The sequence below is a fragment of the Flavonifractor sp. An4 genome (assembly GCF_002161755.1).
GTDB classification, from domain to species: domain Bacteria; phylum Bacillota; class Clostridia; order Oscillospirales; family Oscillospiraceae; genus Flavonifractor; species Flavonifractor avicola.
Window position 1 is genome coordinate 1 of record NZ_NFIL01000013.1, and the last position, 57,220, is coordinate 57,220.

Genomic DNA, 57,220 nt, shown 5'->3' on the forward strand with positions numbered 1-57,220 from the left:
ACCTACGTCCCCTTCGCTGAGAAGAAGTACGACGTGATGGTGTTCGGTATGCCCCAGAACTTCCACTACGGCAACGGCATGGGCACCAACCCCATCCAGATGATGCAGGCTCTCTCCGCTCAGGTCATCCGCCACAAGCGTGTCATGAAGGACAACTGCGTCATCATCTGCTCCTCCATCTGCAACGGCTACTTCCACGACGAGCTGCGGCCACATCGCCGAGATGAACACCTCCGCCATCTACATCGTGGGCGCTCAGGAGCCCGGCATTGCCCGCGGCATGGGCCTCAAGACCCGGGCCACCTTTGAGGAGGCTCTGGAGGACGCCAAGAAGAAGTTCGTGGGCCCCACCCCCAACATCCTGGTTCTGCCCCAGACCTTCAAGCTGGGCGCCGTCCATCTGTGCATGAAGGACGACGATCTGAGCAACGTATAATTCTGTACTGTACAAACGGCCGTGCTGTGAAGGTTGATTCACAGCACGGCCGTTTTGGTGACAAGGCGCAGTCTTTGTGCTATAATACAGCCCGGATATGGCTTTGCCCCAGGAGGTCCCTGCGGCGAGAGTTTGAGATTTCAATGAAACAGGAGGTCCTGTATCCTATGAACATCACCATTTCCGATCTGCTCGATCTGTCCCACACCCTGGCGGGGGATTATCTCCGGCAGTTTCAGTACCCCTGGGAGGCCCTGGACGGCATCAAGGACCTGATCCTCTCCCTGGGCAGCCAGCTCCCCGCTGAGGAGTACAGCCAGCCTCAGGAGCACGTCTGGGTCCACAAAACCGCCGTGGTGGCCCCCACCGCCTACCTGGGCGCGCCCTGCATCATCGGCCCTGAGACCGAGGTGCGCCACTGCGCCTTTATCCGGGGCTCCGCTCTGGTGGGGGCCCACTGCGTAGTGGGCAACTCGGTGGAGCTGAAAAACGTCATTCTCTTCGACAACGTCCAGACCCCCCACTACAACTATGTGGGCGACTCCATCCTGGGCTATAAGAGCCACATGGGTGCCGGTTCCATCACCTCCAACGTCAAGTCCGACAAGACCCTGGTGGTGGTGAAGGGGGAGACCCCCATCCCCACCGGCCGCAAGAAGATGGGCGCCATCCTGGGCGACTTTGTGGAAGTGGGCTGCAACTCGGTCCTCAACCCCGGTACTATTCTGGGCCGCCACAGCAGCGTCTACCCCACCTCCTGCGTTCGGGGCGTCATTCCCGCCCACAGCATCTATAAGGATAAGGACCATATCGTCCTGCGGGAGGAGCAGTAACCCTTTTACCTGTAAACAGCGCCCCGTTGGAGAGAAACTCTCCAACGGGGCGCTGTTCTTTTGTGTCCTATTGGCCGTCCTGGGGCAGGCGGTCCAGCTGAGCCTGGGCGGCCTCCTGCACCGCCTGCCGGGCCTGCCGGAACCAGGCCAGCAGGGCCTTGGCCTGGGGCGTGATGGTGCTGCCGCCGCCCCCCAGGCCTCCCGCCTCAGCACTCACCAGAGGCATGGCCAGTCCCCGTTCCGCCGCATGGAGAATCTTCTGAGCCTTGGAGTAAGACAGCCCCATTTCCTGGGCAGCCGCCCGCAGGGAGCCGGTCCGCTCCACCTGCTCCAGCAGCTCCGCCGGTCCCGGTCCGAAGATCCGCCGCCCCGTCTCATCGGTCAGATAGAATTTTCCTTCCCCCCGCATGGCCCGCTCCCTTCTCTGCCGTCCGGCTGCTATGCCGGGCGGTTTTTGCTTCTATGGCCATTATATCGTTGTGTTTTCAAAAACACAACGTAAATTTTCTTTATCGATTTACCCCATTACCACCAGGTAATCCCGGAAAACTTAGTACTTTTTATATTCGTTTTGTTTGTTTCACTTTTCTCATCCTCCCTTTGTCGGCACTCTTTCGGATTTTTCCAATCTTTGTTCGCGTCCGAACCATCCATTTGACTTTTCTGTACCAAAAGGTTTAAATATAATTATAGTTTAGTTTTAATCCTCATAATTCTGTTTCAAAGGAGAGGAGTATACCATGGAATATGTGAACGCATCGTCCGTCCAGCAAGTGCTGGACACGCTGGCTCAGGCCGATGGCGGAGCCGCGGTCCTGGCCGGCGGCACCGACCTGATGGTGGATTTCAAGGCCGGGAAGGTACAGCCCCAGGTGTGGGTAGATGTGACCCGGGTGCCCGAGCTGTGCGGCATCACCGTGGAGAACGGCAAGCTGGTCATCGGCGCCGCCGTCACCCTGACCACCATCGCCCGCTCGCCTCTGGTCCGCCAATACTTCCCCTCCCTGGCCCAGGGCTGCGGCACGGTAGGGTCCCTCCAGATCCGCAACTCGGCCACCCTGGTGGGCAACGTGGTCAGCGCCCAGCCCGCCGGTGACGGCGCCATGTCCCTGGCCCCTCTGGACCCCACCTTCACCGTCCTGTCCGCCCAGGGGGAGCGGCAGCTGTCCATGGGTGAGATGTACGCCGGCTTTGCCCGCAGCACCATCGACCACAGCCGGGAGCTGGTGACCAAGATCTCCATTCCTCTGCCCCAGCCGGGGGAGGCCGCTTCCTTTGTGCGGCTGGAGCTGCGGAAATCCCTGTCCCTGCCCATGCTCAACTGCGCCGCCATGGTCCATGTGGAGGACGGCCTGGTCACCTGGGTCCGGATCACCATGGCCCCCGTGGGCGTGGGCCCCGTGCGGGCCCACGCCGCCGAGGCCTTCCTGGCGGGCAAGCCTCTCACCGACGAGAACATGGCCCAGGCCGGACAGCTGGCCCTGGAAAACGCCAACCCCAGAAGCAACCCCCTGCGGGGCAGCCGGGAGTACCGGCTGGACACCCTGCCGGTGATCATCCGCCGGGCCCTGGAGGCCTGCCGGGATCAGCTGGCACATTGAGAGAAAGGCGGAATTGACATGGCTGTTTTACATACCACCATCAACGGCGAGGCCATCACGGCGGAGGTGGACCCCTCCATCTCCCTGGCCCAGTTCCTGCGGGACAATCTCTACCTCACCGGCACCAAGATCGGCTGCGGCAAGGGGGAGTGCGGCGCCTGCACCATTATCATGGACGGCAAATCGGTGACCTCCTGCATCATCCCCGTGCTGCGGGCGGAGGGGGCCGTCATCCAGACCATCGAGGGTGTGGCCAAAAACGGCAAGCTCCACCCATTGCAGGAGGAGTTTATCAACCAGGGGGCCGTCCAGTGCGGCTTCTGCACCCCCGGCATGATCATGTCGGCCAAGGCCCTGCTGGATGAAAACCCGGAGCCTAAAAAGGAGGAGATCCGGGAGGCTCTGGGCGGCAACATCTGCCGCTGCACCGGATACGTCAACATCGAGCGGGCGGTGGAGGCCGCCGCCCAGCGCATCCAGAAGGGGGAGTGAGGAGCATGAAATATGTAGGACAGAGCATTCCCCGCAACGACGGCTTTGACAAGGTTACCGGCCGGGGCCTGTTCACCTTCGACGTGACCCTGCCCCGGATGGTATACGGCAAAGTGCTGCGCAGCCCCTACGCCCACGCCAAGGTGCTGAGCATCGACACCTCTGAGGCTGAGGCCCTGCCCGGCGTGCGGGCGGTGTGTACCTTTAAAAATACCACCAACAAGGTGTGGAACGGGGCGGCCCCCATGTTCATCACCCCCCTGCCCCACAAGCCGGTGCTGGATCAGACCATCTTCACCGACGAACCCAAGTACATCGGCGACGAGGTGGCCGCCGTGGCCGCCGACACCGAGGCCATTGCCGAGCAGGCGGTGAAGCTCATCAAGGTGGAGTGGCAGGAGCTGCCCGCCGTCTACGACCCCCTGGAGGCCGTCAAGCCCGAGTCCCCCGAGGTCCAGCCCAAGTTTGCCAACCCCGATTTTCATAACATCTGCGGCGGGCCCATCGTGCTGGAGTTCGGCGGCGATCCCACCTCCGCCTTTGACCAGTGCGACGCGGTGGTGGAGTACGACGTGACCCTGCCCCGGGTGAAGCAGGCCCAGATGGAGCCCCACGGCGCGGTGGCCACCTACAAACCCGACGGACGGCTGGAGGTCATCTGCACCACCCAGTCCCTCTACCCCACCAAGATGATTTTGGCCGAGGCCCTGGACATTCCGGTGAGTAAGGTCACCGTGAAGAACGCCCCCTATGTGGGCGGCGGCTTCGGCGTGCGCATAGGCCTGTCCGGCAAGGCGGAGATTCTGGCGGCTGCCCTGTCCATGCAGTGCTTCCGCCCCGTCAAGCTGATCTACACCCGTGAGGAGGACTTCACCTGCTCCGACTCCCGCCACGGCGGCTATCTGAAGTGCAAGCTGGGAGCCAAGGCCGACGGCACCTTTGCGGCCATCGACACCCAGGCCTGGCTGAACACCGGCGCCTACGCCACCTTCGGCACCGACCTGGTGGGTGTGTGCGGCGCCTGCGGCACCGCCGGGGCCTACGAGATCCCCAACTTCCGCTACACCGGCTGGACGGTGTACACCAACCAGATGACCGCCGGCGCCATGCGCGGCTTCGGCACCCCCCAGGGCAATGCCGTAGTGGAGCCCGCCATTGAGCTGATGGCGGAAAAGCTGGGTATGGACCCCATCGAGCTGCGGAAGAAGAACTCCACCCGGGAGGACACCAAGAACTGGTTCCCCTTCCCGCCGGGCTCCTGCGGCACCAACGAGTGCCTGGACAAGGCGGCCGCCGCCATCGGCTGGTACGACAAGCACGGCAAGGCCGGTGAGCAGACCGGCCGCATCCGCCGGGGCGTGGGCATCTCCGCCGGTACCCACGTCAGCAACGCCGCCCCCTTCTGCGTGGACTATAACACCGTCATTCTCCGCATCGAGCGGGACGGCACCCTCTTCGTCAACTCCTCCATCCCGGAGATCGGCCCCGGCTCCACCACCGCCTGCCTCCAGGTGGCCGCCGACCTCATCGGGGTACCCTACAAGGACGCCGTCATGAAGTTCGGCGACACCGACGCCGCCCCCTTCGACATCGGCTCCCACGCCACCCGCACTCTGTATACCGTCAGCTATGTCATGGCCGACGCCGGCAAAAAGCTGCGGAAGGACATTTTTGACTGGGTGGGGCCCAAGCTGGGCATCGCCCCGGAAAACCTGAGTATGGAGGACGGCATCATCACCTGCGACGGCAAGCAGGTGGCCACCCTGGCCGACATGGCCTCCCAGGCCCACCTGGAGGGCAAGCAGTTCCTGGCCTCCTCCTGCCAGGTGCCCCCCAACTGTCTCCCCTTCTACGCCCAGGCCGCCGAGGTGGAGGTGGACATGGAGACCGGCATGGTAAAGGTCATCAAGGTAGCCGCCGCCCACGACGTGGGCAAGGCGGTCAACCCGCCCCTGTGCCGGGGCCAGATCGAGGGCGGCGTGCTCCAGGGCGTGGGCTATGCCGTCCGGGAGGAGATGACCTATGTGGAGGGCAAGGGCTTCTACAACAAGGGCTTCCACTCCTATATGCTGCCCACCGCCGACGACCGGCCGGAGATCGAGTCCATCCTGGTGGAGAATCCGGACCCCTCCGGAGTGTTCGGCATCATCGGTATCGGTGAGTGCGGCGTCAACCCCACCCTGGCCGCCATCGGCAACGCGGTAGCCGACGCCACCGGTGTGCGCTTCCACGAGTTCCCCCTGACCCCCGGCCGTGTGCTGGCGGGCCTGAAGGCGGCGGGCAAGGCCTAAGTTTCTTGACATACCCCGTCCTCTCCGTGTATCATGGAAGAACAGAATGACACGGAAAGGGGCGCGGTCATGGAAGAGAACAAACCCTACTGGGAAGGCAAGCACTTCTCCTTCTACACCAACAAGGAGTGCGAGTACTACCCCTGCCACAAGGTCCCCGAGGGACAGGACTTCAACTGCCTGTTCTGCTACTGCCCGCTGTATATGCTGGGCCGGGACTGCGGCGGCAACTTCAAGTACCTGGACAGCGGGATCAAGGATTGCAGCAACTGTACCCTCCCCCACAAGCGGGAGAACTACGGCTACATCGCCGCCAAATTCCAGGAGATCGCCAAGGCCATGGCCGACCGGGAGCGGGAAGCCGAACATAAGTAACACGCGCAAAAGGGTCAGCTGTCAAACAGCTGGCCCTTTCTTTTTGGTAAGCGATAGGATTTTCCCCCCATCTGTGATATAATGTTTCCCAATTCCCCAAGCAAAGGAGCTGCTTCCATGAAGATTATTGACATTTTGAACCAGGACCGCCCCACGCTGTCCTTTGAGGTTTTCCCCCCCAAGACCAGCGACACCTATGACTCGGTAGCCAAGGCCACCCAGGACATCGCCGCCCTGCGCCCTGACTTTATGAGTGTCACCTACGGCGCCGGCGGCGGCACCAGCGACTACACCGTTGGCATTGCCGCCGGTATCCAGCAGCAGTACGGCGTGGACGTGCTGGCCCACCTGACCTGCGCCTCCTCCACCCGAGACCATGTGGCCCAGGTGCTGGAGCACCTGAAGGAGAAGGGCATCCAGAACGTGCTGGCCCTCCGGGGCGACATCCCCGAGGGAGGCGCTCCCGCCCACGACTACCAGTATGCCGCCCAGCTGGTGCGCGACATCAAGGCCCACGGCGACTTCTGCATCGGCGGGGCCTGCTACCCTGAGGGACACCCCGAGTCCCCCACCAAGAACGCCGACATCGACCACCTGAAAGCCAAGGTGGAGGCGGGCTGCCAGTTCCTCACCACCCAGATGTTCTTTGACAACAACATCCTCTACAACTTCCTCTACCGCATCCGGGAGAAGGGGATCACCGTGCCGGTGGTGGCAGGCATCATGCCGGTGACCAACGGCAAGCAGATCGCCCGCATCTGCAAGTTGTCCGGCACCTACCTGCCCGAGCGGTTCAAGGCCATTGTGGACCGGTTCGGGGACAACCCCGCCGCCATGCGCCAGGCCGGTGTGGCCTACGCCGCCGAGCAGATCATCGACCTCATCGCCAACGGCGTAGAGCACATCCACATCTACTCCATGAACAAGCCCGAGATCGCCGCCTCCATCCAGGCCAGCCTGTCGGAGGTACTGAAATGATCCATGTCCCCCGGGAAGAGGCCCTGCGCTATCTGGGCTACCGGGGCGCACAGCCCGACGAGGCCACCGCCGCCCTGCTGGAAGAGCGCATCCAGGCGGTGGAGGAGGCCGCCGACCCCCGGTGGACTTCTCTGGAGGTCCCCCTCACCCTCCGCCCCGGCGGAGTGGAGCTGGGGGACTGGTCCATTGACAGCGAAAAGCTACGCTCCCACCTGGACGGCTGCACCGCCGCCATCCTCTTCGGGGCCACCCTGGGGGTGGGTGTGGACCGGCTCATCGCCCGCTCGGCGGCGGGCCAGGTGACCCGGGCCGCCATGGACCAGGCGGTGGCCGCCGCCCTCATCGAGGCGGTATGCGACCACGCTTGCGATCAGCTGGCCCAGCGCTATCCCGGCAAATATCTGCGGCCCCGGTTCAGCCCCGGCTACGGGGACTTCCCCCTCACCGCCCAGCCCGAGCTGCTGCGGCGGCTGGACGGTCCCCGGAAGATCGGCCTCACCGCCACCGACACCTGCCTGCTGGCCCCCATCAAGTCGGTGACGGCGGTGATCGGTGTGGCAAATACCCCCGGCAAATGCCACGCCGGGGGCTGCGCCACCTGTTCCAAAACCAACTGCGCCTTTAGGAGATGATCCCATGACCTTTTTGGACGCGCTGCACAGCCAGCGCCTGTTTTTCGACGGCGGCACCGGCACCCTGCTCCAGGCCCAGGGCCTGAAGGGCGGCGAGCTGCCCGAGACCTGGAACCTGCTCCATCCGGACCGCATTTCCGCCCTCCACCGGGCCTACCTGGCGGCAGGGAGCAATATCCTGTGTACCAACACCTTCGGAGCCAACGCCCTGAAGTTCCCCGCCGGCGGGGAGTTTGATCTGGAGGAGCTGGTGACCGCCGGTGTACGTCTGGCCTGTGAGGCCAGGGACGCCGACCCCCGGCCCGATGTGTTCGTGGCCCTGGACATGGGCCCCACCGGCAAGCTCTTAAAGCCCATGGGCGACCTGGACTTTGAGGACGCGGTGGCCCTGTACGCCCAGGTGGTAAAAGCGGGGGCTGCCGCCGGAGCCGACCTGGTGCTCATCGAGACCATGAGCGACTCCTACGAGGCCAAGGCCGCCGTGCTGGCCGCCAAGGAGAACTGCGACCTGCCGGTGGTGGTGACCACCGTGTACGGGGAGAACGGCAAGCTGCTCACCGGCGGCACTCCCGCCTCCACCGTGGCCCTGCTGGAGGGCCTTGGCGTGGACGCCCTGGGCGTCAACTGCGGCCTGGGCCCCGCCCAGATGCTGCCCATCGTGAAGCAGCTGGTGGAATACGCCTCGGTGCCCCTGATCGTCAACCCCAACGCCGGTCTGCCCCACGCCTGCGACGGCTGTACCGTCTTTGATGTGGGCCCGGCGGAGTTTGCCGTCCACATGGGAGCCATCGCCGACCTGGGCATCCAGATCCTGGGCGGCTGCTGCGGCACCACCCCCGACCATATCAAGGCAGCCGTGGAGGTGTGCCGGGACAAGTCCTTCACCCCTGCCGTAGACCGCGGCCGCACTCTGGTGTCCTCTTACGCCCAGGCGGTGGAGATCGGCCCCGCCCCTGTGGTGATCGGCGAGCGCATCAACCCCACCGGCAAGAAGAAGTTCCAGCAGGCCCTGCGGGACCACAACATTGAGTACCTCCTCAACGAGGCCTTTGCTCAGGAGGAGGCGGGGACCCAGGTACTGGACGTGAACGTGGGCCTGCCCGAGATCGACGAGCCCGCCCTGCTGGTGGAGGTGATGGAGTCCCTCCAGGCTGTCCTCCCTCTCCCCCTCCAGTTGGATACCTCCGACCCGGAGGCCATGGAGCGGGCCATGCGCCGCTACAACGGCAAGCCCATGCTCAACTCGGTGTCCGGCAAGGCCGAAAGCATGGCCGCCCTCTTCCCTCTGGTGAAGAAGTACGGCGGCGTGGTGGTGGGCCTGGCCCTGGACGAGAACGGTATCCCTCCCACGGCGGAGGGCCGGCTGGCCATTGCCAAAAAGATCTGCGACACCGCCGCCCAGTACGGCATCCCTAAAAAGGAGATTGTCATCGATCCCCTGACCCTCACCATCTCCTCTGAGCCGGAGGCCGCCAAAGTCACCCTGGAGGCGGTGGGCCGCATTAAGCAGGAGCTGGGAGTATCCACCATCCTGGGCGTATCCAACGTGTCCTTTGGTCTCCCCAAGCGGGAGCTGGTGAACACCGCTTTCTTTACCATGGCCCTCCAGCAGGGGCTGGACTGCGCCATTCTCAACCCCAACAACGCCGCCATGATGGGGGCCTGGCGGGGCTATCAGGCCCTCATGGGGCTGGACCCCCAGTGCGGCCGCTACATCGCCGCCTACGGCGGGCAGGAAGCCCCCGCCGCCCCTGTTTCTTCTACCGACGGCCCCTCTCTCACCGACTGCGTCCTGCGGGGCAGCAAGGAGGGGGCGGCCCAGGCCGCCCAGACCGCTCTGGACAGTGGCAAGGCCCCCCTGGATATCGTGGACAGCGTGCTCATCCCCGCCCTGGATCAGGTGGGTCAGGGCTTTGAGAAGGGCACCCTCTTCCTGCCCCAGCTGCTCATGAGCGCCGAGGCCGCCAAGGCCGCCTTTGAGGTGGTGCAGAACGCCATGTCCGGCGAGGACCGGCCCAGCCAGGGGGCCGTGGTGCTGGCCACCGTCAAGGGGGACATCCACGACATCGGCAAGAACATCGTCAAGGTTCTGCTGGAAAACTACAGCTTCACCGTCATCGACCTGGGCCGGGACGTGGCCCCGGAGCGCATCGTGGAGGCCGCCGGACAGCCCGGCGTGAAACTGGTGGGCCTCAGCGCCCTGATGACCACCACCGTGGTGAGCATGGAGGAGACCATCCGCCAGCTGCGGGAGACCTGCCCCCAGGTGAAGATCGTGGTGGGCGGCGCGGTGCTGACCCCCGCCTACGCCGACCAGATCGGGGCGGACTGCTACGCCAAGGACGCCATGGCCACCGTCCGGTACGCCAAGGAGATCTATCAAAACTAATCCACAGAAAAAGGACCGCTGCGATGCAGCGGTCCTTTTTTCATGCTTGAAATTCCGGGAAGGGCTCCAGGGTGCGCTCCAAAATGCCGTTGAGGGAGGCAATGAGGATGCCGTAGTTGGTGATGGGAATGCCCTGATCGGCGGCGGTGCGCTGACGGTACTTCATCTCCCGCTCCCCCAGGGTGCAGCCCCCGCAGTGGATGACCAGCTTGTAGGGCGTCAAGTCCTCCGGGTACTCCCGACCGGAGCAGAAGGTGTAGTCCGGCTCCACGCCCGTAGCCTCATGGATCCAGCGGGGCAGCTTTACGGTGCCGATGTCCTCGCACTGGCGGTGGTGGGTGCAGCCCTCGGCGATAAGCACCTTGTCCCCGGCCTTCAATTCCTTCACTGCCCGGGCCCCCTCCACCGTGAGGGCCAGATCCCCCTTGTATCGGGCCATGAGGATGGAGAAGGAGGTAAGGGGCACGTCGCGGGGCACGATCTGGGCCACCTTGCCGAACACCTGGCTGTCGGTGACCACCAGCCGTGGGGGCTTGGGCAGCCCCTCCAGGGTGAGGGCCAGCTCGGTGTCCCGGCACACCAGGGCAGCCGCTCCCGCCTCCAGCACGTCCCGGATGGTCTGCTGCTGGGGCAGGATGAGCCGCCCCTTGGGGGCCGCCTTGTCGATGGGCACCACCAGCACCACCGTGTCCCCGGGCTGGAGGAGATCGGCAATCAGGGGCCGCTTGGGGCCCTCCTGCCCCGCCAGCCGGGCGGCTTTCTCCTTCAATTCGTGGATGTGCAGGCCGGTGAGGGCGCTCACCCACAGGGTATTTCCCCCCTCCTCCGGCACGCTGTCCAGCAGGTCGGCCTTGTTCCAGGCCAGCAGGTATGGGATGCCCTTGTCCTGGATGAGGGCGAGCAGCTCCTCCTCCGCCTTGCCCAGGGGGGCGGTGGAATCGGCCACCAGAATGGCAAGGTCGGTCTTGTTCAGCACCTGCCGGGTTTTTTTCACCCGCAGTTCACCCAGGGCGCCCTCGTCGTCGATGCCGGGGGTGTCGATGATCTGCACCGGGCCCAGCGGCAGCAGCTCCATGGCCTTGTACACCGGGTCGGTGGTGGTGCCCTTCACGTCGGACACGATGGCCAGGTCCTGGCCGGTGAAGGCATTGACCAGGCTGGACTTACCGGCGTTGCGCCGGCCGAAAAAGGCGATGTGGACCCGCTCGCCGGCGGGGGTGGCATTCAGGCTCATAGGTATCCCTCCTCAGAACCGGAAATCCCGCTCGCCCTGGGCAATCTTCACCAGCCGGCCGGCCACGATCTCCTTCACCTTGGGGTTGGTGATGTAGGCCTGCTGCTGGGCGATGACCTTTTCACCCACGGCGCGGGTCTCGGGAGCGGCATAGTCCATCAGGTACTCCTTCAAGGTCATGAGGGCGTTGGGCAGGCAGCAGTTCTGGATCTGGCCCGCCTTGCACAGAGACATGAACCGGTCTCCGGTGCGGCCCTCCCGGTAGCAGGCGGTACAGAAGGAGGGCACATAGCCCAGCTCCATCAGCCAGCGCACCACCTCGTCCAGGGTACGGGTGTCGGACACGTCGAACTGGGCGGAGGACTCCTCCTCCGGCTCCTTCTCCACATAGCCGCCCACGCTGGTACGGGAGCCGCCGGAGATCTGGGAGATTCCCAGCTCCAGCACCCGCTCCCGCACCTTCTGAGACTCACGGGTGGAGATAATCATGCCGGTATAGGGCACTGCCACCCGGATGCAGGCCACAATCTTCTCAAAGATCTCGTCGGAGATGCCGTTGTCAAAGGCGCCGGGGTCGATGTCGTCAGCGGGGCACACCCGGGGTACGCTGATGGTGTGGGGGCCTACCCCGAACACCGCCTCCAGATGCTCGGCGTGCATCAGCAGACCGGCAAACTCGTAGCGGTAGAGCTCCAGACCAAAGAGCACGCCCAGGCCCACGTCATCGATGCCGCCCTCCATGGCCCGGTCGTGGGCCTCGGTGTGATAGGCATAGTTGCTCTTGGGTCCGGTGGGATGGAGCTTCTCATAGCTCTCCTTGTGGTAGGTCTCCTGGAACAGGATATAGGTGCCGATCCCGGCCTCCTTCAGCTTGCGGTAGTCCTCCACCGTGGTGGCGGCGATGTTCACGTTCACCCGGCGGATGGCGCCGTTCTTGTGCTTGATGGAGTAGATGGTCTTGATGGACTCCAGAATGTACTCCAGAGGATTGTTCACCGGGTCCTCGCCCGCCTCCAGCGCCAGCCGCTTGTGGCCCATGTCCTGGAGAGCAATGACTTCCGCCTTGATCTCCTCCTGGGTCAGCTTCTTGCGGGGGATGTGCCTGTTCTTGGCGTGGTAGGGGCAGTAGAGGCAGCCGTTGACGCAGTAGTTGGACAGGTACAGGGGGGCGAACATGACGATGCGGTCGCCATAGAAGTCCTTCTTGATCTGGCGGGCCAGCTCATAGATCTCCTGGTTCTTGTCCTCCAGCTCACAGGCCAGCAGCACCGAGGCCTCCCGGTGGGTCAGGCCCTTGCGGAGTCTGGCCTTCTCCAGGATGGCGTCAATGACGGCCACATCGTTCTTATGGGCGTCGGCGTAGGCCAGGGAGTCCAGGATCTCCTGGTGGTTGATGAAGTCCTCTGCTTTTCTGGATTTGGGATCGTACATGGGGATTACTTCCTTTCTTTTGGGTCAGGGCAAAACCCTTCCCCGTCAGTTTTTTCTCTTTCTAATCAGGAAAGTCTCCACGGTGGACGGCCACGGTGCAGCCGATGGCGGCCAGGCGCTGTTTCAGGCCCGCCAGGTGCTCGGCGGCCTCGTCGCCCGTGCAGAGCTTGTTGTCATAAAGGGTGTACTTGTCCCGGGCGGCAGGGGGCGACAGATTGGGCATCACCACGTTGGCCCCTGCCAGAATGCCCAGCTCCCGGCCCTGGGGATGGATGGTGCCCAGGGCGGTAGTGGCGGGCAGCAGCACCTTGGGTAAGGTGAGCCGCACCAGAGAGAGCAAAATCAGGGTGTCCTCCAGGGTGCCCGCCTTCTCCCCGGCAAAGGGGGTGTCCTTTTGAGGGATGAAGGGCCCCAGGCCCACCATGTGGGGCTGGAAGTCCTGGAGGAAGCAGAAATCTTCCGCCAGGGTGTCCGCCGTTTGGCCCGGAGAGCCCACCATGAACCCGGCCCCCACCTGGTAGCCGATGTCCTTCAGGGTACGCAGGCAGTTCAGCCGGTGCTCCAGGGTCAGCTCCGGCGGGTGGAGTTTTCCATAGTGGACGGGGTCGGCGGTCTCGTGGCGGAGGAGGTAGCGGTCGGCTCCGGCGTCAAACCACAGCTGGTACACTTCCCGCTCGAACTCCCCCAGGGAGAGGGTCACGGCGCAGTCCGGCCAGCGTTCCTTGATGGCCGCCACCGTCTCCGCCACCCAGTCCGGGGTGAGCCCCGGGTCCTCGCCTCCCTGGAGCACGAAGGTGCGAAAGCCCCAGCCGTAGCCCTTTTCGCAGCAGGCCAGAATGGTGTCCCGGTCCAGCCGGTAACGGGTTGCATGGCGGTTATCCCGCCGGATACCACAATACAGACAGTTATTTTTGCAGATATTACTACACTCAATTAACCCCCGGACGTAGATCTGGTCCCCGTACCACCGGCGGCGCTCCTCCAGTCCCCGGGCAAAGAGGTCCTGCTGATCCAGGCTGTGCCGACCGGCCAGCAGGGTTCGCCACTCGTCCCGGTCCAGCCGCCGCTGACGGCACAGCTTGTCCAGCAGCTCATTCATTGGGCAGCTTGGAGTACACCGCCTTGCAGCTCACTCCGGGCAGCATACCGGCTTTGCCGGACAGGGCGCTGATGGCGTCGGCGGGGGCGTCCAGCACGATGGAGATGATGTTCACCTTCCGCTCCCGGTAGGGGATGCCCATCCGGCCGATGATATAGTCCTTGTATTCGTGGAGCAGGGCGTTGAGCTCCTCCACGGAGTCAGGGTTCTCCACCACCACGCCCAGCAGGGCCACGCGGGTCTCTTCCATAGCAATTTCCTCCTTGCAAAAAATGACAAATGGCGCACCCAAAAAGGGTGCGCCACAGCATACGTTCGTTCTGTCCGGCGACCCTTTCCCGTCAGGCTGTTACCCCTTTCGCGTCAGTGTCGGTTGTTAAATTATACTGCACATTTTAGTTTTTGTAAAGTCCTTTTTGGCGCCATTGTATTTTGCACCAAAATACGGTAGGATATGGTTTGCTAAGTCCTCGACCGACATCGACATTTTTCAAAAAATTTTGCTGAAGATAAAACCGCCCCTTTCCCCGGCATCACTAACAAGAGAAAGCCACCATCCGTTCTACGGATCAAAAGAGAGAAAGGAAGTCTGATTATGATGGTACGCAACTGGTGTGTGAAAGTAAGCGCCCTGGCTCTGGCCGGGGTCATGTCCCTGTCCGTCCTGCCCGCCCAGGCGGCGGAGTACGCCGATCTGGGTCAGGACCACTGGGCCTACGAGGAGATGACCCGAGCGGTGGAGCTGGGCATCCTTCAGGGGGTGGGAAACAACCAGCTGGCCCCTGCCCTCACCATGAGCTGGGGCCAGTTCCTGGCTCTGGTCACCCGGACCTTCGCCTCTGAGGACTACCAGAGTGCCCTGGACCAGGGGGCAGCCTGGGATGAGGCGGGCTATTTGGCGGCAGCATCCGCCGGCATCCTGCGGGAGGAGGATGCCCTGTCTGTCAGCCCCGAGCAACTGGGGGAGAGCATTACCCGGGAGGACGCGGCGGTGTTGCTCTACCGCGCCATGCCGGAGGAGATCCAGGAGAAATACGCCCATCCGGCAAATGAGGCCCTCTTCACCGACTTTGACCAGATGGATGAGGTCCATCAGGCGGCGGTATCCGCTCTGGCTGACACTCAGGTATCCTCCGGCAAGCCCGACGGCTCCTTTGGCCGAACCGATCCCATCCAGCGGTGCGACGGCACGGTGCTACTGATGCGCACCCTAAATGTGGTGGACCGGGCCCGGACCGGCGAGACCGTCACCATCACGCTGTACGGAGTGGACAGCGAGAGCGGTCAGGAGCTGTTCCGCCAGGAGTATGTAACCGAGGTCGGGGCCTACCTATACGGCCTGCTGGAGGACGCCCCCCAATACTATGTCTTTGATGGATTTCAGGGGGGCGGCACTGTGACCTCCGCCTGCGCCAGCTACTGTGCCCAGTACCGGCCCATGACCCAGGCCGAGCGGGAGGAAGCCGACTTCTGGGACAAGGTAGACCAGGGGCTGGCCAGCGCGGACGACTACTGGACCCAGCCCTTCTGGCTGTCCATGCAGGGCGAGAACGAAGCCAAGCACAACCTGCTCTTCGGCTCTACGGAAAAGCGCCGCTTTGACAGCCAGGCGGAGGCCCAGGCTGCTATGACCACCATTACGGTACCCATCTGGACGCTGTCCAACGGGGTGAAAAAGGCCTCTACCACCACCCTCCAGGTCCACGCCGCCATTGCCGACGATGTAAAAGCCATCTTTACCGAGATCTACAATGACCCGGAGCAGTTCCCCATCAACGGCACCAGCAGCTTCCGCTATGTGGAGGGTACCACCGGCGAGCACAACTGCGGCACCGCCATTGACCTGAACGCCAATGAGAACTACCAGATCCGGGACGGTCAGGTGCTGGTGGGCAGCTGCTGGGAGCCGGGGACCAACCCCTACTCCATCGCTCCGGACAGCTCGGTGGTCCGTATCTTCGAGGCCCACGGCTGGAGCTGGGGCGGCGACGCCTGGGCCGCCGACAGCGACGACGCCACCGGCTACCACGACTATATGCACTTCTCCTACATGGGCGGCTGAGCTGATATAAAAAAGGACCCGCTGCTGTTGCAGCGGGTCCTTTTTTATTTCGGTCAAGCGGGCTCAGAAGCCTGTTACACAGGCTCGGCCACCACTTCAGCCTTGATGAGGTTGGTGGTACCGGACTTGCCCAGAGGCACGCCGGCGGTGATAACCACGGTCTCACCGGGCTTCACGATGCCCTCCTTGCGGGCCACGTCCACGGCCATGGAGAACATCCGGTCGGTGGAATCCACCTCGCCGGACAGCAGGGGCTTCACGCCCCAGGAGATGGCCAGCTGACGGCGGGTAGACTCGTTCTGGCACAGAGCCACGATGGGGCAGGCGGGACGGAAACGGGAGATCACCTTGGCGGTGTAGCCGGACTTGGTGGCCGCCAGGATGGCGGTGGCGTTCAGGTCCATAGCGGTCAGGCAGCAGGAGTGGGTGATAGCGTCGTTGATGCCGCCGATCTCAGGCAGCAGGTTGCGCTCCCGGAAGCGGTTCCAGTAGCGAATGGAGTTCTCGGCGGAGGTGACCACGTCCACCATGGTCTGAAGGGCCTCCACGGGGTACTTGCCGGAGGCGGTCTCGCCGGACAGCATCACGCAGGAAGTGCCGTCAAACACGGCGTTGGCCACGTCGGACACCTCGGCACGGGTGGGACGGGGATTGCGGATCATGGAGTCCAGCATCTGGGTGGCGGTGATAACGGGCTTGCCCTGCCGGATGGTAGCCTTGATCATCTTCTTCTGGAGGATGGGCACCTCGTGGGCGGGGATCTCCACGCCCAGGTCGCCGCGGGCCACCATGACGCCGTCAGCGGCCTCGAGGATGGACTCCAGGTTGTCCACGCCTTCCCGGTTCTCAATCTTGGCAATGATGCGGATGTTCTCGCCGCCCTCATGCTTGTTCAGCTCGGCGCGAATATCCTCCACGTCGCTGGCCTTCCGAACGAAGGAAGCGGCAATGAAGTCGAAGTCGTTCTCGGCAGCAAACTTCAGGTCGTCCTTGTCCTTCTCGGTGAGGGAGGGGAGCATGATGCTCACATCGGGGATGTTGATGGACTTGTTATTGGACAGGGGGCCGCCGTTCTCCACGGTGCAGTGGATGTTGTGGCCTTCCACCTTCTCAACCAGCAGCTCGATCAGACCGTCATCCACCAGGATGCGGCAGCCGGGGCCCACTTCTTCATGCAGATTCAGATAAGTCACGGACACCTGCTTCTCGTTGCCCTCCACCTCGTCGGTGCTCAGGACAAACTCCTGACCCTTCTCCAGGGTCACGGGGCCGTTCACAAAGGACTTGATACGGATCTCAGGGCCCTTGGTATCCAGAATGGTGGCCACAGGGCGGCCCAGGGTGTCCCGGACGGACTTCAGCATGGTCAGCCGGGCCAGCTGCTCGGCGTGGCTGCCATGAGAGAAGTTGAAGCGGGCGGCGTCCATACCAGCCAGAATCAGCTGACGGATGGTCTCCTCATTGTCCACAGCGGGACCCAGGGTGCAGATGATTTTTGTCTTTCTCATTTCCTACCTCCATAGGTATGCAAATATGACTCTAAAAAAATCCGGGACTATCATACACCAATCTTTCCGTTTTGCATAGAGGTAATTTTCATTTTAACCAACTTTCGGAGGTTTTTATCAGAAATATTTACAATTGATACGCGCTAAGCATAAAAAAAGACTGTCCCTTCACTCAGGAACAGCCTTTTTTTCCACTATTTTGTGTTTGCTTACCATTTTAGCGGCACCTAAAGCTATACTAACTGGTTTCTCTTTCCGCGAGACAGCCGCAGGGCCGCCAGACAGAAGAGCACACCCAGGCAGCCCGAGGCAATGCAGGCCGCCAGCATCAGATTGACGCCCCCCAGATCCAGAGTCCAGCCGGCCAGCACGCCGCCCATCATACCGCCCAGACCATTGGAGGCCACCATCATCACGGTCTGCCCCCGCACCCGGTCGGCGGCGGGCACCGACTCGTTGACGAAGTACACCGAGGCCGGGGTAAACAGGCCGTAGCCCAGCACCTGAATGGGCTGAACCGCCAGTACACCCAGGCAGTTAAAGGTACACAGCAGCAGCACACCTTTCAGAGTGCCGAAGATCATACTCAGCATCAGCATCTTTCCGCTGCCCAGCCGCCGCAGCAGCTTCTGGAAGAAGAAGGCGGTGGGCAGTTCGGAGGCTCCCATCAGGAAGAGGGCAATACCCAGGTCGGAGTCGGTGCCTCCCCGGCTGTTGACGATGTTCACCAGGAAGTTGGACAGAGGCATGATGCCGGTAAGGCCCAGGAACACCCCCACCAGCATCAGGGTAAAGCAGGGATTGCTCCGCAGCAGGGACAGAGCGGACTGGGGCTTGGGGCCCTCCTCCCCGGCCGGTCCACCCTTGCCCCGGTAAGCCGGGTAGGTGACCACCAGCAGGATCTCCAGCACCACCAGGGCCAGATGGGTGAGCAGGGTGCTCTCCATGCCCATCCGGCCCGCCTGAAAGCCCAGCACCACGCACACCACCGCATAGGCCAGGGACCCGATGCCACGGCCCAGGCTGTAGCGGATGGGCATACCTTCATTGATAAACTGCACCGCCATGGCGTCCATTAGGGGATAGGAGGACACCTCCAGGCCGCCGATGACCACCCACACCAGGGTGGTCTCCCACAGGCCCATGCCGGGGGACAGCCAGTACCAGGCCCCCGCCGCCACCGAGATGAGCAGGGACAGGCCCACGATATACTTCAGGGGAATGCGGGGATGCCGGTCGGCAAAGCCTCCCAGCAGGGGCTGAAACACGATGCCCGCCAGACAGCGCACCGCCGTCATCAGTCCCGCTTCGCTGTTGGAGAAGCCCCGCTCCAGCAGCAGGGCGGTCTGGTAGGCCACAATGGCGGCAAACATAGCCCAGAAGCCCGCCTGCATGGCAATATAGTGATAGTCCAGCCGCCGCAGGGAGGGCCTGCGCTCACTCAGTTCCACTTGGTTCACTCCGTTCCTTCAAAAGCAAACATATTCTCCAGGCCGGTAGAGCTGGCGGCATACATGGTCATCACCAGATCGGGCTCCAGCGCCTCAAGGGTCTCCATCAGATCCCCCTGGTAGTAGCGCAGATCGATGGTGGTCAGTTCCGAACAGGACAGGGCCAGGAAGGGGGCCAGAGCGCAGGAGAAGGACTCCCGCAGCAGCACGATCCTGGGTCCGTTGGGGTTGTTGTGGTTGGTCATGGTGGCCATACCGTAGTCGCCGCCGGAGTAGTAGGTGTAGGGGTTGCCGTTGAACCAGTCCATCTGCTCCACCCGCTCGGGGAAGCACACCGACTGGTTGAAGGGGCCGGTGCGCTCAAAGCCGCCGTCGGTGCTGGCATAGGTAAGATTGGTCTCAAATTTGGGGGTGTAGATGGTGAAATCGTCCACCCCGGCGTAGAGGGACCCCACCCGTTTGCCCTGGCTGCCCAGGAAAAAGTCCTCCAGCACCGCGGTGGACCAGTTGGAGGGGTCGGTAAGATAGGACGGGGTGACGAACCCGTAGTTGTGGTCCAGCAGCTGGGCCAGGTTCTGCCAGGCAAAGAAGGCGGCCTCCGGCTTCCAGTGGTGGTCGGTATTGAAGAACCAGCCGGAATAGATACCATTGCTCTCAAAGAAGGGCCGCAGATCGAAATAGCTGGTCCCCGACTGATCCAGTTCCTCCAGGAAGGCATCGGCAGTGGAGTTTCCGTTCTCCGCCATGCCTACAGGCAGCAGGTCCTGCCCCCGCTGGATCTTCTGGGGCGCCATCACAAAGAGATAGGGAATACCCTGCTCCTCCAGCGCCTGGGCCAGATCGGCCGTAGCGGCGGCGTTGGCCTCCACGCTCTCCGCAGGCTGGGCGGTGCTGTCCGGCTTGACGAAGTTCAGCGCCCCGGTGGACAGCTTGACCACGGTGTTTTCATCCACCGCGTCCTCCACCATCCTGCGGCCGGTGATACGCTGGATGCCGCCGTAGAGCTGGATGAACAGATGGTCCCGGTCCAGATCCTGATTGACGGCGGTCTCCGCCTGGGCCAGGAAGGTAGTCACATCCTTGTCCTTGGCAAAGGTTTTGAGCAGGGCTTCAAAGCTGCCCTCCCGCCCCAAAAAGGAGGTGAGCAGCAGCACGAAGCCCCCCGCCATCAGCAGCAGGAACAGGCAGGCGGTTATGGTATTGCGTCGTTTCATTGGGCCGCTCCTTGTCAGAAATTGAAGTAGATGAAGGGATTATAGGTGCCCTTAATGATAAAGCTGGCCGACACCAGGAACACCCCGGCAATGAGCAGGGCGTAGCCAAGATCCAGCGCCACACAGTTGCGCTTGCCGACCCAGTCCCGCAGCCTGGGCGCCACCGGAGCCGCAAAGACCACGGCAGCCAGCAGGGGCAGCCAGCACTCCGTGAGATAGAGCACGGTCAGCCCGTCCCCCAGCCCGGCCCCGAAGCCGAACATGGCCTGGAAATACTGCAGGGCCGCGCCAATGCTGTCCGAACGAAAGAACACACAGGTGAGCAGAAAGACCGCCAGAGGGTAGAGCCACTGGAAGAACTTGGGCCATCCACGGCCCAGGCCGCCGTATTTCTCCAGCATGAGCATGGCAAAGTTGACCATGCCCCAGGCCAGATAGGTCCAGTTGGCTCCGTGCCAGATGCCGGTGCACAGCCAAACCATGAAGATGTTGCGGATCAGTTTGGCCCGGCTGTCCACCCGGCTGCCCCCAAGAGGGATATATACATAGTCCCGAAACCAGGTGGCCAGGGAGATGTGCCACCGCCGCCACAGGCCGGCCAGAGAGGTGGCAGCAAAGGGATAATTGAAGTTCTCCAGGAAGTGGAACCCAAACATCCTGCCCAGGCCGATGGCCATGTCGGAATAGCCGGAGAAGTCGTTGTACAGCTGGAGGATGTAGGCCACCGCTCCCAGCCAGGCAAAGGAGGTGGTCAGCCCATCTCCCGCCATACCGTAGGCCCGGTCGGCGATGATGGCCAGCTGATTGGACAGCAGCACCTTCTTGCCCAGGCCTACCACAAACCGGGCGCAGCCGGCGGAGAAGTCCTCCCAGCTCTCCTTCCGGTTGTCGATCTGGTCGGCCACCGTCTCATATTTGACGATGGGGCCGGCAATAAGCTGGGGAAAGAAAGAGATGTACAGTCCCACCTTCAGAGGGGAACGCTGCACCTTTCCCCGGTCCCGATGGACGTCCAGCACATAGCTGAGGGCCTGGAAGGTAAAGAAGGAAATGCCGATGGGCAGTTCGATTACCGGGATCACAAAGCTGGCACCCAGGCCATTTAGAATACCCAGAGTAAACATCAGATATTTAAATACAAACAGAACACCCAAATTGATCAGCAGGGCCAGCAAAATGGGGGCCCTGCAGGATCTGTCCCGCCGCTTGTTGTAATCTACCCACAGGCCGAAAAAGTAGTTAATCACAATGGACCCTATCATCACCAGCACAAACCAGGGCTCGCCCCAGGCATAGAAGCCCAGGGAGGCCAACAGCAGGAATATATTCTGTGCCTGCCGGAACCGGCGCAGGGGCACATAGTAGATGATGAGCACCAGGGGCAGGAAGAGGAAGAGAAATACGGAACTGGAAAAGAGCACTCAGTTGCCTCCTTTAAGTCAGGTAGCGCCCCACCAGGGGGATCTTGGAGATGAGCCAGGCCACGGCGAAGGAACACAGGAATACCGCCGCCGTCAGGGCGGGCACCGCCAGCACCGGCGGAATGGCGAGAACGGTGATGTTCAGCCGGTCCAGCAGGATGAGGAAAAAGACATGGATCAGGTACACCCCAAAGGACACCTGCGCCACCGAACTCATCCGCTGGCGGCGGGAGCGCTCCTCGCTGACGCCCAGTACATAGCGGAAGAATACAAAGACAGCCACGCTCATCAGCGCGATATTGGGGCTGTCATAGTTGTAGAGGGTCTGGGCAAAGACGCCCCGCTGCTGGGACAGCCAGGCGGTACCGCCCACGGTGACCACCGCCCCCAGGATGCTCAGGACGTAGATGAGATACTCCGCCACCCGGCTGAGGGTGTAGGTTTTCAGATAGTAACCCAGCACATAGTAACCCACATAGCCCAGCACCAGGTGGAGGTTCAGGTTGTTTACCCACAGGCTCACCGCCTCATGGGGCCACAGCCGCAGCAGGGTGGGCAGCAGGTTGGCAAACACAAAGCACAGCAGGAAGAACCAGTGGAAGTCCGCCCGGCTGGCCCCCCGCACAAAGGCGCGGAGAATGGGGGTGATGAGGTACAGGCCCACGATCATATACAAAAACCACAGGTGGAAGTGGGTCTTACCCTGGAGCACCTGCCACAGGGCAGCCTTGATGCTGGCCCAGCTCAGCCCCGCCGCCGACACCTGGGTCACCAGGGCATAGGCCGTCCCCCACACCGCCAGGGCCACCAGCATCCGCAGAATATGGCCGAAAAACAGCTTGGAGGGGGAGAGGCTGTGCTTGGGGTCCAGCAGGAACATCCCTGACAGCATAATAAAGACGGGCACACACCAGTGGGTCAGCCCGTCGTAGGCGTTCAGCACATGAAATTCCGCCGAGCCCACCGGCACGTTGCCCAGCTGGGAGCCTGCCAGGTGGACCACGATGACCGCCAGCATGGCCACAGCCCGCAGCAGATCGGCATAGGCCAGGCGGCCTCCCGTTACGGTCTTGCTCATGTCCTTATTCCTTTCCGGGAACGATCTCGATCCAGTATCCGTCGGGATCTTCAATAAAATAGATGCCCATGGCCGGGTTTTCAAAGCACACGCAGCCCATAGCCTTGTGCCGCTCCAGAAGCTCATCAAAGCGGTCGGTGACAAAGGCCAGATGGAACTCCTGCTCCCCCAGGTCATAGGGCGACCTCCGGTCCCGCAGCCAGGTCAGCTCCAGCCGGAAGCCGGTCTCCCCGTCCCCCAGGTAGACCAGCTTGAAGGAGCCGTCCTCGGCATCCTTTTCCGCCACCGGCGCCAGCTCCAGAGCCTCACGGTAAAAGTCCAGGGACCGGTTCAGGTCCAGAACATTGAAATTAAAATGATCAAATCGCAGCATATGTTTTCTCCTTTGTATGGGTCCAGAAACTCAGTGGTCCTGGTTGGCCTTTTTGTCGATGAATTCGGGCCGCAGTTTACTATATACGATTTTTTGCTCGCTGTACAGCCCATAATAGCCGGACAGCATATAGGACACCGCCAGACACACGGCGAAGAGGCACAGGCTCTGGCCGGTGAACATCCCCAGGCTGTCCCCGGCAAAGAGCTCCAGGGAGAGCAGCAGGGAGGTGATGGGGCAGTTGGTGACGCCGCAGAACACGCACACCATGCCCAGTCCCGCCCCGAAGGAGGGATGGAGCCCCAGGAAGGGGGCCACGGTGCAGCCGAAGGTGGCTCCGGTGAAGAACACCGGCACAATCTCACCGCCCTTAAAGCCTGCCCCCAGAGTGATGGTGGTAAAGAGCATTTTAAAGAAGAACGCCTTCGGCCGGGCATTTCCCCCGATGGCGGCATGGATGATAGCCTCTCCCGCTCCGTTGTAGTCGTAAGTACCAGGGTCCCAGATCCAGATCACATAGGTCAGGGCGATGACCAGAGTGCCGCCCACCGCCGCCCGCACCAGATGGTTGGGCAGAACTCTGTCATAGATTTTGGGTGCGGCGTGCATCAGCCGGCAGAAGAAAATGGACAGCAGGGCAAAGAGGATGCCCATACCGATGACCTGCAGCAGGGTGACGGCGCTCAGGTTGGGGATGCCCTCCAGGGTAAAGGCGGTGGGAGGCACACCGAAATGCTGGGCCATCCACAGGCCGATGATGGAGGAGAGAACACAGGGCACGATGGCGGCATAATAGAGCACCCCCACACTGGTGACCTCCATAGAAAACATGGCGGCAGTCAGAGGGGTGCCGAAGAGGGCGGAAAAAGCCGCCGACATTCCGCACATGGTGATGATACGGCTGTCCTTGTCGTCCAGGCGCATCCACCGGCCTACTTTGGAGGAGATAGATCCGCCAATCTGGAGGATGGCTCCCTCCCGGCCGGAGGAACCACCCATCAAATGGGTGATAACGGTGGACACAAAGACCAGGGGGGCGGTACGCAGCCGGAGGGGCTGGTTTTCCCGCACCGCCGCCAGCACGAAGTTGGTGCCCCGGTCCCCCTCCATGCCGCACACCCGGTAGAGCAGCACAATCGCCAGACCGCCCACCGGCAGCAGCCAGATCAGCCAGGGATTGGCATGGCGCAGGTCTGTGACCGAGGAAAAGGCATAGTAAAAGGCGGTGGCCACCCCACCGCACAGCAGGCCGCTGATCCCCGCGAAGATCAGCCATTTTACAAAGGCGGCCGGATGCTCCAGCCAGGCCGGTACCTTCTTTGTCTCCATCTCTTTCACACTCCATCGGTCCCCGGCACAGGGGGCCTTGCTCTTTCTGGGGCTGAGGAACTATCCTATCCCCAGGTACGACACACGTGATTATTATAACATGGATACCAACTTTTTTCCGCAATCTTATGGATTTTTTTCAGCGGTGTGTTATACTGGTTCCATGATCAATATATTTAAGGGGGAATTTATTTTGTCATCCATATGGCCTCAACTACTTCTTCAGGTCATACTCATTGCCATCAACGCCTACTTTGCTGCCACTGAGATCGCAGTAATCTCATTAAACGAGGCACTTATCCGCAAGCAGGCCGAAGGCGGCGACCGCAAGGCAGCCAAGCTGCTCCGGATCGTAGAGATGCCCACCCGGTTTCTCTCCACCATCCAGATCGGCATCACCCTGGCCGGTTTCCTGGGGTCTGCCTTTGCCGCCGACAATCTGGCCGGACCCCTTACCCAGTGGGCGGTATCCACGTTCGCGCTGACCGGGCCTGTGGTGGCCACGGTTCGTACCCTGTCTGTGATCGTGGTCACTGTGATCCTCTCCTTCTTTACTCTGGTCTTTGGCGAACTGGTACCCAAGCGGGTGGCCATGAAAAAGAGCGAAGCGGTGGCCCGTTTTTCCTGCGGTGTGGTCAGTCTGCTGGCCACCGTCATGCGCCCGCTGATCTGGCTGCTTACCATCTCCACCAACGCCGTCCTGTGGCTCTTCCGCATCAATCCCAATGATGAGGATAAGGAGGTATCCGAGGAGGGGCTGCGTATACTTATCGACCTGAGTGAGGAGAAGGGTGCTATTGAGACCGAAGAGAAGGAAATGATCGAAAATATTTTCGAGTTTAACAATATGACCGCCGCCGACGTGATGGTCCACCGCACCGACATGGTCATGCTGCGGGCGGAGGATACCCCGGAGAAGATCGAAAAGGCCATTGAGGAATCCGGCCTGTCCCGCTTCCCCGTCTACGAGGAGGACGCCGACGACATCATCGGTATCCTCTCCACCCGGGAGTGGCTCATCAACGCCCGCAAGCCCCAGCCCAAGCCCCTGCGGGAGCTGCTCCGCCGCCCCTACTTCGTGCCCCAGTCGGTGCGTACCGACCTGCTGTTCCGGGATATGCAGAGCAAAAAGGTCCACCTGTCCATCGTGGTAGATGAATACGGCGGCACCGCCGGACTGGTCACCATGGAGGACCTGCTGGAGGAAATCGTGGGCAACATCTACGACGAATTCGATCCTCAGGAGGACCTGGAGATCATCCCCCTGGGGGAGGACCGCTGGCGGGTGGCCGGCTCCGCCGAGCTGGAAGAGCTCTTCGACGCTCTGGGCATGGAAATGCTGGAAGAGGAGGAATCGGAAACTCTGGGCGGGCTGGTGTACGCCCAGCTCTCCGTCATTCCCGAGGACGGCAGCCACCCTGAGGTGAACATCTACGGCCTGCACATCCGGGTGGAGGAGCTGTCAGAACGCCGGGTAGAGTGGGCCACCGTGACCAAACTCTCTCCCCCGCCGGAGGAGGAAGAGGAACACACCGGCCACAAAAAAGAATCCTGAAATTCAGGCGTGCCGCTGATTTGGGCGGCACGCCTGAATTATTGTTGCTGTTTTGCGCCATCCTCTTGTTAATTCCACAAAAAATTTCCTTTTTTATTTGGTGAAGATGTCTCTTGAACCCTCCTTTTCACCGTGCTAAACTATTTTTAGTACTAAAAAATAGTTTTTTGGAGGCGTGTGCAATGTCTCATTCCGGTCTGCTCCGGCGCTATCTGATCTTTCTGGCAGGCGTCCTGTGCTCGGCCCTTGGCATCTCTCTGATCACCCTGGCCGGAATGGGCACCTCTGCGGTATCCAGCCTGGCCTATGTACTCACCTATGTGTTCCCCGGCATTTCTCTGGGTACCTTCACCTTTGTGGTGAACTGCGTCATGCTGGGCGGCCAGATCCTGATCCTGCGCAAGAAGTTCCGGCCCATCCAGCTGCTCCAGGTCCCCTTCACCTTCCTCTTCTCCTGCTGCATTGACCTGTGGATGGGGCTGCTGGGCGACCTGGTGCCTCAGTCCTACGCCAGCCACTGGGTGGTACTGCTGATGGGCTGTACCTGTCTGGGCCTGGGCGTGGCTCTGGAGGTCATTCCCAACGTGCTCATTCTCCCCTGCGAGGGCTTTGTGCGGGTGTGCAGCCAGGAGTTCCACTGGGACTTCGGCAAGACCAAGACCGGCTTCGACCTGACCATGGTGGCCGCCGCCACCCTGCTGTCCCTGCTGGATCTGGGAGCTGTGTACGGCCTGCGGGAGGGCACCGTAGTGTGCGCCCTGACGGTGGGCTACATCTCCCGGTTCTTCTGTAAGCGGCTGGCCTTCCTGGTAAAGAAGCCGGAGGAAAACCATCTGCCCGACACCGGCGTCTCTGCTGCATAACAAATTAAAAAACAGCTGCAAGCCAATGGCTTGCAGCTGTTTTTTTGTTCCGCTTATTTCAGCCGGTTCAGAATCACCTGGGCTGCCTTCACGCCGGAGGCGCCTGCCTGGGCCAGACCCCGGGTAACGCCCGCGCCGTCGCCTACGGCAAAGAAGCCGGGCAGAGAGGTCTCCAGCTCGCCGGACAGGGCCAGCCGGGCGGAGTAGAACTTCACCTCAGCGCCATAGAGCAGGGTGTCATAGTTTGCAGTACCGGGGGCAATCTTATCCAGCTGGTAGATCATCTCGATGATATCGTCCAGCTGCCGCTTGGGCAGGGCCAGGGACAGATCGCCGGGGACAGCAGCGGTGAGGGTGGGCCGGACAAAGGATTTGCTCATCCGGTGCTCGTTGGTGCGGATGCCGCTAACCAGATCCCCGAACCGCTGGACCAGCACGCCGCCGGCCAACATATTGGACAGGGAGGCAATATGCTTGCCGTAGCGGTAGGGCTCGTTGAAGGGCTGGGTGAACCGGTTGGACACCAGCAGGGCGAAGTTGGTGTTCTCGCTCTGGAGGGCGGGGTCAGAATAGGAATGGCCGTTGACGGTGTTGATGCCCTCCACGCTCTCGGCTACCACATGGCCGTAGGGATTCATGCAGAAGGTACGCACCTGATCGCCATACTGCTTGGTGCGGTAGACCAGCTTGGACTCGTACACCACGTCGGTGATGTGCTCAAAGACCTTGGCGGGCAGCTCCACCCGCACGCCGATGTCCACCTGGTTGTTGATGAGCTGGATGCCCAGGTCCTTGCACTGGTTGGAGAACCACTCGGCACCGGAGCGGCCGGGACCGGCGATGAGCCAGGTGCAGTCGATCTCATCGCCCTTCTCGGTGATGAGGCGGTAGCCCTCCCCCTTCAGATCCATGATCTTGGTGACAGCGGTGTTGAAATGGAACTCCACACCCTTGCGGCACTCCTCATAGATGCTCTGCAGGATCTTCAGGTTGTTCTCGGTACCCAGGTGCTTACACCGGGCCTGGAGCAGGTGGAGGTCGTGCTCCAGGGCCCGCTTCTCCAGGGCACGAGCCGCCGGGGTATCGGTGGAGAACACTTTGTCGGTGGCTCCGTGCTTCATGTTGATGGAGTCCACATAGTCGATGAGGCTCATGACCTCTTCCTTGGGCATGAAGTCGGTGAGCCAGCCGCCGAACGCGGTGGTGAAGTTATATTTGCCGTCGGAAAAGGCGCCGGCGCCGCCAAAACCGCACATGGTGCCGCACACCTTGCAGTGGACGCACTCCTTCACCTTGCCCGCCACAATGGGGCAGCTGCGGGTATAGATATCGGCCCCCTGATCCAGGGCCACCACCTTGAGGCCGGGGTTGCGGTGCATCAGCTCGTACCCGGCGAAAATACCGGCTTCGCCGCAGCCCAGAATGGCAACGTCATACCGTGTGTTCATGTGCGATCTCTCACTTTACGTCATATTTGGAAGGGGTGTAACCCACCTTTCCAATTTGATATTATACCAAAAGGTCTTATTTTTGACAACGCCGTTGACCCATCCAGGCTGAAAAATTTTTAGGCAGCCCATCAAATTTTTCCCCGCGCTACGGAAACCCCTTGACAAATAAAGTTTACTATTGTAACCTTTATTTAGGCTACAATAGTAAACTTTTAAGGAGGCCGCTATGTGTATTGGTGCTGAAAAGATCCAGGATGCCGAGCTGGAGGTTATGAAGGCCCTGTGGAGCCTGCCCCAGCCGGCGCCGCTGTCGGAGCTGCGCCGCATTCTGTCCGCCCGGTGCGGCTGGGAGGACTCCACCGTCAAGACCCTGCTGCGCCGTCTGTGCGAAAAGGGGGCCGTTCAGCTGGAGCGCCGGGGAATGTACCGGGCGGTCATCACCCAGGCCCAATATGGCCGCTGGTCCGCCCGCCACCTGGTGGACCAGGTGTTCAACGGCAGTGCCAAAAAGCTGGTGGCCTCCCTGCTGTCCGACGGCCAGCTGAGCCAAGCAGAGATCGCCGAGCTGTCCGCCCTGTTCCATCAGGAGGAATCCACATGAAAGAGGTACTGCTTACCCTGCTCTCCCTCACCCTGTCCGGTTCCCTGCTGTGTGTGCTTGTACTGCTACTGCGCCCCGTGACGGGAAACAGGGTGCCCAGGGCCGTCTCCTATTATCTCTGGCTGGCGGTGCTGCTCCGCTTTCTGATCCCCTTCGGCTACGGCATCACCCTGCCCCAGCTCCCTCAGCCTACCCAGGAGATGGTCCAGCAGGAAACCATCCTTCCCGAACGGCAGGACCAGACGGACACACAGACCGCTCCCATTACTCCGCCGTCGGAGCCGATCACGGTGGAGCAACCGGAGATAACCCAGCCCTCCGCCCCGGCAATTTTCCTCCCCGGCGTGCTGGTTTTCCTGTGGCTGGCGGTTGGGGCTGGTTTCTTCTTCTGGCATATCGCCGCTTATGCCCGCTTTTCCCGCCGGGTCCGTACCTCTCTCGCCCCGCCAACGGCGGAGGCCCTGGCCCTGTTTGAAGAGCTGGGCCACGGCAGCCGGGTGAGGCTGGCCCAAAGCGGCCAGGTGGACGCCCCCATGCTGCTGGGGGTCTTTCGGCCAGTGATCGTCCTGCCCCAGGGTGGGCCGTCCCTTCCTCCTCAGGCTCTGGCCGCCGCCCTCCGCCATGAGCTCACCCATGCCCGGCGGTGGGACATCTGCTACAAGTGGCTGGTAGTGCTGGTGGCCAGCCTCCACTGGTTCAATCCCCTGGTCCACTGGATGGGGCGGCGCATCGCGCTGGACTGCGAGCTGTCCTGCGACGAGGCGGTGGTCCGCGCCCTGGCGCCGGAGCAGAGGATGGCCTACGGGGATATGCTGTTGCTGCTGGCCGCCCGGCCCGGAAGACCCTCCCCCTGGATGGCCGCCCCCCTCTGTCAGGAGGGGAAGCGGCTGAAAACCCGGCTTCTGGGGATCAAGGGCTATCGCAAGCCGGGCAAAGGGGCAGTCTGCCTGGCCCTGGTTCTGGGGCTGGTGGTCACCTGCTGCGCCTGCGGGATGGTGGATACTCACCCCCCGGCTGCGGCCACAGCAGAGAACACCGTCCAGCGGGGCGGAGCGTCCTCCGTCTCCGCCGGCACTCCCACCGGCGGGGAGCTCAGTGCCTATGGTCCGCTTCTGTCCCGGTATGCGGAGGCCCTGCTTCGCAAACGACCGCCGATCGACTTTCCGGACCTGCTGCTCGTCCTCATTTGCCCCTCCTGGGACCCGGCTGGTACCATCGGCTACACACTCCGTGATCTAAACGGCGACGGGGTAGAGGAGCTATTGATGGGCTTTGTGGGCAGCGAATTCTGGAGCATGGATGAGGGCTATGTCTTTGCCATCTACACCCTGGTGGACGGCCAGCCCGTGCTGGCGGTGGAGGGCTGGGAGCGGAGCCTGTATGTGGTGCGCGAGGACAACATCCTCTGCCACAACGGCTCCAGCGGCGCGGGGCGGACAGCATGGAACCAGTACCGGTTCGATCCGTCGGCGGAGGGCTATTTGGCGCTGTTGGACCACGTGTCCGAGCCGGAGGACGGCGAGGAAGCCTGGACCATCGGGGATAGCTGGATGGAATCCGGCGTCTCCCTCCCCTACACCCCCTTCGCAGGCAGCGGGGTGCGTGCCTATCAGGACATCCTGCTGGGACAGGCACCTTTCCTCTGTGTGGACGGCTCCGGCCAGGAAGTTCCCACCCTTCTCCCTGACATCCCACTTGCCTTCAGTCCCTACAGCTCCTATGCCACTGTAACGGAGTTTGCTGTCCTGGACCTGGACGGTGACGGAAGCCGGGAGGTAGTCCTCCGGGTCACCGACGTGGCCAATGACATGGGCGGCTACGTGGTCTTACGCCAGGAGGGGGACGAGATCATGGGCTATCCCAGCCACTGGCGCACCTTCTGGTATCTGAAAACCGACGGTACGTTTACTTACTCTTATACCGCCGGCACGGAGGACGGCATTGCTTCCGCCCGCTTCGGGGAAGACGGCCTTACCCTAGAAAAGCACATCCGCTGTGAGATGGAGGCTTGGGAGCCCAAAGCCTTTGAAGTGGATGGCCGGCCCGTCTCCCAGACCGAGTATGAGGCCGCCCTGGAGGCACAGGCCCAAAAACCGGACGCGGTATGGTATGAGCTGAACGAGACCAACATCCAACAACTGACGGCATAGAAATACGCCTGGACAACCCTTTCAGGGTTGTCCAGGCGTATACTGCTCCACTTCCACGCCGGTATAGTACCACTTCAAAATTTCCTCATAGCTTTCGCCCTCCTGGGCCAGGGCGTTGGCCCCGTACTGGCTCATGCCCACCCCGTGTCCGTAGCCGGTGACCGAAAAGGTCACCCCGTCCGCCCCGGCGGAGACGGTGAAGCTGGTGGACCGCAGGGAAAACAGGGTGCGCAGCTCCTGTCCGCTGATGGTGACGCCCCCCACGTCCATGCTGCTCACGCCCCCGGCGGAGTTGGACACGGTGTTGGAAAACCACCCGGACGGGTCCCCCGACAGGTCCGCCCCGGGATACTTGGCCAACAGCTTGGTTTTAAATTCCTCCGCCGTCAGGGTGACGTTGGAGTGGTAGTTGGGCACCTCCTCCCCCTCGGGGCTGTCCACTCCGGTGAGATAGGGCACCGAATTGCCCCACACCTCCACCGCGTCCACCGTCCGCCCGTCGGCGGAGGAGAAAAAGACGGCCTGAATGGGGCTGCCCTCATAGAGTACCGCCACCCCGTCGGTGTCTGCCACGGCGGCGGCGATCTTGTCGGTATATATCTGGGCGTTGGTTCCCCAGCTGGCGGCGGCATCCTCCCGGGTGCGGTAGGCCTGGCAGCAGTTCACGTCGGTACACAGGTCGGCCTCCGGGTGACCGGAGGTCTCCCGCTCCATTTTGGAATAGGTATAAGTGCGGGCGGCCACCGCCTGGGCCTTCAGGGCTTCGCTCTCAAAGGCGGCGGGCATCTCGGCGGCCACCACCCCCCACAGGTAGTCGTCCAGGGCCATGGTTTCCACCGTGCCGTCGGACCGCTTTACCGTTACCTGCTGGGCGCTGTCCAGGGCCGGCTCCGGTGTGACCACCGTGCGGTCAATGGGCAGACTGCCGCTTTCCACCGGCAGAGCCCCCTCCCCCTGGGGCACCAGCAGCAGCGGCAGCAGGAAAAGGGCCAGCAGCAGGGCCAGGGCAACCGCCGCCACCTGTCTCATTGGAAACACCGTCCTCTCTTTTTGCAAGTTATCATTCATTCCATTTCAATTTTTACTTCGTCTACTTTCCATATTGACTGTGCCGCAAAATGGTTGTACAATACCGTGTAAAAGAATTTGGGCAAAGGAGAGGCTGGAAATGCAAAACGCCGAGAAGGGAACATCCATGGACTTCATAGAGAGTCTATGTCAGGAATATCGCAAACATAACCAGATCGACCCGGCATATTACGAGCGCTATCGGGTCAAGCGGGGCCTGCGCAACGCCGACGGCACCGGCGTCATGGCGGGCGTCACCCAGATCGGCAACGTGCTGGGCTATTACCTCCAGGACGGCGAGCGCTTTCCCGCCCCCGGCAAGCTGATCTACCGGGGCATCGATGTGGAGGAGCTGGTGGACGGCTTCGTGCGGGAGAACCGGTTCGGCTTTGAGGAGACCGCCTATCTGCTGCTGTTCGGCACCCTGCCCACCCGGGAGCAGCTCACCGCCTTCCAGCAGATGCTCACCGACAACCACACCCTGCCCCATATGTTCACCGAGGACATGATCATCAAGGCCCCCAGTCCCGACGTGATGAACAAGCTGGCCCGCTCGGTGCTGGCTCTGTACTCCTATGACGACAACCCCGACGATATGTCCCTGTCCAATCAGCTGCGGCAGGCCATCCAGCTCATCGCCCGGGTGCCCGTCATTGTGGCCCACGCCTTTGCCGTGAAGCGCCACTACTACAACGACGAGTCTCTCTACCTCCACCGGCCTCAGGCCGGACTCAGCGTGGCGGAGAACTTTCTCTACTCCGTCCGCCACGACAACAAGTTCACCGAGCAGGAGGCCCGGCTGCTGGACCTGTGCCTGGTGCTCCACGCCGAGCACGGCGGCGGCAACAACTCCGCCTTCGCCTGCCGGGTGCTCTCCTCCTCCGGCACCGACTTCTACTCCTCCATCGCCGCTGCCGTAGGCTCCCTGAAGGGCCCCCGCCACGGCGGCGCCAACAAGAAGGTCATGGAGATGTTCGGCTACATCGAGGACGCGGTAAAGGACTGGAAGGACGAGGACGAGGTGCGCGCCTTCCTGGGCAAGCTGCTGCGGAAGGAAGCCGGCGACAAGTCGGGCCTCATCTACGGCATGGGCCACGCCATCTACACCATCTCCGACCCCCGTGCCGTCATCCTCAAGAAGTTCGCCAAGAAGCTGGCTGAGACCAAGGGGATGCTGGACGAGTTCGAGCTGTACGAGACGGTGGAGCGGCTCACCCCCGAGGTGCTTCTCTCCGTCAAGGGGGAGGACAAGGTGGTGTGCGCCAATGTGGACCTGTTCTCCGGCATGGTGTACAAGATGATGGGCATCCCCCAGGAGCTGTACACCCCCCTGTTCGCCGTGGCCCGTATCGTGGGCTGGTGCGCCCACCGCATCGAGGAGGTCTACCAGCCGGGCAACCGCATCATCCGTCCCGCCTACAAGGCGGTGGCTCCCATGCGGCCCTTCGTGCCCCTGGACCAGCGATAACAGAATAACAGAACAAAAACAAAGACGTGCTGCATAGCAGCACGTCTTTGTTTTGAAGGGATTGGAAGTATCACTCCCGGGTGGGGGTCTCCATGCTGAAGCTGTCGCAGTCGGCGTCGCCATCCTCGTCCACAGAGACGGTGGCGTCAAACTTGGCCTTGTAGCGGTCGCCGTAGTCGTCGATCACGGTGATGTAGCCATTGACCTCATAGGTGCCGTCGCCGTTGTCATCGGTGTTGGTCACAGAGGCCAGGACGTTCTTCACGTTGGCATAACTGAACATACACTCCACAGCCGCCTCGGACTGTACCGCCAGACGGATGGCGTCGGAGTGGTCCTCCTCTTCCGGCGCGGCGGAACCGCCGCCGCAGGCGCACAGACCCAGCATCATGACCAGGGCCAGCGCAAGGGAAACAACCTTTTTCATAGCGATCCTTCTTTCCTCTCGAAATGGCACAGGCTTGAACAGACCTGTAAAACCTGAACCTTTTCTTAAAGTATAAAGAATTCTTCCCACCGGCACAATGAGCTGGCTGCATAGTGTTTATAAAAAAGGAGACGCTGCTGTGCAGCGTCTCCTTTTTTTCTTTCAATTAACCCAGGGTGCAGCCGGCGGGCACCTTGTCGTCCAGCATGAGCAGGTGGAGCTCCTCGTGGCCCTCGGCTCCCTCCTTCACGGCGGAGATGAGCATACCGTTGGACTCCAGGCCCATCATCTTCCGGGGGGCCAGGTTGACGCAGGCCACCACGGTCTTGCCGATCAGATCCTCGGGCTCGTAATACTCATGGATGCCGGAGAGAATCTGACGGGGCTGTCCCTCGCCGCAGTCCAGGGTGAAGCGGAGCAGCTTCTTGCTCTTCTTCACCGCCTCGCAGGAAAGCACCTTGGCGGTGACGAACTTCACCTTGGCGAAGTCGTCGATGGTAATATACTCGGGCTCAGCTTTGGCAGCGGCTTCCGCCTTGGCGGCCTCCTCCAGAGCGGCCAGCTCCTCCAGCTCCTTGGCAGCGTCGATGCGGGGGAAGAGGTTCTCACCCTTGCTCACGGGAGCCTGGTCGGACAGCGCGCCCCACACACCGGCGGACTCCCAGGTGCGCTGGCTGTCGTCGGCGCCGATCTGGGCAAAGATCTTCGCGCAGGTCTCGGGCATGAAGGGGGTGAGGAGCACGGCGGAAATGCGCACGCACTCCAGCAGATTGTACAGCACATGGGCCAGACGGTCCTGCTGGGTCTCGTCCTTGGCCAGAGCCCAGGGCTTGTTCTCATCGATATACTTGTTGGCCCGGCCGATGAGCTTGAATACCTCCATCAGGGCATCCTGGAAGGCATACTGCTCCATCTTGTCCTCATAGGTGTTGCGCAGCTGGGCGGCCATGGCGATGAGCTCCACGTCGAACTTCTGGGGATCGTCCTCAGGGAACTGCATGGACAGGCCCACATTGCCCATGGACTGAGCCACCAGATTGGCCAGATCCGCCTCGTCTCCGGTGGCGCCGCAGCCGGCAGGCAGGTGCGCGCCGAAGTACTTGCCCACCATGGCGGTGGTACGGCTCACCAGATTGCCCAGGTCGTTGGCCAGGTCGGTGTTGATGCGGCCGATGAGGGCCTCATTGGAGAAGTTGCCGTCGGTGCCGAAGGGGAACTCCCGCAGCAGGAAGTAGCGCAGGGAATCCACGCCGTAGCGCTGGGCCAGCAGATAGGGGTCCACCACGTTGCCCTTGGACTTGCTCATCTTGCCGCCGTCCAGCAGCAGCCAGCCGTGGCCGAACACCTTCTTGGGCAGGGGCATCTCCATGCTCATGAGCATGGCGGGCCAGATGATGGAGTGGAAGCGGACGATCTCCTTGCCGATGAAGTGGACGTCGGCAGGCCAGTACTTCTCAAAGTCGTGGTACTTGTCGTTCATGAAGCCCAGGGCGGTGGTGTAGTTGAAGAGGGCGTCGATCCACACATACACCACATGGCCGGGGTCGAAGTCCACGGGAATGCCCCACTGGAAGGAGGTACGGGAGACGCACAGGTCCTCCAGGCCGGGCTTGATGAAGTTGTTCACCATCTCGTTGACCCGGCTGCGGGGCTCCAGGAAGTCGGTGTTCTCCAGCAGGTCCTGGATGCGGTCGGCGTACTTGCTCAGCCGGAAGAAGTAGGCCTCCTCCTCGGCGTCCTGGACCTCACGGCCGCAGTCGGGGCACTTGCCGTCCACCAGCTGGCTCTCGGTCCAGAAGGACTCGCAGGGCTTGCAGTACTTGCCCACATACTTGCCCTTGTAGATGTCGCCCTTCTCATACATCTTCTTAAAGATCTTCTGGATGGCGGCCACATGGTAGTCGTCGGTGGTGCGGATGAACCGGTCATTGGAAATGTTCATCAGCTTCCACAGGTCCTTGACGCCCTGGGGGCCCTCCACGATGTTGTCCACATACTCCTTGGGGGAGACGCCGGCGGCCTTGGCCTTGTCCTCGATCTTCTGGCCGTGCTCGTCGGTGCCGGTGAGGAACATCACATCATAGCCGCACAGCCGCTTATACCGGGCCATAGCATCGGTGGCCACAGTGCAGTAGGCATGGCCGATGTGGAGCTTGTCCGAGGGGTAGTAAATGGGGGTGGTGATATAAAATTTCTTTTTCTCAGACATCAGAGGATCCCTCCGTATCGTTCTCGACCGGCTCCTCTGGCAGAGGCCGGGCGGCATTGTACAGCAGCAAAGCGCTGGAAGTCAGCAGATAGAGAATGGTAAAGCCATAGAGCACCAGGGTGGCCCAGTCGTGCTCATCGGCCAGGGTGACCAGGGAGAAATACACACCCATCAGGCAGAAGAACACCGCGGGGCCGCACTTACCCTTGTCAAAGGAGAAACCGGCGATAAAGTAGAGCCCCAGCAGGCCGGCGATGATGCCGAAGAGCTCGTATACATAGTCCAGCTGCACCGGGTCCCCCGCCCGCACCTGGTAGGCGGCGATGAGCCACACGCAGAAGGCAAAGGCCGGGATGAGCAGAGGCACGCTGTACTTGCCCTTGTTCTCCCCCTTAAAATTGTCCCGCACCGTGGACATGACGCACAGGCCGGAGGCCACCGCCAGCACCGCCACAATGAGGCGGGTGTAGATGGGATTGGCCCCGGTGGCAAAGTCATAGGCCATCAGACCGCCCGCCCCGATGAGCAGGAAGCCGGAGAGTATTCCCGCCATGGCATACAGGGTATTATTCTTGGCGGAAAAGGCCTGGTCATAGCCGCTGAAGCGGGGATACTTCCCCATAAAGCTGAGGATCAGCAGCACGGCAGCCACCACTACCGACAGGGCGATGAGGGCCATGGTGGCAGAAGCGCCGGAGATGGGAAGGCCGGTGTCCGCCTCAAAAGCGGTGGCCAGTTCCCAGCGCCGCAGGGCGAAGCCAGCCCCGCCGCCCACCACCGCAATGGCGGGCAAAAGGATCTCTTTTCGCATGGTCAGCATCCTTTCCGGATGGAATAATATAGTTATTAATTATAGCACAGTTTTACGGAAATGGCACGGATTTCTTTTTGCCCGGCGGGGCAGGCCGATGAGGACATGGGCCCCTACGGCCCCATGGGATGCCCCGCACGCCTTACTCCGCCTTCATGCTCTCCAGGTACTCGTCGTAGGTCATCTTGCGGTCGATGAGCTGACCGTCGGCGGTGAAATCGAACACCCGGTTACACACGGTCTGGATGAGCTGATGGTCGTGGGAGGCCACCAACACGTTGCACTTGACGGCCTCCAGGCCGTTGTTCAGGGCGGCGATGGACTCCAGATCCAGGTGGTTGGTGGGCTGGTCCAGCAGCAGCACGTTAGCCCCGGACAGCATCATGCGGGAGAGCATACAGCGCACCTTTTCACCGCCGGAGAGGACCTTGACGGGCTTATACACCTCGTCGCCGGAGAAGAGCATCCGGCCCAGGAAGCCCCGGAGGTAGGCCTCGTGCGGATCGGAGGACCACTGACGCAGCCACTCCACCAGGTTGTCGTCGCAGTCCTTGAAGAACTCGGTGTTGTCCTTGGGGAAGTAGGAGAAGGTAGCGGTCTGGCCCCACTTGACGGTGCCCTCGTCTGGCTCCATCTCGCCGGTGAGGATCTTGAAGAGGGCGGTCTGGGCGTTCTCGTTGTCGCCCACGAAGGCGATCTTGTCGCCGTGGCCCACGATGAAGGACACCTTGTCCAGCACCTTCACCCCGTCGATGGTCTTGGACACGTCGGTGACAAAGAGGATGTCCTTGCCCACCTCCCGGTCGGGGGAGAAGGCCACCCAGGGGTAGCGGCGGGAGGAGGCGGGGATCTCCTCCAAGGTGATCTTTTCCAGCAGCTTCCGGCGGGCGGTAGCCTGCTTGGACTTGGACTTGTTGGCGGAGAACCGGGAGATAAATTCCTTCAGCTCCTGGGCCTTCTCCTCGTTCTTCTTGTTCTGGTTCTTCATCAGGTTCTGCATCAGCTGGGAGGCGTCGTACCAGAAATCGTAGTTGCCCACATAGAGCTTGATCTTGTTGTAGTCGATATCCACGATGTGGGTACAGATGGTGTTGAGGAAGTGGCGGTCGTGGCTCACCACGATAACGGTGCCCTCAAAGTCCAGCAGGAAGTCCTCCAGCCAGTTGACAGCGTTGATGTCCAGGTTGTTGGTGGGCTCGTCCAGCAGCAGGATGTCGGGATTGCCGAACAGGGCCTGAGCCAGCAGCACCTTCACCTTCAGACGGGCGTCCAGAGTCTCCATGGAGGTCTGGTGGAACTCGGTGCCCACACCCAGACCCTGGAGGATGCGGGAGGCGTCGCTCTCGGCTTCCCAGCCGCCCAGTTCGGCAAACTCCTCCTCCAGCTCGCAGGCACGGATGCCGTCCTCCTCGGTCATTTCCTCCTTCTCGTAAAGGGCGTCCTTCTCCTTGCCGATGTCATACAGGCGCTTGTTGCCCATGATGACGGTATCCATGACGGTGTAGGCATTGTAGGCGTTCTGGTCCTGCTTGAGAACGGACATACGGGTCTTGGGCAGGATGGACACCTCGCCGGAGGTGGGCTCCAGATCGCCGGAGAGAATCTTCAGAAAAGTGGACTTTCCGGCGCCGTTGGCGCCGATAATGCCGTAGCAGTTGCCCTTGGTAAACTGCAGGTCCACATGGGAAAACAGGGGCTGGCCGCTGTATGCCAGGGTCAGATCGGAAACAGTGATCATGTCGTACTCCTTTTTGTTCAGCCCGGCTTCAGGCCGGGAAAATCTTCGCAAGTGTACAGTATACCATAGAAAAAGAAAAAAACAAACCACAAAAGGCAGAATCTCTCCTAAAAATGCGCACAAGGGCCGCGCCAATGGCGCGGCCCTTTTCATGTCTATTTCATCCACTCTCCATCATCTTCATGGAGCAATCCTGCGGCAATCAGCCTGTCCTTGATGCAGTTATCCTCCTGTATAGCTTGATAAAAACGGTTATGGCGTTGATAAGTTGTAATCATATCCTGGATCACATTGATCTGTTTTCTGGTCAGACCCGTAACATCGATTTCCGTTTTTTCGCTGTATCCAAGCAGATGATCCGTACTTACTTTAAATAATCGGGCGATTCTGATCAGCACGTCGTAAGAAGGCAGCCTGCTCCCATTTTCATATGCCGAAACCGTTGATTTTGTCACATTGATCCGTTCTGCAAACTCATTCTGCGTCATCCTTCTGGCCTTTCGCAGTTCCTTGATCCTTTCGCCGACGGCATTCACAGCAAATCACCTCTTTGGCACAGTGTATAAAAAAATCGTCCTGTTTTGGTGTACTTATATTGCCCTATTAGTAGACATATACGCGTACTCATGTTATACTAATAGTGGACATCTCGTTTTAACCTACACCCTGGCCGCTTTATCAACTGAAAAGACAAGAGAGGAAGATTTTTTATGAGAAAAACAATTCTGTCACTAGCTCTGGCCGTTGCTATGATGGCCGCACTGACCGCCTGCTCAGGAACAGTTGACCCTGTGGGTACCTATGAGGCCACAAAAGTAGGTGATTCCAACGAGGAACTTAATATGATGGAATGGGATTCATCCGGTCTTACTAGAACCTCTGGCATACTGGAGATCAAATCCGGAGGTAGCGCAACGGCCACATTTACCACGATAATAAACCCAGAAGCTGAGGAATTTTTATCCGCACAAGACCTCGCCACATTAAAGCGCATGGCCTCATCAAGAGATGAGAGCGCTTCCGGCACATGGGAAATGAAAGGGAATGAAATCACCATCTCCTTCCCCGGTAGCCCTTGGACTGGAACGGTTGATGATGACACCATTACATTCAATTATGATGGCGGCAGCTACTTTATTTTTGAAAAAATCAAATAATACGCCTGGACAACACAAGGGCCGCGCCTATGGCGCGGCCCTTGTGTTATGTCCTCCAAACTGGTATGATACCCTCAGACACTTTGGAAGGAGATGGCCCCTTTGAGCCTGTTTCGCTGTCCCCACTGCGCCGCTCCCCTGAACCGGGAGGCGCGCTCCTATACCTGCCCCAACGGCCACTGCTTTGACATCGCCAAGGAGGGCTATGTCCACCTGCTCCCCGCCAACCAAAAGCACTCCAAATCCCCCGGGGACGACAAGGGCATGGTGACCGCCCGCAACCAGTTCCTGTCCAGGGACTACTACGCCCCCCTCCGGGAGGCTCTGTGTGCCCTGGCTCTGGAGTACACAGCCCGGCGGGTATCGGTACTGGACTCAGGCTGCGGGGAGGGCTACTACACCGCCGGCATCCACGCCGCCTTCACCGGGGCGGGCAGGCAGGTGCAACTGGCGGGTATCGATTTGTCCAAGCCCTCGGTGCGTCTGGCGGCTAAGCGTGTGCCCCAGGGGGAGTTTGCCGTGGCCTCGGCTTACCACCTGCCGGTGGCGGATCAGCGCGTGGACCTGCTCCTCAACTGCTTCTCCCCCCTGGCTCTGGAGGAGTTCCGCCGGGTGCTCCGCCCCGGAGGTCTGTTCCTCTATGTGGTCCCCGCCGCCAAACACCTGTGGGAGCTCAAGCAGGTGCTCTACGACAAGCCCTACCCCAACCAGGAGCAGGATATCCCCTATGAGGGCTTCTCCTATGTCAGCGTGGTTCCGGTGGATACCACCATGGAGGTGGCAGGCGAGGACCTGCCTAACCTGTTCCAGATGACCCCCTACTACTGGAAGACCCCCAAGGAGGGAGCCGCCCGGCTGGCGGCGTTGGACGGACTGAAGGTACAGGCCTCCTTCCGCATCCATGTATTCCGCCGGGACTGAGAGTTACATCTGCTCCAGCACGCTGCGGATGATCCAGGCGTGGGCCTCCGCCTCGTCAGCTGACTCATGGAAGAGAGCCTCCAGGCAGGGATCGGCGGTACCGGCGGCGGCCGCCCGATAACAGGCAGCCCCCCGCTGCTGGGCCTGAAACTGCTCCCGCAGGGCGGCCTGCACCGGCTGGAGAGCGGGAGCGCTCCCCCGGTCGGCAGGCCAGTAGCGCACCCCGGAGATGAGGAAATAGGCGGTGCTCAGCCGCTTGGCCCGCCGCCGCTTTTCGGCGGCCAGGTTGGAGAGCATCCTGCCCCCGGCCCCCGGCACCCGCCGGGCCAGCGCCTGGCAGCACCGGTGGGCGGCCAGCTCCTGGTCTATGTACTGTTGCAGCTGAGGGCCGTGGACTGCCGAGGCGGGTCCAAGGCAGGTGACGGCCTCCTCCTCTTCTTCCGCCGCCGGCGTATCGTGTACCACTACCGCCGGCAGGGGCCGCTGGGCCGCCTCCACCACCTCAAAGGGGCAGTCCCCCCGCTCGTTTGGCATGACCCGCTTCCACACCCGCTCGAAAACCTCCCGGTCGCAGCCGGGCAGCAACTCCTGTTCCATACGCATTGCCTCCCCATTCTGTGTAGATTCCCACCATCCTATGCCGTCCTGGCAAGATTTGCCCCGCTCAGGGTTGTATTTTCCTGCCTTTCGTGATAAAATAATTGCTCATGGAATGAACCATTTACAAAGGAGAGACCGATTATGCTGGAGATCAGCCATCTCAGCTATCAGGTGGAGGGAGAGGAAGGCCAGGAGCTGGGCATCCTCAACGACGTCTCCCTCTCCGTCAAGGACCACCAGTTTGTGGTCATCACCGGCCCCAACGGCGGCGGCAAGACCACCCTTGCCAAGGCCATCATGGGCCTGGTCAAGCCCACCGGCGGCTCCATCCGCTGGAACGGCACCGATATCACCGATCTGGACATCACCGGCCGTGCCCGTCTGGGCATCAGCTACGGCTTTCAGCAGCCCCCCCGCTTCAAGGGTCTGAAGGTGAAGGACCTGCTGGCCCTGGCCGCCGGCAGCGAGAAGCTGACCCGGGAAGAGGGCTGCCAGTACCTGACCAAAGTGGGCCTGTGCGCCGGGGACTATATCGACCGTGAGGTGGACGCCTCCCTGTCCGGCGGCGAGGTCAAGCGCATTGAGATCGCCACCATCCTGGCCCGCAAGACCGGCCTGATGATCTTTGACGAGCCGGAGGCCGGCATCGACCTTTGGTCCTTTGCCAAGCTCACCGAGACCTTCAAGCTCATCCACCAGAAGCGGGAGGCCACCCTCATCGTCATCTCCCACCAGGAGCGCATCATCGACCTGGCCGACGAGATCGTCATGATCGCCGATGGCAAGGTGCAGAAGCAGGGCCCCAAGGATGAGATCTTCCCCCAGATCCTGGCCAACACCAGGACCTCTTGCAGTTATCTGTCGGAAGGAGCGAAGTAAGATGGATCAAGCGGAATGGAAGCTCCTCAAGGAGATCGCGGACCTGGAGAAGACCCCCCAGGGGGCCTACAACATCCGGCGCAACGGACAGCTGGATTCCCGGAACAACACCGCCAATATTGAGATTACCACCAAGGAGGAGCCGGGCAAGTCGGGCATCAACATCACCGTCAAGAGCGGCACCCAGCACGAGTCGGTCCACATCCCCGTCATCATCAGCCAGACCGGCCTGAGTGAAATGGTGTACAACGACTTCTTCATCGGCGACGACTGCGACGTGGACATCGTGGCCGGCTGCGGTATCCACAACACCGGCTGCGAGACCAGCCAGCACGACGGCGTCCACACCTTCCACATCGGCAAGAATTCCAAGGTTCGCTATGTGGAGCGCCATTACGGCGACGGCGAGGGCACCGGCAAGCGGATCATGAACCCCCAGACCATCGTCTATCTGGACGAGGGGGCCTCCATCAACATGGAGTCCACCCAGATCCGGGGCGTGGACTCCACCAAGCGGGAGACCCGCATTGTGGTGGGCAAGGGCGCCGAGGCCATCATCACCGAGAAGCTGCTCACCCACGGTCAGCAGACCGCCGAGAGCGACATGGAAATCATTCTGGACGGCGAGGACGCCACCGGACGGGTCATCTCCCGGTCCGTGGCCCAGGACAACTCGGTCCAGGTGTTCTACCCCAAAATGACCGGCAACACCAAGTGCTTCGGCCATGTTCAGTGCGACTCCATCATTATGGGGGAGGCCAGGATCTCCTCCATCCCCGCCATTGTGGCCAACCATGTGGACGCTCAGCTCATCCACGAGGCCGCTATCGGGCGCATCGCCGGAGACCAGATCCTGAAGCTGATGACCCTGGGTCTGACCGAGCAGGAAGCGGAGGAGAAGATTCTGGATGGCTTCCTTCAGTGATATTCAGCGGGTGGTCAACGGCGAGGGCCACTTCGCTCCCTACAACCATATTACCGTCACCCGCATCGAGGGTCGGGAGGCGGAGGGCACTCTGGAGGTCCGCCCCGAGAGCCTGAACCCCATGGGCATCGTCCACGGCGGCGCCCTGGTGGCCCTGGCGGACACGGTGGCGGGCTGCGCCGCCTTCACCTGCGGCAAGGTGTGCGTCACCCTGGACTGCTCCATGCAGTACCTGGCCCCCGGTACCGGCAGCCAGATCCACTGCCTGGCCACCCCCAAAAAGCTGGGCAAGACCATTCTGGTCTACGACGCCGTTCTGACCAACGACCAGGGCCAGACAGTGGCTACCGGCACCTACACCTTTTTCGCCAAGGAAACCCGGGTGGAGGACGCCCCCTTTTAACGCGCCAAGCGGTGGTGCTGCCTGTGGCAGCACCACCGCTTTTCTTTACCCATCCTTCAGCAGCTCCCCCAGTCGCAGCAGAGCGGCCAGCAGCACCAGCAGGGAGGCCCAGAAATTGACCTCCCCGCCTTCTTCCCCTCTACCCTTCACACCCAGGCAGAAAAAGTACCCCAGAGCCAGTACCACCAATACAGAGCTGATCTGCCGCAGCCCCGCCACATCGGGAGCTTTTCCGTTGCAGCACAGCCCCCGCCGCTGTTTGTCCAGGGCCAGCCAGGACAGACAGATGGACCCCAGCAGGATACTGAGAAAAAACAGGGATTTGTCCGCAGTTTTGATCTGTTCCTGCAATACCTGATCTTGCATAAAAAGCCCCCCTCCCACCAGTTTATCGGTGGGAGGGGGGCTTTGTGACGCTTACACGCCGGGATTCTGGGTAAAGTGGATGGTGTAGGACAGCTCCTCGTTCTCGTTGCCGGAGGCGTCCTTCAGGGCGCCGGCGGCCAGATCGAACTGGAAGGTACCCTCCACATACTTGTTGCCGTTGTGGTTGGTAACTGTGATGTGGAGCTTGGTGGGATCGGCCTCGTCAATGACGAAGGTACCGAACTCATGGCCGTCAATGGTGATGTGCTGGGTCTGATCCCCGGCAACCACCGCCTCGCTGAGGGTGACGGTGAGGCTGGTGAACTCCTGGCCCTCGTCAAAGTTGACGGTAGCGCCGTCCTCCACCACCTGATCGTCAATGGCAAAGCTCACCACGGTGGGGGCGGTGGCGTCCAGAGGCACAGACACGTCGGAGACGGTCATCTCCTCGTCCACAAAGTACATGGAACCAAACTGGTTGCCCGCCTTGTCCTTCACGGAGAAGTAGAAGGTCATGGGGCTGCCGTCGGCGGCCTGACGCAGCAGGGCGGTGGCCACGGGATTCAGCGTAATCTCCCACTTCTGCTCGCCCTGGGTGTCGGTGTACACGCTGGTGTAGCCCAGGCCGCTCTCCTCGTCCAGGAAGTCATAGCTCTTGGCCTCCACGGTGAACTCGGGGAAGCTGGCCTCCAGGCTGTGGTCGATCTCCAGATAGGCCAGCTCGCCGTCGTCGGACACGGGCACGGTGAGGGTCAGGGTGTCGTCGTCGCCCAGCAGGGTGACGCTCTCCTTCTCCAGCACAGGGGCGGTGATGTCGGCCTCGGCCTCCTGCTCAAAGGCCACGGTCCAGACGTAGTAGGGGGTGCGGCCCTCGTCGTCCTTCAGGGCCACATGGCGGCGGGCGGTGAGGTAGCCGGCGCTGTTGCCCTCGGCGTCGTAGATGGCCTTGTTGTAGCGCATACCGTCGCCCAGCTTGGCGCTGTTAAAGTCAAAGGTCCAGACAAACTCGGTCTCGTTGTCCACATACAGGTTGGTAATCTGGACGTCGCCGGAGATGGCGTAGCCCGCGGCCTGGAGGGCCTCGTTATTCACCACGTCACCCTCGGGAGTGGAGGAGCTGCCGATCTTGGTCAACACGTCCTCCTCCATGGTGTACAGGGCCTGGTCAAACTGAATGGTGACCTTGCCCTCCTCCTCGGACACCTGGGTCACGGCAGGACCGGCCTGGACAGGAGGCACCTGGCCGCCGTCGCCGTCGCCGTCACCATCGCCGTCGGAGCCGCCGGAACCGGAACCGCCGCCGCTGCCGCCGGAACCACCGGAGCCGCCGGAGCCGGAGCCGCCGCCATTGCTGCCGCCGTTGTTATTGTCGCCGCCCACCTGGTTGCCTTCGCTGTCGGTGGGCTGATCCACGCCGTCGGTCACCTCCAGGCTGCCGGGCAGCTTGCCGTCCAGCACCACGCCGTCGGCGTTGACGGAGGCCTTGCCGATGGTGCCCTGGTTGTCCACCTGGGCGGCGGCGTTGAGGGACAGTTCCTCCACGGAGGCATCCTTCTCCACCGCCAGCTGGGCCTCGGCGTTGACGCTCAGGTAGTCGGCGGAAGTGCTGCCGGAGAGGGTCAGCTCCACCGGAGCGTCCACCTTCACGGTGGCGGCGGTCAGGTCCTGAGCGGTGACCTTGGCCCCGGCGCTGCCGGGAGCCACCACCAGACCGGCGGCCTGGCCGGACACCTCAACCTGGGCGCCGCTGCGGGCAGCGGAACCGGTGTTGATCACCACAAAGCGGCCCTCGTCCTCCGCCTCCACCTGGGCGGAGCCGGTGATGTAATCGCTGACGGCCTTGTCCAGCAGAGCCATGGTGGACGCCCGGTCAATGTTGGCCTTGGGCGCCAGGTGGGAACCGTCCTCCACGCCGGACAGAATGCCCAGCTGGGCCAGAGGGGCCAGATACCCGGCGGCCCAGCCGGCGGCGTCGGTGCCGTCCACAAAGTGGCCCAGGTTGGGTTCCTTCTCCTCACGGATGCCCATGGCACGGGCAAACATTACCATGGTCTCCTGCCGGGTGATGGTCTGGGTGGCGTTGCAGTTGGTGCCGTCGCCCTCCATGATGCCGGCGGCAGTACACTTCAGAATGGCGTCGGCGTACCACTCGTCCCCCTTCAGGTCGGCATAGCGGTTGGGCGCCTTCTCGCTCAGGCCCAGCAGCCGCACAAAAATGGTGGCCAGCTCACCCCGGGTCAGGTTGGCGGCGGGCCGGAACAGGCCCTGGTCGTCTCCCTCCACCAGGCCGGCCTCCAGCCAGCGGTGAATGGAGTCAGCCGCCCAGCTCTGGCCCACGTCGGGCAGGCTGGTCTCTCTGGCGGCAGCCAGGGCGGGGGTGCCCATGGACAGCCCCATGGACAGGGACAGCAGCAGGGCCAGCGGTTTCTTTGCTTGCATGGGTAAATTCCTCCAAGTTGCAGTTATTGATAAAATATGGCGCATTTGCTCTGCAAAAATTCCATACTGGTTTGGTATTATACCATGTCATGCTCCAGTGTCAAGGAATTGGGGCAGGCCAAATGTTTCCACCCATACAGGCATAAAAAGGGGACCCATCCCGGCATCACTGCCGGAACGGGTCCTGAGGAAAAGAGGAGAAGAACGTGAAGTCACACAAAGCAGCGGATCAGGTTGTATACGCTGATGCCGGTGATGACCAGCAGCAGCCAGAAGAACAGCTTGTCCACGGCCTTGTTGTCCATACGGCGGCTGAAGCTGCGGCCCATGGTGCCGCCCACCACGCCGCCCACCACCATGGCGATGAGGACGGGCCACTCAAAGACGGGCACGCTCTGACCGATCACGGTGTTGAGGAAGCTGGCTCCCTGAGAGAAGAGGATGACGTACAGGGAGTTGAGAGCCGCCGTCTTGGAATCCATGGAAAAGAAGTAGTAGAGCACCGCCAGGTTGATGGGGCCGCCGCCGATGCCCAGGAAGGAGGACAGCACACCCAGGGCCAGGCCGATGAGCACACAGGCCGCTCCGTTCTTCACATCCAGGGTGCGGATGCGGGGACGGTTCAGGGTATAGGCCAGCACACCCAGGGTGAGGATAATCATCAGCACCTGCTGGGCCACCGAGACGGCGGAGCCGCCGGCGTCCTTCACGATATCGAAGAGCTGCTTGCCCACGATACCGCCCACGGCGGCGCCGATGGCCAGCAGGGTACCCCGGCGGGGCTCCACCTTCACCTCGCCGCCGATGCTGCGCAGCATGGAGGTGATGGTCATGGCCAGCACGGTGCAGCCGGACAGAAAGCTGATGGTAGCCACCGGCAGGCCGGACACAGCGTCCAACACCGGCTTGATGATGACGCCGCCTCCTACCCCGCTGATGCCTCCAATGGTAGTTGCCAGGATACAGACCAGGAAGTTAAAGAGGATCTGCATGGCGGCTTACCGCAGGGAGATAAACCGGCTGTCGTAAGCGCCCAGCAGGGGCTCGCAATAGGCCTTGAACTCGGGCTTGATGCTGGCGCCGTCCTCGCCGATCCACTCCAGGGGGAACTTCTTCTCGGCGTTGGCCACCTTCTCCAGAGGGATCAGGCAGGTCTTGGAGGAGTAGGGGTTCCGAGTGGTCTCAAAGCCCACCATGAAGCCGGTCTTGCCCTCCACGGCGGAGCGGACGGCGCAGGCGCCGGCCTCCTCGGCCTCCTTCTGGTCGATCTCGGACATGAGGCTCACGCTCACACGGCCCAGCAGGCCGGGCTTCTCGGACCGGGACTTCAGGCCGGTCTCCTGCATAATCATGTCGCTGAGCGCCTGGGCGGCGCCGCCGGGCACCTTGTGGCCGAAGCCGTCCACCACGCCGGAGTCGGCCACGGGGGAGCCGTCGGCATAGTGGATACCCTCGGAGATGGTCACCAGAAGACCGCGGCCCTTGGCCCACTTCTCCTTGACAGCGGCAAGGAATTTCTCCTTGTCGAAGGCCACCTCGGGCAGGTACACCAGATGCTCGCAGGGCATCAGGTCGGCGTACAGGGCGGAAGCGGCGGTGATCCAGCCGGCGTTGCGGCCCATCATCTCCATCACCACCACATGGATGGGCAGGGCGGACACGTCCTGAGCCAGCTCCAGAGCGGAGACTGCGGCGTACTTGGCCGCGGAGCCGAAGCCGGGGCAGTGGTCGGTGACATCCAGATCGTTGTCGATGGTCTTGGGGATACCGATGACCCGCAGCTCATAACCGGTCTCCACAGACAGGTTATAGATCTTGTTGCAGGTGTCCATGGAGTCGTTGCCGCCGTTGTAGAAGAAGTAGCGGATGTTAAACTTCTTGAAGCACTCCAGCACGGCAGGATAGTCGGCGTCGGTGAGCTTGCGGCGGCAGGAGCCCAGAGCGGAAGCGGGGGTCTTGGCCAGCAGGGCCAGATCCTCGTCGGCAAACTTGCCCAGGTCGATCAGGTCCCCGGCCAGGATGCCCTCAGCGCCGAAGCGGGCGCCGTAGATGGTCTCGATCTCGCCGTGGAGCTTGGCCTCCCGGACAGCCCCCAGCAGGGAGCTGTTGATCACCGGGGTGGGGCCGCCGCCGTGGGCGATGAGCATATTTCCTTTCAGCATGACAATGCCCTCCTTACACGTTGCTCAGATCGTCGTCCTTCATGCACAGATGGACGGCGCTCAGCTTGAAGGTCTGGGGCAGAGCCAGGATGTTGGGGTTGGGGCCCACAAACTTTTTCTTGGCGTCCTCCAGGGCCTCCTCAAAGGTGGCCCGGGTCTTGAGGCCCATGCCGCGGGCAATGCCGGGCTCCTGAGCGCCCACAATGTAGATGGCGGAGGTGTTCATCTCGGCAATGTGGCCGCAGCTCATCATGGAGAAGCCGTGGAAGGGATGGAAGGCATTGCAGAAGCGGTACTTGCGGATATACTCCTGGTTGGTGGCAAAGTACTCGCCGTACCGGTCCATATCGGGCAGGATGTTCATATAGTCGTGCTGGAACATCTCATACAGCTCCCGCAGGTAGGGCCAGCGCTCGTCGTGGAAGTAGCCGTTGCAGATGGAGGAGCAGATGATGACGCAGTTGTCCTTCATGACACGCTTGTGGCGGATAACCTGGGCGGAGAGAGCCTGCATCATCTGGATGGGGTTGGTGCCCATGCCGTTGCCGTAGTGGAAGTTCTGGGGCATACCGAACACCATCACGTCGTACTTCTTCTCAGCGAAGGGGACGTAGGTGCGCTTGTTGGCCAGCTTCCAGGACTCGGGCTGCATCACCTTGGCGTAGCCGGAGTAGATGGCGATCTGGCGGGAGTAGGTGTCCAGCACGGCGTCGCAGCAGAAGAAGGGGTGGCCCATCTTCTCCTCCATATGCATACCGATCTCGTCGAACTTGGTGCGCATCAGGGAGTGGCCGGACACGGGGGTGAAGTCGTCCCGGTGCATGACCTTGGGCACATGATGGCTGGCGATGCTCCGCCAGTGGGTGATACCGGTGGCGCAGTGCTTGTAGCCGCCGGAGTAGCCGCCGTAGGGGTTGCCCTGGGTATGGCCGATGAGGATGGGAATGTCGCACTCAAAGACATACTTGTTCATCAGCACGGGATCGCCCCGCTTGGTGGCGCCCAGGTCCACCATGTGCTCGTAGTCCTCGGAGTCATGGCTGGTGATCTGGCCCGTCCAGTAGAACTCGTTGAACAGCTCCTCGCCCAGGATCTGCTTCATCTCGGACACGGTGGCACGGGGATGCAGGCCGTTGGAGAACATGAACAGAATGTCCTTCTTCTCCACGCCGGCGGCGTACAGCTCGTCCAGGCAGGCCCGGATGGACACCTTCCGGTGGGAGGTGGGCTGGTTGCCGCCCTTCACGATGTCAGGGATGACGAAGACCACGGTCTTGCCGGGGCCGGCCAGCTCCTTCAGAGGAGGCATACCCATGGGGTTGCGGATGGACTCCAGGGTGGCGTTGTACAGGCTGTCCCAGTCCTGGGGCAGGCACTCAGGATCGGGCACGGTGGTGCCGGGAATAAACACATCGGTGTTGTCGGGCAGTTCAGCGCTCATCAGGCCGTGGCCGTATTCAAAATCAAGCTTCATGTGTGCTCTCCTTATTTACCAAGATAGGTCTTGATGATCTCCAGATACTCGTCGGGGTAGAAGCCGATCTCGCCCTGGAACCGGGTCAGGGCAATGAGGCCGCCATCGATCTCGTCGATGGAGGCCAGCATCTCGGCGTTGTCCACCTTCAGGCCGCCGCCGTACACCACGTCCAGGCCGCCGGTCACTTCCTTGACAAACTTGGCGATCTTGGTGATATACTCCTTGCCGGCGGGGGTCTTGCCGGGGCCGATGGACCAGATGGGCTCGTAGGCGATGACCACCTTGGAGGTGTCCACGCCGTCCAGGCCGATCTTCAGCTGGTCGCCCAGCACCTGCTGCCACTGCTCCTGCTCCTCGCTCTTTTCGCCGATGCAGTAGAGCACGGTCAGGCCCTGCTCGATGGCCAGCTTGATCTCCTGGTTCAAGAGGCGGTTGACGGCGGCGGTGTCGGTGACGCCGGCCTCGGCCAGCACGCCCATCTTGTCGTTGCGCTCCTCGCAGTGGCCGATGATGGTGGAGGTGCACCCCATGGCCTTCACGATGGAAGCGGGACGGTTTGTGGTAAAGGCGCCGAAGTTGCCGCCTACGGCAGTATTCATGCGGTAGACGCTCTGGGAACCCACCTGCACGGGGCTGTTCTCGCACTGGGCTGCCACGGCCCCCAGAATGTGGGCCTCGGGGAAGTACTGGACGAACTCCACCTGGTTGGGATCGTAGTGCTTCAGGCCTTCCTGGGTGTGCTCCACGATATACTTGCCCCAGTCAGCCACCGGGGCGATGCGGTTGACGCCACCGAACTCCACCGGCACGTCGAACCGCTTCAGATTCAGATACAGATGCTTCATGTAGTTGCTCCTTCTCTCCGGCGGGGCGGGAGACCGGCCCCCGCCCGCCCTTGCCGTTCTTATTTCTTATAGAAGGCGATCATGTCCTCCAGGGACTTCTGCTCCACCAGAGGAGCCTTGCCGTAGGAACCGAAGTTGACGATCAGGGAGCCCACAGCCTCCTTCACGCCCGCCTCCACGCGGCTCATCAGCAGGGCCACGTCCTCGTCGGGCACATTGCCGGTGAGCACGGTGTCCATGATGGGGGGGAAGAACACGCGGGGATCAAAGGCGGACTTCTTCTCTTCCAGCAGGGCGTACACGCCGCCGATGGAGGGGCTCTTCTGCAGTTCGGGTTTCTGAGCGAAGAGTTCCTTCATGTTGCGGGTAACCGCCAGACGGATGTCGGTATCCACGTTGATCTTGCGGATGCCGCAGGGAATGGCCTCCATCAGCCGCTCAACCTGGATGCCGTAGGCGTTCTGGATATCGCCGCCCAGGTCGTTGATCTCCTTGACAATGTACTGGGGCACGGTGGAGGAACCGTGGGACACCAGGGCGCAGAAGATGCCCAGCCGGTTGATGCACTCCTTGATGGCGATGGGGATCTCCTTGCGGAGCTTGGCGTCCTTGCCCTTGTTGGCCCCGTGCTGGGTGCCGTAGGAGATGGCCAGGGCGTCCACGCCGGTCTTCTGGATGAACTCCACGGCGTCCAGCGGGTTGGTGTAGGTGGAGGTGGCCGCGAACACATGGTCCTCCTGGCCGCCCAGCACGCCCAACTCGCCCTCAACGGACACGCCCCGGGCGTGGGCATACTTGACCACCTCGCGGGTCAGCTCGATGTTCTGCTCCAGGGGCAGAGAGGAGCCGTCGATCATGACGGAGGTGTAACCGCCCTCGATGGCAGCCACGCAGGAGTCAAAGTCCTTGCCGTGGTCCAGGTGGAGCACCACGGGGATGGGGGAGTTCTCGCCGTACTTCTTCACGGCGTTGGCGATGTTGCGGGCGCCCTTCTTCTTGTCCTCCAGGGTGCCGTTGGCAAAGTCCACCCGGCCGCCCATGAAGGCGTTGGCCAGGTCAGCGCCCTGCAGGATGGCGGGGGAGCGGAAGGTCTCGTGCATCTCGATGACGGCCTTGGCCTGAGCCACGGCGTTCACGTTAAAAGCGCCCTGAGCGTAGTTGTGCTGCTCAGCGGCTTCCATCAAAGGTCTCAGCGGTACCAAAGGCATAATAAGTTCCTCCTTAATTCTCTCCGGCGTATACGTTCACGCCGGCCACATAGGTTGCAGTTACATTCAGATCTTGGTCCAGAACCACCAGATCGGCGTCCTTGCCGGGGGCGATGGAGCCCTTCCGGTGGTCCATACCGATGAGGCGGGCAGGATTTGCAGTCAGCAGGGGGAGCACCTTTTCCACGCTCTCCCCGGTGAACTTCACCAGGTTCTTCAGGGCCTGACCGGTAGTCAGGGTAGAACCAGCCCGGACGCCGTTAGAGGCCAGCTTGGCGTCGCCATCCTCCACCACCACGTCGTTGACCCCCAGCTTATAGTGCCCGTCGGGCAGACCGGCGGCCTGGATGGAGTCGGTGACCGCTACCACCTTGTCCCAGCCCTTGCAGGCCAGGAGCATCCGGACAGAGCCGGGATGCAGGTGGCGGCCGTCGCAGATGGCCTCGCAGCACACGGGACGCTCCAGGACCGCACCCATAATGCCGGGACGGTGCTGGTGGAACAGCCCCATGGCGTTAAAGGTATGGGTACAGGCCTGTGCACCGGCGTCAATGGCGGCGCAGCTGGTCTCATAGTCAGCCCCAGAGTGACCGATGGCCACGGTGGTGTGGCCGGCGATCTCAGCGATCATATCCACCACGCCCTCCACCTCGGGAGAGACGGTGATATACCGGACAGCGCCCTCGGCGGCCTGCTGATACTGCCGGAACAGGGCAGGATCACCCTTCCGCAGCAGATGCTCTGGCATAGCGCCTTTGTAAGCAGAGCAAAGGAAGGGGCCCTCCAGATGGATGCCCATAAGCTGAGCTCCGGTGATGGGAGCCGCCATGGCGGCTTTGGCCTGGTCAATGCACCACAGGGTCTGCTCCGGCGTATCGGTGAGGATGGAGCACAGCCAGCCGGTAGTGCCGTTCTTGGCGAAGAACCGGCCGATCTTGGCCATATCCCCGGCGGTGGCGGCATTCACGTCCACGCCGTCGCCGCCGTGGGTGTGCAAGTCCAAAAAGCCGGGGATCAGCAACTTGCCTCCCAGGTCCACCACCTCATCAGCCTTGCCGGAGAAGCCGGCCACCCGGCCGTCCTGTACCAGCAGATCGGTATCCTGGAACCGGCCGTCTACATAGACCTTACCATTGGTAAAGAGGGTTCGTTTCATAAGGTACCTCAGAAGGGCTGGCCGGCGGCCAGGGAATTGGTGAAGATGATGGCGTCGGGGTGGTTCTGCAGCAGGCTGGCGGGGAAGTGGGCGGTCACCTCGCCGTAAGCGGCCTGGCGGACCACGGAGCGGTGCCACTCCCGGAACACACCCAGACGGACCTTGCGGGCACCCAGGATCTGCTTGATGCCGATGGTGACGGCACGGTGGGGCATGGCATCGATGGCGCCGCAGCGGTCGCCGATGGCGTTGGCGGTACGGGTCTCAGGATTCAGGGACAGGGCCCGGGTGCCCTGAGCGGCAAACTCCTCGGCGGTCATGTCCTCACGGGACTCGTTGAAGGCCAGATGGCCGTTGATGCCGATGCCGCCGAAGGCAATGTCCACGCCGCCCAACTCCTCGATCAGGCGATCCACATAGCCGGGATCGGCGGGGTTGGGGAACACCCGCTGCTCGGGGGGCATGAGCAGCTCCTCGTCGATCTTGGTGTACACAGTGCGCTCCATGAAGCCGCGGAAGGACAGGGGGCTCTCCTTGTCGATGTAGGTGTCGTCGTCATTGAGATACTCGTCCATGTTGATGAACCAGCAGTTCTTCAGGCTGATCCGGTCCCGGTTCACCAGGCGAACAAAGATGGGATACTGGCCCACAGGACCCACGGGGCAGATAAAGACGGTCTTCTCCCCCTTCTCGTTGTGAGCCTTGATGGTGTTGATCATCTCCATGGCGATCTCATAGAACACCTCGCCGGAGTCACCCAGCTTAACGACGGGAATCTTGGCGTCTTTGCCCAGGTCCTGGGCGGAAATGTGATAATAGTCCATGTGGATCTTCCTTTCTATGACGGTATGTCAATGCTTAAAACAGATGGGTTACGTTCAATTCCCGGATGGTATCCACGATCTCCTTGGTCCGGGTGCAGCCGAACTTCCGCAGCAGGCTCTTGATCTGAGTCTTGACGGTGACGACCTCCACACACCGCTCCGCGGCGATCTCCTTGATCTTCTTGTCCTCCAGCAGCAGCCGCACCAGATCCCGCTCGGCGGCGGTGAGCTGGGAGACTGTGCTGATGAAGAAGAGCAGGGACCGCTCCGAGGTGCGCAGGCGGGAATACTCCTTGAGCAGCAGGTTCTGGATCTTGCCGTCCAGCATGGCCTGGCCGGCATAGGCGCTGCGGATGTGCTGGAGCAGCTCGGCGTCCTCGCAGCCCTTGACGATGTAATCCACCGCCCCCGCGCCCATGGAGGTGAGGATCATGTTGTCGGTCTCGTGGGCGGTGAGGAAGAGGACCTTGGCCTCCGGCTTTTTCTCCAGGATGTGCTCGGTGGCCTGGATGCCGGCGGTAGTGGTCTCCATCTCAATATCCATAAGAACGAGATCGAAGTCGGTCTCCAGGGCCAGGGCCTCGATCTCCTTTCCGCTGGCGGCGCTGCCCACCACGGTCATATCTTCCTGTTGGTTGAGGACATCGCACAGATCCTCCCGGATCAGATCAAAGTCCTCGGCGACCAAAATGCGTATCATGCTTTTTTCCTCCCTGCCTCGGCTGGATAGTACCATAGCGGGGCAGCAGAATGAAGAAGGAAGCTCCTCCCTCCGGCCGGTTCTCCACCCGCAGGGAACCCAGGTGGCTGCGCACGATGGTACGGACATGGTACAATCCCATGCCCCAGTTGAAATTGCTGTTCTTACTGGAATAGAAGGGCTCAAAGATATGTTTGAACTCCTCCGTCTTGATGCCCGGCCCGTGGTCCTTGACCTCCAGGACGGTATACAGCCGCTCCTGGTGGCTCACCAGCTCCACCGGCCTGGTCTCCTCATATCCGATGGTGGCCTCCCAGGCGTTGGTAAGCAGGTTATACAGGGCCTCGCTCAGGTAGTTTTCATCAGCCAGTACCTGGATCTCCCGGTCCATCAGCGCCCTGACCCGGCCATCAGGATATTTTTTGCGGAACCGGTCCAGCGTGATCTCCTCCAGGCGGCCCAAGGTCACCGGAACCAGTCGTACCGACTTGGCTTTGACCGTGCGGTAAAGTTCCTCCGAGCGGCTAATGAGCAGCTCATTGTTGTCAAACAGGCTGTCGGCGTAGCCCCGCACCTTGTCCAGGTCTGGTTCCTCCTTCTGCAGCTCCACCCAGATGCGCTTGTAGAGCACCCGGTTGGCCAGCAACTGGTTCTTGATGCTGTGGACAAAGACCGAGGCGCCGGTGCGGGCCACATCGAACTTACGCTCCAGCACCACCTCGTCCCGGTCGGACGCAAAGCTTGTCTGAGTGTAACGCAACATACTGCCCAGACCCAGGATACCGCACACCAGGTTAACCGCCACCAGGACCATATAACCGCCTATGCTGAGGGCGAATTGCAGATAGCCCACACCCTTGATCCAGGTATAGTCGTAGCTGTAGAACCGGTAGATCTGTCCCGGGTCCTGGCCGCAGTATATCACATACAGAGTGGCCAGCGCCACCAGAGAGATGACGATGGGCAGAAACTTCCGCCGGGAAAAATGCATGGTGGTGGAGCAATATTCCACAACCAGCAGGCCTACCGCCAGCGCCACATAGCACATGACCCAGATATAAGAGAACTGGACCAGCACGTCCTTGGCTGCCGGCACCTTCATCACCAGGCTCCGATACACACTGGGGTAATAGAGCACCAGGGAAACAATAGGCAGCACCAGCACCAGCTTCCGGACCAGCGGCGCTTTCCGCAGGGCGGAGAGCATGGAATACTGGAAGGCCATCTCCAGCAGGAACAGCGGGAACAGATAGCGGCCCAGGGCCACAATGTAGCCCAGCTGTCCCAGGGTAATAAAGCGGTACTGCACCCAGATGCGAATCTTCTGGTTGAAAAACAGGAAGTTCATGACCTCCTGGGACAGGCCGCCCTTCTTGGCGATAAAGACCATCAGCCCCACGAAATAGACCGTAAGGCTCAGGCACAGTCCTACCAGCAGCAGGGACTCCAGATTCTTTTTGACGCACAGCACCAGAATGGAGCCGATGAGCAGCCCCACGGCCAACAACAGAAGCATAGCTTGTCCTCCTCCAGTTGTGGTTTCCGGTGCTATTGTATCCGCTCACTCCGGCTTTGTAAAGAATCTGTTTACGCGGGAAAGGGGCGGCGGCGGTGTTCCGCCGCCGCCCCTCCTGGGGTCATATTAGTAGTTGCCGGCCTCGGTCATCAGATCGAAGTCCACGTAATCTTCGACGGGGCACACATCCTCTTCGGTGATGGAGCCGCCGTCCAGCAGGTTCTTCTGCTGCAGCTCGTAGTAGCCCTTGACGGTGCCGTCGGCCACGCCGTCCACCACTTCCTTGCCGGTGAGCCAGTCGGCGTCGCCGCGCTGATTGTACATGGTGTCATAGTCCAGAGCGGCCTTAGTGGCGCACCACTGAGCAACCTCTTCGTAGTTGCCGTCAGCAGCGTAATCCATAGCCTTCATCAGAGCGCGGACAAAGCGAACGGTCACGTCGCGGTTCTCTTCCAGGTACTTGGGGGTGGCGATCCAGCTGGCCAGGGACACGGTGGTGTCGGAGAAGGTCATGTTGTCAGCCAGCTTGGTGGTGCCCTCCATGCCCTCCAGGATGGTCAGGCTGTTGGGGGACCAGGTGGCGCAGGCGTCCACGCCGCCGGACATCATAGCAGTCACGATGGAGGGAGCGTCCATGTCCATGGCCTGGATGTCATCCATGGTCATGTTGTGAGCAGCCAGAGCGTTGCGCAGGATATCCTCGCTGGAGGTACCGGAGGAGTAGGCCACGGTCTTGCCCTTCAGGTCCTCAACGGTGCTGATGCCAGGGCCGCCGATGAGGGCGTCGCCGTTGGAGATGTGGGACAGAGCGATGATGGTGGCGTTGCCCTGGACGCACAGCTTATGAGCGCCCTGGCCGATGTAGCCGAAGTTCACGGAGCCGTTCTCCATGGCGGCGATGATGGTGGGGCCGTCCTCGAACTGGGTCATGGTGACGTTCAGGCCCTCTTCCTCAAAGAAGCCCTTCTCCTTGGCGGTCATCAGGCTCCACAGGCCGCCGTAGTTGGGCATATAGCCCACATTGATATTAACAGTCTCAACAGTGGGGGTCTCGGAGTTTCCGGCGGGAGTGCC

At 61.6% G+C, this 57,220-nt stretch carries 51 protein-coding genes and 1 pseudogene (1 of these 52 cut by a window edge); 20 read left to right on the forward strand and 32 right to left on the reverse strand.

Annotation, left to right across the window (positions count from 1 at the left end; all coding sequences use genetic code 11):
• Together B5F94_RS07425 and B5F94_RS07430 are read left to right on the forward strand one after the other, a co-directional pair.
• Nucleotides 1–436 (forward strand): annotated as a pseudogene (locus tag B5F94_RS07425) (hypothetical protein); the annotation flags it as partial.
• 167 nt (nt 437–603) lie between these two features.
• Complete coding sequence (locus B5F94_RS07430) at nt 604–1,269, forward strand: UDP-N-acetylglucosamine pyrophosphorylase (RefSeq protein ID WP_087329166.1); 666 nt, start codon at nt 604–606, stop codon at nt 1,267–1,269.
• A 67-nt stretch (nt 1,270–1,336) separates the two neighbouring features.
• Here B5F94_RS07430 and B5F94_RS07435 read toward each other — a convergent pair whose 3' ends face one another.
• A complete protein-coding gene (locus B5F94_RS07435; protein WP_087329074.1) occupies nt 1,337–1,678 on the reverse strand; it encodes a winged helix-turn-helix domain-containing protein in 342 nt (113 codons plus the stop codon).
• A gap of 331 nt (nt 1,679–2,009) precedes the next feature.
• Here B5F94_RS07435 and B5F94_RS07440 point away from each other — a divergent pair, with 331 nt between their 5' ends.
• From B5F94_RS07440 to B5F94_RS07470, 7 genes are all read left to right on the forward strand, one after another.
• On the forward strand, nt 2,010–2,870 hold the full coding sequence (locus B5F94_RS07440) for an FAD binding domain-containing protein (protein WP_087329076.1): 861 nt from the start codon (nt 2,010–2,012) through the stop codon (nt 2,868–2,870).
• Nucleotides 2,871–2,888: 18 nt separating this feature from the next.
• Nucleotides 2,889–3,362 (forward strand): (2Fe-2S)-binding protein, encoded by a 474-nt coding sequence (locus B5F94_RS07445; protein WP_087329078.1) that lies wholly within the window; start codon nt 2,889–2,891, stop codon nt 3,360–3,362.
• Nucleotides 3,363–3,367: 5 nt separating this feature from the next.
• The gene (locus B5F94_RS07450; protein WP_242965621.1) at nt 3,368–5,653 is read left to right on the forward strand and encodes a xanthine dehydrogenase family protein molybdopterin-binding subunit; all 2,286 of its coding nucleotides are present in this window, start codon (nt 3,368–3,370) and stop codon (nt 5,651–5,653) included.
• A 69-nt stretch (nt 5,654–5,722) separates the two neighbouring features.
• Nucleotides 5,723–6,028 carry a cysteine-rich small domain-containing protein gene (locus tag B5F94_RS07455; RefSeq protein ID WP_087329082.1) on the forward strand — a complete coding sequence of 102 codons (306 nt, stop codon included), beginning with the start codon at nt 5,723–5,725 and terminating at the stop codon, nt 6,026–6,028.
• 117 nt (nt 6,029–6,145) lie between these two features.
• A complete protein-coding gene (metF, locus tag B5F94_RS07460) occupies nt 6,146–7,006 on the forward strand; it encodes a methylenetetrahydrofolate reductase [NAD(P)H] (protein ID WP_087329084.1) in 861 nt (286 codons plus the stop codon).
• Nucleotides 7,003–7,638: a hypothetical protein gene (locus B5F94_RS07465; RefSeq protein ID WP_087329086.1), complete on the forward strand. Its 636-nt coding sequence runs from the start codon at nt 7,003–7,005 to the stop codon at nt 7,636–7,638. Before metF ends, B5F94_RS07465 begins: the two co-directional genes overlap by 4 nt.
• A gap of 4 nt (nt 7,639–7,642) precedes the next feature.
• The gene (locus B5F94_RS07470; protein ID WP_087329088.1) at nt 7,643–10,027 is read left to right on the forward strand and encodes a homocysteine S-methyltransferase family protein; all 2,385 of its coding nucleotides are present in this window, start codon (nt 7,643–7,645) and stop codon (nt 10,025–10,027) included.
• Nucleotides 10,028–10,067: 40 nt separating this feature from the next.
• Here B5F94_RS07470 and hydF read toward each other — a convergent pair whose 3' ends face one another.
• From hydF to B5F94_RS07490, 4 genes are all read right to left on the reverse strand, one after another.
• Nucleotides 10,068–11,261 carry a [FeFe] hydrogenase H-cluster maturation GTPase HydF gene (gene hydF, locus B5F94_RS07475; RefSeq protein WP_087329090.1) on the reverse strand — a complete coding sequence of 398 codons (1,194 nt, stop codon included), beginning with the start codon at nt 11,259–11,261 and terminating at the stop codon, nt 10,068–10,070.
• Nucleotides 11,262–11,273: 12 nt separating this feature from the next.
• Nucleotides 11,274–12,692: a [FeFe] hydrogenase H-cluster radical SAM maturase HydG gene (gene hydG / locus B5F94_RS07480; protein ID WP_087329092.1), complete on the reverse strand. Its 1,419-nt coding sequence runs from the start codon at nt 12,690–12,692 to the stop codon at nt 11,274–11,276.
• A gap of 61 nt (nt 12,693–12,753) precedes the next feature.
• A complete protein-coding gene (gene hydE, locus B5F94_RS07485; protein WP_087329094.1) occupies nt 12,754–13,791 on the reverse strand; it encodes a [FeFe] hydrogenase H-cluster radical SAM maturase HydE in 1,038 nt (345 codons plus the stop codon).
• Complete coding sequence (locus B5F94_RS07490; RefSeq protein ID WP_087189012.1) at nt 13,784–14,041, reverse strand: TM1266 family iron-only hydrogenase system putative regulator; 258 nt, start codon at nt 14,039–14,041, stop codon at nt 13,784–13,786. Before B5F94_RS07490 ends, hydE begins: the two co-directional genes overlap by 8 nt.
• A gap of 345 nt (nt 14,042–14,386) precedes the next feature.
• Here B5F94_RS07490 and B5F94_RS07495 point away from each other — a divergent pair, with 345 nt between their 5' ends.
• Nucleotides 14,387–15,853, forward strand: coding sequence for a M15 family metallopeptidase (locus B5F94_RS07495; RefSeq protein WP_242965622.1), 1,467 nt, complete (start codon nt 14,387–14,389; stop codon nt 15,851–15,853).
• Nucleotides 15,854–15,927: 74 nt separating this feature from the next.
• Here the strand turns inward: B5F94_RS07495 and pyk are convergent, their stop codons facing one another.
• The 7 genes from pyk to B5F94_RS07530 all read right to left on the reverse strand — a co-directional run bounded on the left by pyk (nt 15,928) and on the right by B5F94_RS07530 (nt 24,227).
• Nucleotides 15,928–17,361 (reverse strand): pyruvate kinase, encoded by a 1,434-nt coding sequence (gene pyk / locus B5F94_RS07500; protein ID WP_087329096.1) that lies wholly within the window; start codon nt 17,359–17,361, stop codon nt 15,928–15,930.
• A gap of 233 nt (nt 17,362–17,594) precedes the next feature.
• Nucleotides 17,595–18,812 carry an MFS transporter gene (locus tag B5F94_RS07505; protein ID WP_242965623.1) on the reverse strand — a complete coding sequence of 406 codons (1,218 nt, stop codon included), beginning with the start codon at nt 18,810–18,812 and terminating at the stop codon, nt 17,595–17,597.
• 5 nt (nt 18,813–18,817) lie between these two features.
• Nucleotides 18,818–20,026: a DHHW family protein gene (locus tag B5F94_RS07510; protein WP_087329098.1), complete on the reverse strand. Its 1,209-nt coding sequence runs from the start codon at nt 20,024–20,026 to the stop codon at nt 18,818–18,820.
• Between the two features lie 14 nt (nt 20,027–20,040).
• Nucleotides 20,041–21,447 (reverse strand): MBOAT family O-acyltransferase, encoded by a 1,407-nt coding sequence (locus tag B5F94_RS07515; protein WP_087329100.1) that lies wholly within the window; start codon nt 21,445–21,447, stop codon nt 20,041–20,043.
• A gap of 13 nt (nt 21,448–21,460) precedes the next feature.
• Entirely contained in the window at nt 21,461–22,525 is a 1,065-nt protein-coding gene (locus B5F94_RS07520) for an acyltransferase (protein WP_087329102.1), read from the reverse strand.
• A 4-nt stretch (nt 22,526–22,529) separates the two neighbouring features.
• Nucleotides 22,530–22,898 (reverse strand): VOC family protein, encoded by a 369-nt coding sequence (locus B5F94_RS07525; protein WP_087329104.1) that lies wholly within the window; start codon nt 22,896–22,898, stop codon nt 22,530–22,532.
• 30 nt (nt 22,899–22,928) lie between these two features.
• Entirely contained in the window at nt 22,929–24,227 is a 1,299-nt protein-coding gene (locus B5F94_RS07530; RefSeq protein ID WP_087329106.1) for a chloride channel protein, read from the reverse strand.
• A 193-nt stretch (nt 24,228–24,420) separates the two neighbouring features.
• On the opposite strand from B5F94_RS07530, the gene B5F94_RS07535 reads away from it, so the two are divergent.
• Complete coding sequence (locus B5F94_RS07535; RefSeq protein WP_242965624.1) at nt 24,421–25,782, forward strand: hemolysin family protein; 1,362 nt, start codon at nt 24,421–24,423, stop codon at nt 25,780–25,782.
• Between the two features lie 182 nt (nt 25,783–25,964).
• Nucleotides 25,965–26,645, forward strand: coding sequence for a YczE/YyaS/YitT family protein (locus tag B5F94_RS07540; RefSeq protein WP_087329110.1), 681 nt, complete (start codon nt 25,965–25,967; stop codon nt 26,643–26,645).
• A 53-nt stretch (nt 26,646–26,698) separates the two neighbouring features.
• Here B5F94_RS07540 and B5F94_RS07545 read toward each other — a convergent pair whose 3' ends face one another.
• The gene (locus B5F94_RS07545; RefSeq protein WP_087268971.1) at nt 26,699–28,093 is read right to left on the reverse strand and encodes an NAD(P)/FAD-dependent oxidoreductase; all 1,395 of its coding nucleotides are present in this window, start codon (nt 28,091–28,093) and stop codon (nt 26,699–26,701) included.
• Between the two features lie 229 nt (nt 28,094–28,322).
• Between B5F94_RS07545 and B5F94_RS07550 the strand changes: the two genes are divergently transcribed.
• A complete protein-coding gene (locus tag B5F94_RS07550) occupies nt 28,323–28,697 on the forward strand; it encodes a BlaI/MecI/CopY family transcriptional regulator (protein WP_087189002.1) in 375 nt (124 codons plus the stop codon).
• On the forward strand, nt 28,694–30,847 hold the full coding sequence (locus tag B5F94_RS07555; protein ID WP_087329113.1) for a M56 family metallopeptidase: 2,154 nt from the start codon (nt 28,694–28,696) through the stop codon (nt 30,845–30,847). The genes B5F94_RS07550 and B5F94_RS07555 overlap by 4 nt, the downstream gene beginning before the upstream one ends.
• A 21-nt stretch (nt 30,848–30,868) precedes the next feature.
• Here B5F94_RS07555 and spoIID read toward each other — a convergent pair whose 3' ends face one another.
• Complete coding sequence (gene spoIID / locus B5F94_RS07560; protein ID WP_087329115.1) at nt 30,869–31,876, reverse strand: stage II sporulation protein D; 1,008 nt, start codon at nt 31,874–31,876, stop codon at nt 30,869–30,871.
• A 166-nt stretch (nt 31,877–32,042) separates the two neighbouring features.
• Here spoIID and B5F94_RS07565 point away from each other — a divergent pair, with 166 nt between their 5' ends.
• Nucleotides 32,043–33,383 carry a citrate/2-methylcitrate synthase gene (locus tag B5F94_RS07565; protein WP_242965625.1) on the forward strand — a complete coding sequence of 447 codons (1,341 nt, stop codon included), beginning with the start codon at nt 32,043–32,045 and terminating at the stop codon, nt 33,381–33,383.
• A gap of 70 nt (nt 33,384–33,453) precedes the next feature.
• Here B5F94_RS07565 and B5F94_RS07570 read toward each other — a convergent pair whose 3' ends face one another.
• The 5 genes from B5F94_RS07570 to B5F94_RS07590 all read right to left on the reverse strand — a co-directional run bounded on the left by B5F94_RS07570 (nt 33,454) and on the right by B5F94_RS07590 (nt 39,104).
• Nucleotides 33,454–33,810 (reverse strand): hypothetical protein, encoded by a 357-nt coding sequence (locus tag B5F94_RS07570; protein ID WP_087329120.1) that lies wholly within the window; start codon nt 33,808–33,810, stop codon nt 33,454–33,456.
• Nucleotides 33,811–33,976: 166 nt separating this feature from the next.
• Nucleotides 33,977–36,019, reverse strand: coding sequence for a methionine--tRNA ligase (metG, locus tag B5F94_RS07575; RefSeq protein WP_087329122.1), 2,043 nt, complete (start codon nt 36,017–36,019; stop codon nt 33,977–33,979).
• Nucleotides 36,012–36,830, reverse strand: coding sequence for a hypothetical protein (locus tag B5F94_RS07580; RefSeq protein ID WP_087329124.1), 819 nt, complete (start codon nt 36,828–36,830; stop codon nt 36,012–36,014). The genes metG and B5F94_RS07580 overlap by 8 nt, the downstream gene beginning before the upstream one ends.
• A 142-nt stretch (nt 36,831–36,972) precedes the next feature.
• Nucleotides 36,973–38,568, reverse strand: coding sequence for an ABC-F family ATP-binding cassette domain-containing protein (locus B5F94_RS07585; RefSeq protein ID WP_087329126.1), 1,596 nt, complete (start codon nt 38,566–38,568; stop codon nt 36,973–36,975).
• Between the two features lie 155 nt (nt 38,569–38,723).
• Complete coding sequence (locus B5F94_RS07590) at nt 38,724–39,104, reverse strand: helix-turn-helix domain-containing protein (protein WP_242965626.1); 381 nt, start codon at nt 39,102–39,104, stop codon at nt 38,724–38,726.
• Nucleotides 39,105–39,278: 174 nt separating this feature from the next.
• Here B5F94_RS07590 and B5F94_RS07595 point away from each other — a divergent pair, with 174 nt between their 5' ends.
• Nucleotides 39,279–39,725 (forward strand): hypothetical protein, encoded by a 447-nt coding sequence (locus B5F94_RS07595; RefSeq protein ID WP_087329128.1) that lies wholly within the window; start codon nt 39,279–39,281, stop codon nt 39,723–39,725.
• Nucleotides 39,726–39,818: 93 nt separating this feature from the next.
• A complete protein-coding gene (locus B5F94_RS07600) occupies nt 39,819–40,646 on the forward strand; it encodes a putative RNA methyltransferase (RefSeq protein WP_087329130.1) in 828 nt (275 codons plus the stop codon).
• Between the two features lie 3 nt (nt 40,647–40,649).
• On the opposite strand, the gene B5F94_RS07605 is transcribed toward B5F94_RS07600, so the two are convergent.
• Nucleotides 40,650–41,243 carry a rubrerythrin gene (locus B5F94_RS07605; protein ID WP_087329132.1) on the reverse strand — a complete coding sequence of 198 codons (594 nt, stop codon included), beginning with the start codon at nt 41,241–41,243 and terminating at the stop codon, nt 40,650–40,652.
• A 144-nt stretch (nt 41,244–41,387) separates the two neighbouring features.
• On the opposite strand from B5F94_RS07605, the gene B5F94_RS07610 reads away from it, so the two are divergent.
• Genes B5F94_RS07610 through B5F94_RS07620 form a run of 3 tightly spaced genes read left to right on the forward strand, consistent with a single transcriptional unit; the run spans nt 41,388 to nt 43,453 of the window.
• Nucleotides 41,388–42,125 (forward strand): ABC transporter ATP-binding protein, encoded by a 738-nt coding sequence (locus B5F94_RS07610; protein ID WP_087268930.1) that lies wholly within the window; start codon nt 41,388–41,390, stop codon nt 42,123–42,125.
• 1 nt (nt 42,126) lies between these two features.
• Nucleotides 42,127–43,050 carry a SufB/SufD family protein gene (locus B5F94_RS07615; protein WP_087329134.1) on the forward strand — a complete coding sequence of 308 codons (924 nt, stop codon included), beginning with the start codon at nt 42,127–42,129 and terminating at the stop codon, nt 43,048–43,050.
• Nucleotides 43,034–43,453 (forward strand): PaaI family thioesterase, encoded by a 420-nt coding sequence (locus B5F94_RS07620; protein ID WP_087329136.1) that lies wholly within the window; start codon nt 43,034–43,036, stop codon nt 43,451–43,453. Before B5F94_RS07615 ends, B5F94_RS07620 begins: the two co-directional genes overlap by 17 nt.
• A gap of 45 nt (nt 43,454–43,498) precedes the next feature.
• Here the strand turns inward: B5F94_RS07620 and B5F94_RS07625 are convergent, their stop codons facing one another.
• From B5F94_RS07625 to B5F94_RS07680, 12 genes are all read right to left on the reverse strand, one after another.
• A complete protein-coding gene (locus tag B5F94_RS07625) occupies nt 43,499–43,819 on the reverse strand; it encodes a hypothetical protein (protein ID WP_087329138.1) in 321 nt (106 codons plus the stop codon).
• A gap of 51 nt (nt 43,820–43,870) precedes the next feature.
• Nucleotides 43,871–46,258 (reverse strand): S-layer homology domain-containing protein, encoded by a 2,388-nt coding sequence (locus tag B5F94_RS07630; protein ID WP_158100264.1) that lies wholly within the window; start codon nt 46,256–46,258, stop codon nt 43,871–43,873.
• A 212-nt stretch (nt 46,259–46,470) separates the two neighbouring features.
• A complete protein-coding gene (locus B5F94_RS07635; protein WP_087329142.1) occupies nt 46,471–47,250 on the reverse strand; it encodes a sulfite exporter TauE/SafE family protein in 780 nt (259 codons plus the stop codon).
• Between the two features lie 6 nt (nt 47,251–47,256).
• Complete coding sequence (locus B5F94_RS07640) at nt 47,257–48,420, reverse strand: 6-phosphofructokinase (protein WP_242961171.1); 1,164 nt, start codon at nt 48,418–48,420, stop codon at nt 47,257–47,259.
• A gap of 13 nt (nt 48,421–48,433) precedes the next feature.
• Complete coding sequence (locus B5F94_RS07645; protein WP_087329144.1) at nt 48,434–49,894, reverse strand: lactate racemase domain-containing protein; 1,461 nt, start codon at nt 49,892–49,894, stop codon at nt 48,434–48,436.
• Nucleotides 49,895–49,905: 11 nt separating this feature from the next.
• On the reverse strand, nt 49,906–50,742 hold the full coding sequence (locus B5F94_RS07650; RefSeq protein WP_087329146.1) for a triose-phosphate isomerase: 837 nt from the start codon (nt 50,740–50,742) through the stop codon (nt 49,906–49,908).
• Between the two features lie 59 nt (nt 50,743–50,801).
• On the reverse strand, nt 50,802–51,950 hold the full coding sequence (locus B5F94_RS07655; RefSeq protein ID WP_087329148.1) for a class II fructose-bisphosphate aldolase: 1,149 nt from the start codon (nt 51,948–51,950) through the stop codon (nt 50,802–50,804).
• 13 nt (nt 51,951–51,963) lie between these two features.
• On the reverse strand, nt 51,964–53,106 hold the full coding sequence (nagA, locus tag B5F94_RS07660) for an N-acetylglucosamine-6-phosphate deacetylase (protein WP_087329149.1): 1,143 nt from the start codon (nt 53,104–53,106) through the stop codon (nt 51,964–51,966).
• Between the two features lie 8 nt (nt 53,107–53,114).
• Nucleotides 53,115–53,930 (reverse strand): glucosamine-6-phosphate isomerase, encoded by an 816-nt coding sequence (locus tag B5F94_RS07665; RefSeq protein WP_087189384.1) that lies wholly within the window; start codon nt 53,928–53,930, stop codon nt 53,115–53,117.
• 34 nt (nt 53,931–53,964) lie between these two features.
• Nucleotides 53,965–54,630: a response regulator transcription factor gene (locus B5F94_RS07670; protein WP_087329151.1), complete on the reverse strand. Its 666-nt coding sequence runs from the start codon at nt 54,628–54,630 to the stop codon at nt 53,965–53,967.
• Nucleotides 54,599–56,146, reverse strand: a complete 1,548-nt coding sequence (locus B5F94_RS07675; protein WP_087329153.1) for a sensor histidine kinase — start codon at nt 56,144–56,146, stop codon at nt 54,599–54,601. Before B5F94_RS07675 ends, B5F94_RS07670 begins: the two co-directional genes overlap by 32 nt.
• 126 nt (nt 56,147–56,272) lie before the next feature.
• Nucleotides 56,273–57,220: the 3' portion of an ABC transporter substrate-binding protein gene (locus tag B5F94_RS07680; RefSeq protein WP_087329174.1), read on the reverse strand. Its footprint extends 102 nt past the window's final position; only the last 948 of its 1,050 coding nucleotides appear in the window; the start codon falls outside the window, past its right edge — the gene reads right to left on this strand; its stop codon occupies nt 56,273–56,275.

Bases quoted from the DNA above. Each gene is read 5' to 3' on its own strand.
- B5F94_RS07430 (WP_087329166.1), top strand. From the start codon at position 604: ATGAACATCACCATTTCCGATCTGCTCGATCTGTCCCACACCCTGGCG.
- B5F94_RS07435 (WP_087329074.1), bottom strand. From the start codon at position 1,678: ATGCGGGGGGAAGGAAAATTCTATCTGACCGATGAGACGGGGCGGCGG.
- B5F94_RS07440 (WP_087329076.1), top strand. From the start codon at position 2,010: ATGGAATATGTGAACGCATCGTCCGTCCAGCAAGTGCTGGACACGCTG.
- B5F94_RS07445 (WP_087329078.1), top strand. From the start codon at position 2,889: ATGGCTGTTTTACATACCACCATCAACGGCGAGGCCATCACGGCGGAG.
- B5F94_RS07450 (WP_242965621.1), top strand. From the start codon at position 3,368: ATGAAATATGTAGGACAGAGCATTCCCCGCAACGACGGCTTTGACAAG.
- B5F94_RS07455 (WP_087329082.1), top strand. From the start codon at position 5,723: ATGGAAGAGAACAAACCCTACTGGGAAGGCAAGCACTTCTCCTTCTAC.
- metF (WP_087329084.1), top strand. From the start codon at position 6,146: ATGAAGATTATTGACATTTTGAACCAGGACCGCCCCACGCTGTCCTTT.
- B5F94_RS07465 (WP_087329086.1), top strand. From the start codon at position 7,003: ATGATCCATGTCCCCCGGGAAGAGGCCCTGCGCTATCTGGGCTACCGG.
- B5F94_RS07470 (WP_087329088.1), top strand. From the start codon at position 7,643: ATGACCTTTTTGGACGCGCTGCACAGCCAGCGCCTGTTTTTCGACGGC.
- hydF (WP_087329090.1), bottom strand. From the start codon at position 11,261: ATGAGCCTGAATGCCACCCCCGCCGGCGAGCGGGTCCACATCGCCTTT.
- hydG (WP_087329092.1), bottom strand. From the start codon at position 12,692: ATGTACGATCCCAAATCCAGAAAAGCAGAGGACTTCATCAACCACCAG.
- hydE (WP_087329094.1), bottom strand. From the start codon at position 13,791: ATGAATGAGCTGCTGGACAAGCTGTGCCGTCAGCGGCGGCTGGACCGG.
- B5F94_RS07490 (WP_087189012.1), bottom strand. From the start codon at position 14,041: ATGGAAGAGACCCGCGTGGCCCTGCTGGGCGTGGTGGTGGAGAACCCT.
- B5F94_RS07495 (WP_242965622.1), top strand. From the start codon at position 14,387: ATGATGGTACGCAACTGGTGTGTGAAAGTAAGCGCCCTGGCTCTGGCC.
- pyk (WP_087329096.1), bottom strand. From the start codon at position 17,361: ATGAGAAAGACAAAAATCATCTGCACCCTGGGTCCCGCTGTGGACAAT.
- B5F94_RS07510 (WP_087329098.1), bottom strand. From the start codon at position 20,026: ATGAAACGACGCAATACCATAACCGCCTGCCTGTTCCTGCTGCTGATG.
- B5F94_RS07520 (WP_087329102.1), bottom strand. From the start codon at position 22,525: ATGAGCAAGACCGTAACGGGAGGCCGCCTGGCCTATGCCGATCTGCTG.
- B5F94_RS07525 (WP_087329104.1), bottom strand. From the start codon at position 22,898: ATGCTGCGATTTGATCATTTTAATTTCAATGTTCTGGACCTGAACCGG.
- B5F94_RS07530 (WP_087329106.1), bottom strand. From the start codon at position 24,227: ATGGAGACAAAGAAGGTACCGGCCTGGCTGGAGCATCCGGCCGCCTTT.
- B5F94_RS07540 (WP_087329110.1), top strand. From the start codon at position 25,965: ATGTCTCATTCCGGTCTGCTCCGGCGCTATCTGATCTTTCTGGCAGGC.
- B5F94_RS07545 (WP_087268971.1), bottom strand. From the start codon at position 28,093: ATGAACACACGGTATGACGTTGCCATTCTGGGCTGCGGCGAAGCCGGT.
- B5F94_RS07550 (WP_087189002.1), top strand. From the start codon at position 28,323: ATGTGTATTGGTGCTGAAAAGATCCAGGATGCCGAGCTGGAGGTTATG.
- B5F94_RS07555 (WP_087329113.1), top strand. From the start codon at position 28,694: ATGAAAGAGGTACTGCTTACCCTGCTCTCCCTCACCCTGTCCGGTTCC.
- spoIID (WP_087329115.1), bottom strand. From the start codon at position 31,876: ATGAGACAGGTGGCGGCGGTTGCCCTGGCCCTGCTGCTGGCCCTTTTC.
- B5F94_RS07565 (WP_242965625.1), top strand. From the start codon at position 32,043: ATGGACTTCATAGAGAGTCTATGTCAGGAATATCGCAAACATAACCAG.
- B5F94_RS07570 (WP_087329120.1), bottom strand. From the start codon at position 33,810: ATGAAAAAGGTTGTTTCCCTTGCGCTGGCCCTGGTCATGATGCTGGGT.
- metG (WP_087329122.1), bottom strand. From the start codon at position 36,019: ATGTCTGAGAAAAAGAAATTTTATATCACCACCCCCATTTACTACCCC.
- B5F94_RS07580 (WP_087329124.1), bottom strand. From the start codon at position 36,830: ATGCGAAAAGAGATCCTTTTGCCCGCCATTGCGGTGGTGGGCGGCGGG.
- B5F94_RS07585 (WP_087329126.1), bottom strand. From the start codon at position 38,568: ATGATCACTGTTTCCGATCTGACCCTGGCATACAGCGGCCAGCCCCTG.
- B5F94_RS07595 (WP_087329128.1), top strand. From the start codon at position 39,279: ATGAGAAAAACAATTCTGTCACTAGCTCTGGCCGTTGCTATGATGGCC.
- B5F94_RS07600 (WP_087329130.1), top strand. From the start codon at position 39,819: ATGGCCCCTTTGAGCCTGTTTCGCTGTCCCCACTGCGCCGCTCCCCTG.
- B5F94_RS07605 (WP_087329132.1), bottom strand. From the start codon at position 41,243: ATGGAACAGGAGTTGCTGCCCGGCTGCGACCGGGAGGTTTTCGAGCGG.
- B5F94_RS07610 (WP_087268930.1), top strand. From the start codon at position 41,388: ATGCTGGAGATCAGCCATCTCAGCTATCAGGTGGAGGGAGAGGAAGGC.
- B5F94_RS07615 (WP_087329134.1), top strand. From the start codon at position 42,127: ATGGATCAAGCGGAATGGAAGCTCCTCAAGGAGATCGCGGACCTGGAG.
- B5F94_RS07620 (WP_087329136.1), top strand. From the start codon at position 43,034: ATGGCTTCCTTCAGTGATATTCAGCGGGTGGTCAACGGCGAGGGCCAC.
- B5F94_RS07625 (WP_087329138.1), bottom strand. From the start codon at position 43,819: ATGCAAGATCAGGTATTGCAGGAACAGATCAAAACTGCGGACAAATCC.
- B5F94_RS07630 (WP_158100264.1), bottom strand. From the start codon at position 46,258: ATGCAAGCAAAGAAACCGCTGGCCCTGCTGCTGTCCCTGTCCATGGGG.
- B5F94_RS07635 (WP_087329142.1), bottom strand. From the start codon at position 47,250: ATGCAGATCCTCTTTAACTTCCTGGTCTGTATCCTGGCAACTACCATT.
- B5F94_RS07640 (WP_242961171.1), bottom strand. From the start codon at position 48,420: ATGCTGAAAGGAAATATGCTCATCGCCCACGGCGGCGGCCCCACCCCG.
- B5F94_RS07645 (WP_087329144.1), bottom strand. From the start codon at position 49,894: ATGAAGCTTGATTTTGAATACGGCCACGGCCTGATGAGCGCTGAACTG.
- B5F94_RS07650 (WP_087329146.1), bottom strand. From the start codon at position 50,742: ATGAAGCATCTGTATCTGAATCTGAAGCGGTTCGACGTGCCGGTGGAG.
- B5F94_RS07655 (WP_087329148.1), bottom strand. From the start codon at position 51,950: ATGCCTTTGGTACCGCTGAGACCTTTGATGGAAGCCGCTGAGCAGCAC.
- nagA (WP_087329149.1), bottom strand. From the start codon at position 53,106: ATGAAACGAACCCTCTTTACCAATGGTAAGGTCTATGTAGACGGCCGG.
- B5F94_RS07665 (WP_087189384.1), bottom strand. From the start codon at position 53,930: ATGGACTATTATCACATTTCCGCCCAGGACCTGGGCAAAGACGCCAAG.
- B5F94_RS07670 (WP_087329151.1), bottom strand. From the start codon at position 54,630: ATGATACGCATTTTGGTCGCCGAGGACTTTGATCTGATCCGGGAGGAT.
- B5F94_RS07675 (WP_087329153.1), bottom strand. From the start codon at position 56,146: ATGCTTCTGTTGTTGGCCGTGGGGCTGCTCATCGGCTCCATTCTGGTG.